The sequence below is a fragment of the Vibrio sp. Isolate34 genome (assembly GCF_022397915.1).
Taxonomy (GTDB): Bacteria; Pseudomonadota; Gammaproteobacteria; order Enterobacterales; family Vibrionaceae; genus Vibrio.
Genome location: NZ_JAKEUO010000003.1, coordinates 230686 through 275962 on the forward strand (window position 1 = coordinate 230686; position 45277 = coordinate 275962).

44 protein-coding genes (1 of these 44 cut by a window edge) are annotated in these 45277 nt (G+C 45.6%); 22 read left to right on the forward strand and 22 right to left on the reverse strand.

Going from position 1 to position 45277, the window contains the following annotated elements; translation table 11 throughout:
• The 3 genes from L1D22_RS05580 to L1D22_RS05590 all read right to left on the reverse strand — a co-directional run.
• A protein-coding gene (locus tag L1D22_RS05580) for an MltR family transcriptional regulator (protein ID WP_206598100.1) crosses the window boundary here: on the reverse strand, positions 1–457 show its 5' portion. Its footprint begins 80 nt before the window's first position; 457 of the gene's 537 nt are visible here — the first part of the coding sequence; the start codon lies at positions 455–457; its stop codon lies off the left edge, out of view.
• 50 nt (positions 458–507) lie between these two features.
• Entirely contained in the window at positions 508–1656 is a 1149-nt protein-coding gene (locus tag L1D22_RS05585) for a mannitol-1-phosphate 5-dehydrogenase (protein WP_239828994.1), read from the reverse strand.
• A 183-nt stretch (positions 1657–1839) separates the two neighbouring features.
• Positions 1840–3732, reverse strand: a complete 1893-nt coding sequence (locus L1D22_RS05590; RefSeq protein WP_239828995.1) for a PTS mannitol transporter subunit IICBA — start codon at positions 3730–3732, stop codon at positions 1840–1842.
• Between the two features lie 565 nt (positions 3733–4297).
• Here L1D22_RS05590 and L1D22_RS05595 point away from each other — a divergent pair.
• Positions 4298–5164 carry a glycerol kinase gene (locus L1D22_RS05595; protein ID WP_239828996.1) on the forward strand — a complete coding sequence of 289 codons (867 nt, stop codon included), beginning with the start codon at positions 4298–4300 and terminating at the stop codon, positions 5162–5164.
• Positions 5165–5456: 292 nt separating this feature from the next.
• Positions 5457–6113, forward strand: coding sequence for an NAD(P)H-dependent oxidoreductase (locus tag L1D22_RS05600; RefSeq protein WP_161685409.1), 657 nt, complete (start codon positions 5457–5459; stop codon positions 6111–6113).
• Positions 6114–6510: 397 nt separating this feature from the next.
• On the opposite strand, the gene gltS is transcribed toward L1D22_RS05600, so the two are convergent.
• Positions 6511–7737 carry a sodium/glutamate symporter gene (gene gltS / locus L1D22_RS05605; protein ID WP_176679011.1) on the reverse strand — a complete coding sequence of 409 codons (1227 nt, stop codon included), beginning with the start codon at positions 7735–7737 and terminating at the stop codon, positions 6511–6513.
• Between the two features lie 315 nt (positions 7738–8052).
• On the reverse strand, positions 8053–8409 hold the full coding sequence (locus L1D22_RS05610; RefSeq protein ID WP_132761598.1) for a YibL family ribosome-associated protein: 357 nt from the start codon (positions 8407–8409) through the stop codon (positions 8053–8055).
• A 193-nt stretch (positions 8410–8602) separates the two neighbouring features.
• On the opposite strand from L1D22_RS05610, the gene L1D22_RS05615 reads away from it, so the two are divergent.
• Positions 8603–9412 carry a DUF4344 domain-containing metallopeptidase gene (locus L1D22_RS05615; RefSeq protein WP_239828997.1) on the forward strand — a complete coding sequence of 270 codons (810 nt, stop codon included), beginning with the start codon at positions 8603–8605 and terminating at the stop codon, positions 9410–9412.
• Between the two features lie 98 nt (positions 9413–9510).
• On the opposite strand, the gene L1D22_RS05620 is transcribed toward L1D22_RS05615, so the two are convergent.
• Positions 9511–9897, reverse strand: a complete 387-nt coding sequence (locus tag L1D22_RS05620) for a tautomerase family protein (RefSeq protein WP_017070218.1) — start codon at positions 9895–9897, stop codon at positions 9511–9513.
• A 257-nt stretch (positions 9898–10154) separates the two neighbouring features.
• On the opposite strand from L1D22_RS05620, the gene L1D22_RS05625 reads away from it, so the two are divergent.
• The 15 genes from L1D22_RS05625 (at position 10155) to L1D22_RS05695 (ending at position 21889) form a co-directional block, all read left to right on the forward strand.
• Positions 10155–10775 carry an LON peptidase substrate-binding domain-containing protein gene (locus tag L1D22_RS05625; RefSeq protein WP_239828998.1) on the forward strand — a complete coding sequence of 207 codons (621 nt, stop codon included), beginning with the start codon at positions 10155–10157 and terminating at the stop codon, positions 10773–10775.
• A gap of 110 nt (positions 10776–10885) precedes the next feature.
• The gene (locus L1D22_RS05630; RefSeq protein WP_239828999.1) at positions 10886–11533 is read left to right on the forward strand and encodes a sigma-70 family RNA polymerase sigma factor; all 648 of its coding nucleotides are present in this window, start codon (positions 10886–10888) and stop codon (positions 11531–11533) included.
• Positions 11526–12206, forward strand: a complete 681-nt coding sequence (locus L1D22_RS05635; RefSeq protein WP_239829000.1) for a ChrR family anti-sigma-E factor — start codon at positions 11526–11528, stop codon at positions 12204–12206. Before L1D22_RS05630 ends, L1D22_RS05635 begins: the two co-directional genes overlap by 8 nt.
• 174 nt (positions 12207–12380) lie before the next feature.
• Entirely contained in the window at positions 12381–13328 is a 948-nt protein-coding gene (locus L1D22_RS05640; protein ID WP_132761603.1) for a DUF523 and DUF1722 domain-containing protein, read from the forward strand.
• A complete protein-coding gene (gene phrB / locus L1D22_RS05645; protein ID WP_239829001.1) occupies positions 13325–14755 on the forward strand; it encodes a deoxyribodipyrimidine photo-lyase in 1431 nt (476 codons plus the stop codon). Before L1D22_RS05640 ends, phrB begins: the two co-directional genes overlap by 4 nt.
• 14 nt (positions 14756–14769) lie before the next feature.
• Positions 14770–15201 (forward strand): nuclear transport factor 2 family protein, encoded by a 432-nt coding sequence (locus L1D22_RS05650; RefSeq protein WP_239829002.1) that lies wholly within the window; start codon positions 14770–14772, stop codon positions 15199–15201.
• Positions 15201–15932: an SDR family NAD(P)-dependent oxidoreductase gene (locus tag L1D22_RS05655; RefSeq protein WP_239829003.1), complete on the forward strand. Its 732-nt coding sequence runs from the start codon at positions 15201–15203 to the stop codon at positions 15930–15932. The genes L1D22_RS05650 and L1D22_RS05655 overlap by 1 nt, the downstream gene beginning before the upstream one ends.
• Positions 15933–15934: 2 nt before the next feature.
• The gene (locus tag L1D22_RS05660) at positions 15935–17206 is read left to right on the forward strand and encodes an FAD-dependent oxidoreductase (protein ID WP_239829004.1); all 1272 of its coding nucleotides are present in this window, start codon (positions 15935–15937) and stop codon (positions 17204–17206) included.
• Positions 17203–18009, forward strand: a complete 807-nt coding sequence (locus L1D22_RS05665) for a DUF1365 domain-containing protein (protein WP_239829005.1) — start codon at positions 17203–17205, stop codon at positions 18007–18009. The genes L1D22_RS05660 and L1D22_RS05665 overlap by 4 nt, the downstream gene beginning before the upstream one ends.
• Positions 18010–18127: 118 nt before the next feature.
• Positions 18128–19408, forward strand: a complete 1281-nt coding sequence (locus tag L1D22_RS05670; RefSeq protein ID WP_239829006.1) for a cyclopropane-fatty-acyl-phospholipid synthase family protein — start codon at positions 18128–18130, stop codon at positions 19406–19408.
• Positions 19386–19910 carry a DUF2878 domain-containing protein gene (locus tag L1D22_RS05675; protein ID WP_239829007.1) on the forward strand — a complete coding sequence of 175 codons (525 nt, stop codon included), beginning with the start codon at positions 19386–19388 and terminating at the stop codon, positions 19908–19910. Before L1D22_RS05670 ends, L1D22_RS05675 begins: the two co-directional genes overlap by 23 nt.
• A gap of 3 nt (positions 19911–19913) precedes the next feature.
• Positions 19914–20489, forward strand: coding sequence for a chalcone isomerase family protein (locus L1D22_RS05680; RefSeq protein WP_239829008.1), 576 nt, complete (start codon positions 19914–19916; stop codon positions 20487–20489).
• A complete protein-coding gene (locus L1D22_RS05685; RefSeq protein WP_239829009.1) occupies positions 20486–21028 on the forward strand; it encodes a DUF3833 domain-containing protein in 543 nt (180 codons plus the stop codon). Before L1D22_RS05680 ends, L1D22_RS05685 begins: the two co-directional genes overlap by 4 nt.
• Positions 21029–21257: 229 nt before the next feature.
• Positions 21258–21521, forward strand: a complete 264-nt coding sequence (locus L1D22_RS05690; protein WP_239829010.1) for a DNA polymerase III subunit epsilon — start codon at positions 21258–21260, stop codon at positions 21519–21521.
• 128 nt (positions 21522–21649) lie between these two features.
• Positions 21650–21889 carry an RNA-binding protein gene (locus L1D22_RS05695; protein WP_017057644.1) on the forward strand — a complete coding sequence of 80 codons (240 nt, stop codon included), beginning with the start codon at positions 21650–21652 and terminating at the stop codon, positions 21887–21889.
• 158 nt (positions 21890–22047) lie between these two features.
• Here L1D22_RS05695 and L1D22_RS05700 read toward each other — a convergent pair whose 3' ends face one another.
• The 4 genes from L1D22_RS05700 to L1D22_RS05715 all read right to left on the reverse strand — a co-directional run bounded on the left by L1D22_RS05700 (position 22048) and on the right by L1D22_RS05715 (position 24486).
• Entirely contained in the window at positions 22048–22392 is a 345-nt protein-coding gene (locus tag L1D22_RS05700) for a ribosome recycling factor family protein (protein ID WP_239829011.1), read from the reverse strand.
• Between the two features lie 160 nt (positions 22393–22552).
• Positions 22553–23020: an OsmC family protein gene (locus L1D22_RS05705; RefSeq protein ID WP_239829012.1), complete on the reverse strand. Its 468-nt coding sequence runs from the start codon at positions 23018–23020 to the stop codon at positions 22553–22555.
• 29 nt (positions 23021–23049) lie between these two features.
• Positions 23050–23442, reverse strand: a complete 393-nt coding sequence (locus L1D22_RS05710; RefSeq protein WP_102314787.1) for a GFA family protein — start codon at positions 23440–23442, stop codon at positions 23050–23052.
• 108 nt (positions 23443–23550) lie between these two features.
• The gene (locus L1D22_RS05715) at positions 23551–24486 is read right to left on the reverse strand and encodes a LysR family transcriptional regulator (RefSeq protein WP_239829013.1); all 936 of its coding nucleotides are present in this window, start codon (positions 24484–24486) and stop codon (positions 23551–23553) included.
• Between the two features lie 125 nt (positions 24487–24611).
• On the opposite strand from L1D22_RS05715, the gene L1D22_RS05720 reads away from it, so the two are divergent.
• The 3 genes from L1D22_RS05720 (at position 24612) to L1D22_RS05730 (ending at position 27736) form a co-directional block, all read left to right on the forward strand.
• Positions 24612–25295 carry an SDR family oxidoreductase gene (locus L1D22_RS05720; protein ID WP_239829014.1) on the forward strand — a complete coding sequence of 228 codons (684 nt, stop codon included), beginning with the start codon at positions 24612–24614 and terminating at the stop codon, positions 25293–25295.
• Between the two features lie 85 nt (positions 25296–25380).
• Complete coding sequence (locus tag L1D22_RS05725; RefSeq protein WP_239829015.1) at positions 25381–26574, forward strand: MFS transporter; 1194 nt, start codon at positions 25381–25383, stop codon at positions 26572–26574.
• A gap of 73 nt (positions 26575–26647) precedes the next feature.
• Complete coding sequence (locus tag L1D22_RS05730; protein WP_239829016.1) at positions 26648–27736, forward strand: alkene reductase; 1089 nt, start codon at positions 26648–26650, stop codon at positions 27734–27736.
• A gap of 297 nt (positions 27737–28033) precedes the next feature.
• Here L1D22_RS05730 and rlmJ read toward each other — a convergent pair whose 3' ends face one another.
• The 12 genes from rlmJ to L1D22_RS05790 all read right to left on the reverse strand — a co-directional run bounded on the left by rlmJ (position 28034) and on the right by L1D22_RS05790 (position 42637).
• Positions 28034–28900 carry a 23S rRNA (adenine(2030)-N(6))-methyltransferase RlmJ gene (gene rlmJ, locus L1D22_RS05735; protein WP_239829017.1) on the reverse strand — a complete coding sequence of 289 codons (867 nt, stop codon included), beginning with the start codon at positions 28898–28900 and terminating at the stop codon, positions 28034–28036.
• Between the two features lie 200 nt (positions 28901–29100).
• Positions 29101–30057, reverse strand: coding sequence for a protein translocase subunit SecF (gene secF, locus L1D22_RS05740; RefSeq protein ID WP_239829018.1), 957 nt, complete (start codon positions 30055–30057; stop codon positions 29101–29103).
• A 2-nt stretch (positions 30058–30059) separates the two neighbouring features.
• Entirely contained in the window at positions 30060–31859 is a 1800-nt protein-coding gene (secD, locus tag L1D22_RS05745) for a protein translocase subunit SecD (RefSeq protein WP_239829019.1), read from the reverse strand.
• A gap of 238 nt (positions 31860–32097) precedes the next feature.
• A complete protein-coding gene (locus L1D22_RS05750; RefSeq protein ID WP_239829035.1) occupies positions 32098–32598 on the reverse strand; it encodes a hypothetical protein in 501 nt (166 codons plus the stop codon).
• A 218-nt stretch (positions 32599–32816) separates the two neighbouring features.
• Positions 32817–35591 carry a M16 family metallopeptidase gene (locus L1D22_RS05755; RefSeq protein WP_239829020.1) on the reverse strand — a complete coding sequence of 925 codons (2775 nt, stop codon included), beginning with the start codon at positions 35589–35591 and terminating at the stop codon, positions 32817–32819.
• Between the two features lie 234 nt (positions 35592–35825).
• Positions 35826–36674, reverse strand: a complete 849-nt coding sequence (locus tag L1D22_RS05760; RefSeq protein ID WP_239829021.1) for a response regulator transcription factor — start codon at positions 36672–36674, stop codon at positions 35826–35828.
• A gap of 85 nt (positions 36675–36759) precedes the next feature.
• Complete coding sequence (locus tag L1D22_RS05765) at positions 36760–37818, reverse strand: sensor histidine kinase (protein WP_239829022.1); 1059 nt, start codon at positions 37816–37818, stop codon at positions 36760–36762.
• Positions 37818–39110, reverse strand: coding sequence for a hypothetical protein (locus L1D22_RS05770; RefSeq protein WP_239829023.1), 1293 nt, complete (start codon positions 39108–39110; stop codon positions 37818–37820). The genes L1D22_RS05765 and L1D22_RS05770 overlap by 1 nt, the downstream gene beginning before the upstream one ends.
• Before the next feature lie 9 nt (positions 39111–39119).
• Entirely contained in the window at positions 39120–39902 is a 783-nt protein-coding gene (locus tag L1D22_RS05775) for an outer membrane lipoprotein-sorting protein (protein ID WP_239829024.1), read from the reverse strand.
• The gene (locus tag L1D22_RS05780) at positions 39895–41184 is read right to left on the reverse strand and encodes an ABC transporter permease (RefSeq protein WP_239829025.1); all 1290 of its coding nucleotides are present in this window, start codon (positions 41182–41184) and stop codon (positions 39895–39897) included. The genes L1D22_RS05775 and L1D22_RS05780 overlap by 8 nt, the downstream gene beginning before the upstream one ends.
• Entirely contained in the window at positions 41172–41870 is a 699-nt protein-coding gene (locus L1D22_RS05785; protein ID WP_239829026.1) for an ABC transporter ATP-binding protein, read from the reverse strand. Before L1D22_RS05785 ends, L1D22_RS05780 begins: the two co-directional genes overlap by 13 nt.
• A gap of 86 nt (positions 41871–41956) precedes the next feature.
• Positions 41957–42637: a hypothetical protein gene (locus L1D22_RS05790; RefSeq protein ID WP_239829027.1), complete on the reverse strand. Its 681-nt coding sequence runs from the start codon at positions 42635–42637 to the stop codon at positions 41957–41959.
• A 1050-nt stretch (positions 42638–43687) separates the two neighbouring features.
• On the opposite strand from L1D22_RS05790, the gene ltrA reads away from it, so the two are divergent.
• Positions 43688–45160 (forward strand): group II intron reverse transcriptase/maturase, encoded by a 1473-nt coding sequence (gene ltrA, locus L1D22_RS05795; protein WP_239829028.1) that lies wholly within the window; start codon positions 43688–43690, stop codon positions 45158–45160.
• Positions 45161–45277: the final 117 nt, after the last annotated feature.

Below are 45277 nucleotides of genomic sequence, written 5' to 3' on the forward strand. Positions count from 1 at the left end.
GATGGTGTCTGCCCAAGAACATTTGAAGCATAGGACCAGACATGGTTTCCACCATCTCTGCATCATATTCGATAGGCATAATACGCTGAATAGCGTGTACCTTGTTAAGCTCAAAAATAACGTCAACTTCCGTGAAGCTGGTGTCTTCACCTTGTATTTTCGCCCACTCTTTCAAGGTTACGAAAACCTCTAAATCGTCATAAAGCTCTTTGCTGATCACACCAAGCCCTAATAGAAGCTTACCGCGAACCATGATCTCGCCTAAAGGCCCACCACTGTTGAGTAGTGGCTCGACAACGAATTTAATCGCCGTGTCGTCTTTCTTAAAAATGTTTTTTAAAACCGCATCCACCGTGTCATCCAATGCATCATAAGCTGCCATTAGGCAGGCGCCAGCGCTCTCAGCTTCTGATAGGGCTTCGAGTAATTCAGTTTCGTGGCTAGGATGTATTGGCATAACGGCTCGGTAATAAGAAAGTGCCACAGGTGTGGCACTTTGATGATTTATCATTTCAATGCTAGATAAGCTTGTTCCGCTAGTTTAACAACTTCTGAGTCACTATTCAGCTCAGAATAATGCGCTAATGTCTCAGCAAAACCTTTTTCTGCGAACATTGCCTGAAGTTCAACCGCTTGAGGGTCATCTTCATTCTTGTAATGGAACGCAGCTGCGATCGCTTTTACTAGGTGCGCATTAGGAAGGCCGTATTCTAGCGTACCGTTCAGTGGCTTGACTAGACGATCTTGTGGGCTCAGCTTACGAATAGGCTGACGACCAACACGATCCACTTCATCACGTAGGAACGGGTTCGCAAAACGACCAAGAATTTTCTGGATGTATGCCGCGTGCGCTTCAGGATCGAAGCCGTAACGCTTGATCAGAACTGCACCGCTCTCTTCCATCGTTGCTGTTACTTCAGCGCGGATTTTGTCGTCTTCGATAGAGTCTTTGATTGTCTCGTGACCTGCAAGCACACCAAGATATGCCGTTACCAAGTGACCTGTGTTTAGCGTGAACAGTTTACGTTCAACGAAAGCCATTAGGTTGTCAGTGCATTCCATACCTGGGATGTTTGGAATCTCACCTTTGAATTGTGTTTGGTCTACGATCCACTCGCTGAACGTTTCAACCGTTACCGCTAGAGGGTCTGTTTCACCCGCTTCTGCCGGTGGAACAATACGGTCAACCGCAGAATCAACAAAGCCAATGTGCTCTTCAGTGAAGGCTTTCATTTCATCAGAAAGGTGCTCTAGAACTGCTGCTTTTAATTGGCTAGTACCGCGAACCATGTTCTCTGCCGCGATGATGTTCATTGGTGCAGTGTTGTTTGCTGCTGCACGCTTTTCAATGCCTTGAGCGATAGACTTAGAGATGATTTTAAGAACAGTAGGACCTACTGCTGTCGTCACAATGTCAGACTCAGCAATGCAATCCACCACTGCGCTTGTTGCCGAGTTTACTGCTGTTACGTTCTTAACAACTTCAACAACGCACTCTTCACCAACAATCTTAACTGGGTATTCTTGGCGTTCAATTAACGCATTTACAACCGTTTCATTTACGTCAGCAAACGTAACCTTCATACCAGCGTCAGAAAGAAGCTTACCAATGAAACCACGACCGATATTACCTGCACCAAAATGTAACGCTTTCATAATTTTGACCTTATAAATATTTGAATCTAGATAGCTAACTGCTCAACAACATGTCTTGACGATGTGCCCTAGGCATTAAGCAGTAAGCTATTCAGACTGAATCTTCTTAGAGAGATTAAGACCGAAAATGAGGCCAGTAGGGGGATACCGGCCTCCTTCACTCAGGAGCTTGACTAGAGCTTTTTAGTTTCCGTTGAGAATACGTAGAACATCAGCAGGGTTTGTTGTGTTCTGTAGGCATTCCACAGCTTCTTCATCATCAAGTGAATTGGTAATAGCCATCAGCACCATGTTGTGCTCATCGCCTTGTGCGGCAATACCGATAACCATCTTAGCGATATCATCTTCATCTTCGCCCCACTGAATACCTTCAGGGTACTGACAGAAAACGATGCCGGTTTTTTGTACGTATTGTTTCGCTTCGATTGTGCCGTGTGGTACTGCGATAGACTCACCTAGGTAGGTAGACACAAGCTCTTCACGAGCAAACATGCCATCTACGTACTCTGGAGATACGTTACCAAGCTTCACTAATTGTTCGCCAGCAAACTTGATTGCGTCTTCTTTCTGAGTCGCTTTAAGGCCAAGGAAGATGCTGTCGTCAGTTAGTGCAAGCTTGTTGCCTTCTTGAGCTGGTGCCGCTGCAGGGGCCGGAGCTTCTACTTTTGCTTCACCACTTTGAGCGTCTGTAAGTTCAGCGACTAGCTGGTCGTATACGCCACCGTCTAGGAAGTTGTTCAGAGACATGTGCATTGCACCCGGTACGGTTTTGCGTGCACGGTCTGTTAAGTCTTTATGCGTAATAACGATTTGCGAATCAGCTGGTAGGTTGTTGATTGCGTAGTTGGTTACCTCGATGTCTAGGCCTGCTGCTGCTACCTTTTTGCGAAGTAGACCAGCACCCATTGCACTCGAACCCATACCTGCATCACACGCTACGTAGACCGCTTTTACATCCGCTAGGTTTACGTTTGCTTCTGCTGCTGCACCTTTAGAAGACGCTTTCATGTCTTTCATTTGAGCAGAGGCTTTTTCTAGTGAATCTTCGTCGTCACCTTGAGCTGAAGTCTTAAGTAGAATTGAAGCTACGATGAAAGACACAGCCGTTGCAGCGATAACAGAAAGAACCACACCGATGTAAGAGCCTTTAGGTGTCATCAACAATACTGCGAAGATAGAACCTGGAGATGCTGGAGAGATAAGGCCAGAATCGAACACTACGTTAGTGAATACACCCGCCATACCACCTGCGATTACAGCAAGGATTAGACGTGGGTTCATTAGAACGTAAGGGAAGTAAATTTCGTGGATACCACCTAGGAAGTGGATGATAGATGCACCAGCAGCAGATTGCTTCGCGCTACCTTTACCAAACACCATGTAAGCAAGTAGAAGACCAAAACCAGGACCTGGGTTTGCTTCGATTAGGAAGAAGATAGAACGACCAATTTCTTCAGATTGCTGAATACCTAGTGGAGAGAAGATACCGTGGTTGATTGCGTTATTTAGGAATAGGATTTTCGCAGGTTCAACAAAGATAGATGCTAGAGGTAGTGCACCCGCTTCTACCATTGCGTTTACGCCAGCCGCAAGTCCGCCAGACAGAATCTTAACCGCAGGACCAATCACGATGAACGCGATGATCGCACAGATCATGCCGATGATACCCGCAGAGAAGTTGTTCACTAGCATTTCGAAACCACTTTTCACTTTACCGTGAACAGCTTCATCGAATTTCTTAATTGCGATACCACCTAGTGGACCAACAATCATTGCACCCATGAACATTGGGATATCAGTACCAACGATAACACCCATTGTTGTGATAGCGCCGACTACCGCACCGCGGTCACCACCAACCATTTTACCACCGGTGTAACCGATCAATAGTGGTAGAAGGTATGTAATCATAGGACCAACCATTGATGCTAACGTTTCGTTAGGCCACCAACCTGTTGGGATGAATAGTGCAGTAATGAAACCCCACGCAATAAATGCGCCGATGTTTGGCATTACCATATTGGATAAGAAACGACCAAAGTTTTGAACCTTAATCTTTGCTTCTGGTGATAACATAGGTAGAACCCCGTAATGTATTGGTTGGTCAAATGACCGAAAGTGTGTACTCAAAAGTCGATTAAAATGTATCACAACATTTCCAAAATGCACCCCAGCCCAACTTTCGTGATAGCCATCACATACAAAAAACACTTTCGGGTTAACAAGCACACCTTAGATCACAAAAACACCATGAATTTAAATTACAAAGCCAAATTAATGAGAATGAATATCATTAATGCACGATCAAGATCACATTTTATTTTGTAATACTTAAAAATAAATAGTGATCAAAATCACACTTAATAAAATATAGCATCTAAGATCTATATAAACCGTATAAAAGAACATCGTGTCACGTATATAAAATATGCACCTAGATGAGCAAAATCGCTATAATTGTAATTTAATTACAGACTGAGCTACATTTTGCTAAAAATACAAAACGAGACCTAACGCTCTACTAAAAACATAGACCACTGAACTGCAGTTAGCATTGATAGATGTGTTATTGTATTTACCTATTCATATTCACCACCGCCTCAACCTGAATCCGCAGATCGCTCTGCTTTGAGAAAAGACTATGTCAGACAAAATTTCCACATCAGCACTCGCGAAACAAAAAGGTGTAGAAGCCAAAGCGCTATTTAGTGATCTAAAAACCGCTGGCTATATTGTGCGTTCACAAGAGCGTTGGGTACTGACAGAGCGAGGGGAAAGTTTTGGTGGGGAGTATGTGGAGCACAAAAAGTTTGGTGTCTTTATCGTATGGCCAGAAAAACTGCTTATCGACTTAGAGTCATTCTCTGGCAAAACATTAACCGCGACGCAACTTGGTCACGCCTTTGAGCTCAGCGCCAAGAAGATCAACTTATTGCTCAATGAACTTGGGTGGATAAAGAAAGAAGAAGATGGCTGGCACGTCACCTCCACAGGCTTAAAAGCCGGAGGTGAACAAAGAGAAGACAAAGCGACTGAGAATTTATTCGTGGTATGGCACGACTCGTTGGTCCGCAATAAACGATTAAAGCAATCTGTTGTCGAGTTCTTAGGGCACGATGCAGAAAGCCACTCGACCGATGTGTCGTTTTCTAGCTTCCGTCAGAAATTTGAGGCTAAACACCGAACCTTAGATGGGCACTATGTTCGTTCAAAGGGAGAGCTGATCATCGATAACTGGCTTTATATGGCAGGAGTGGTGCATGCGTATGAGCGTCCACTACCAATATCAAAAGAAGTGATCAGTGATTTTTATCTGCCAAACGGCAAGGTATACATCCAGTTCTGGGGAACCGACTCAGCCCCAATAGCAGAAGACAAACGCGTTGAAACGAGAGAAACATACGCAGAACACGGCTTCAGCTTAATTGAGCTCACCCCAGAAGATATCCCAAACCTAGACAGCGTACTTCCACCATTATTGCGTCAATATGGCATCAAGGCGTACTAAGCGACTGATCTTAGCGCGCCATCACACATCAAGATCACACTTAAGCTCTAATTGTGGACATTATTTACCATAGTGATTTGATATGTTCGCTATTTTTCCCCAGCCCATCTTCTATTATCTTACACCCATCGACTTGAGCTACCGCAGATACTCGATTTAATTGGGGCATGTTCGATAACTATTTAGACGTTCAATCTATTGAGATTCGTTTAAGTGCGTTATCTGTTTATTGTTGACGTTACCGAACATAAAACCCTACAACATTTATTATTGATAGATATTAGGATTCAACATGACTCATCCAATCATTACTGATCTAAACACTCGTTACACAGCTAAAAAATACGATGCAGAAAAACGCATCTCTGCGGAAGACATGGAAGTAATCAAAGAAGCACTTCGTTTGTCTGCTTCTTCAATTAACTCTCAGCCTTGGAAATTCATCATCATTGAGAGCGACGCAGCTAAACAGCGCTTCCACAACACTTTCGAGAACATGTTCCAGTTTAACCAACCACATGCGAAAGAAGCGTCACACACGATCCTATTTGCTCATGATCCTAAGTACACTAAAGAGAAATTCGCTAAGCGTGCTGATACAGAAGTAAGCTCTGGTCACCTACCAGCTGAAATGTACGAGCAATTCCTAGGTGCTTACGCATTCGCAGAAATGAACACAGACGAAACAGGTTTCAACGGTAACTGGACTAAGTCTCAAGTTTACATCGCACTAGGTAACACACTGCACACACTAGCTCGCCTAGGCATAGCTTCAACTCCTATGGAAGGTGTAGACGCTGCTATGATCGGCGAAGAGTTTGCTGAAGAACTAGAAGGTCACGTTGTTGATGTAGCACTCGCTATCGGCTACCACAAAGACGGCGAAGACTACAACCACGGTAAACCAAAAGCGCGTCTAGCTCTTGATGAAGTGGTTACTACGTTATAACAGCTACTACGCTGTAATCGCTAAAAAAATCGCACTGCTTTATTTGGCCAGACTCTTGTCTGGCCTTTTTTATATACGAAACCAACCTAGCCTTCTACGACTAAAAGTTCACCGCAAGACTCACACATTGTCGTTGTTACCAAAGCCCTTATATGCATATCTTTATAATGTGATGAGGCCATATATATTCCCTTGTAAGCTTTCAAGGTCGCTTTACTCACGTGAGACGGTGGCCATAGCGCAAACGTAATGACCGTTCAGAACCTCATAGATTCGATGAAGGCTGAACGCTGAGGTGAACACGTACAAGCTCTCAAAGGTCAGGTTCCGTGATAAACACGCACAAAAAAGCCAGTTCACAGACTGGCTTTTTTATACGTTAAACGTGGTGTTCACATTATCCGATAAACGAGATGTAGCCTTGTAGGATAATCAAGTTAACAATATCGATAAAGAAGGCACCCACGATTGGCACAACCATGAAGGCTTGTGGTGAAGGCCCGAATCGGTTCACCAAAGAACCCATGTTCATTACTGCTGTTGGTGTTGCACCTAGGCCGAAACCACAGTGACCACCTGCCATAACCGCAGCGTCATAGTTCGAACCCATCACTTTGAACGTCACAAAGTAAGAGAAGATACCTAACACAACAGCCTGAACTGCAAGGATGACCAAGAACGGAATCGCAAGGTCAAAGATGTTCCACAGTTTCAAGCTCATTAGCGCCATCGCTAGGAACAGTGACAATGACACAGTACCTAGAATATCGACCGTTTCGCTGTCGGTTTTATGCAACTTAGTCACTTCAAAAACGTTGGTGATGAACACGCCAATAAACAACGCGTAAACGAAGTCAGGAATCATCAACCAAGAAATTTCAAAGGTCGCTACCCATTGCTCTAGATATCTCGCACCCGTGATACAGATAAGAAGAATGAACAATACTTCAATCACCTTCTTCGCCGTCACTTTGTCTTCTTCGTACTCGTTATAAGTAACCAGTTCAGGGAAGCGTTCGTGCGTTTGCGTGCCAGTGCCGTATTCAGATTCAAGATTGTTTTTATCAATCAGCTTTTGTGCCACAGGGCTGCCGATGATACCACCAATGATCAAACCGAAGGTGGCAGAAGCCATCGCGATTTCTAAGGTGTTAGCAATGCCAAACGTGTCTGCGAAGGTTTGAGACCAAGCTGCGCCTGTACCGTGACCGCCAGATAACGTGATAGAACCCGCTATCAAACCCATTAAAGGTTCAAGACCTAGGGCGGTTGCCAGTGTCACGCCCACACCATTTTGAATAATGATGTAAACCGAAGCGACACCTAAGAACAAGAACACCTTTGCACCACCCTTTATAAGCTGGGTGTAGTTAGCAGCAAGGCCAACCGTTGCAAAGAACATCAACATGAATGTGTTCTGTAAAGGCAAGGAGAACTCAAGATCAACGCCGTTAAAATGTAGGGCTGTAATAGCAAAAGCGACGATCAAGCCGCCGACGATGGGCTCTGGAATGTTGTACTTTTTGAGAACCGGTAGCTTTGCATTTACAAAATGCCCTAGAAACAAAACACTAATCGCGATTAGGAAGGATTCTAGTGGCCCTATTGAAATTAATTGATTCATATAACCTCTATTTTTTACGTTCTCATCTTCCCTAATGAGTCTAGTTTTATCTGTAATTGTTTGTGCTGCTCTACCTGTATTTATGCAAATCGGTAAGAAATGGTGGATTTGCAAGCCGAACACAATACTGCGTCTGCCTAGTGTCATGTTAGTGGCACGTTAACTTTTATAGGAGATAGAAGGTTTTGTGACAACAATCACCTCCAAATAAGTCTAGGCTGATACAAATGTTATTGTCGATATTCCGCTTTCTGCATACCTAAGAAAGCAAAAAGGAGCTATTGCTAGCTCCTCTTTCATCACCATTGCTGGTAATTAGAATTTTTTCGGTGCGTAACCCGTCATAACCTCAATGCGAAGCTCTTTACCAATCTTCGTCATTGGGTGAACAACCACTAATCCTTTTACAGACTTTTTCAGTTTACCCATATCTGCTTGCTCAGCTTTCGTGATTTCACGGCTAAATGGCATATCAAGCAACGACTTACGTTCTTGATTCACATCGAAGCTTTGCTTGTGCTTAAGCTGGGCAATTTTCTTCGTTAGCTTCTTAATCTCTTCTTCAAACTGACGAACAACAGGACGATCATTACGAGTTTTAGCAGCATCTAACTTGTGGCGACACTTGTCTAGACGGTTGTTAATTTGTTGAAGTTCGTTTTTAGCACTCATAATAATTTCCTAAGATTAAGCAAGCCAATTCGGATTGGGGCGCGGAGTATAGCACAAGGATTTACGTGAACCGAAATTTATCTTAAAAATCACCGATGGGATGAAATCTAACCTAAACTGTCTTTCAATCCACCTTCAGTCGCTCGCGAATCAATCTAGAGCTGAACATTCAAACAAATCACAAGGACCCGCGATGACACACCTGAAACAAGCACTGATCTATAGCCTAGCCATTGGCTCTGTGTTTGCCAAAACTTATGCGTCCAGTGAAGCATCTAATGACAATACACTGCCTAACAACTTAATCGTTGAATATGCAACGCCTCAAACCGATGAAGAAAAGCAGATCAAGCAAGAGATTGAGCTCAGCGGTGTCAATGACACCGTGATTGACCTATCTAATCAGCTATTCATGTTCAAGCAGCCCTTGGTCATTCAATACGGTGGCGACGATGGCCCACTCTACGATCCACAAACCCATCAAGTGCTCATCCCATATGGTTTCTACGCTGAATCACTCAATTACTTTGAGAAGAACCAATACGAAAAAGAGTACGGGAAATCGGCACAAACCGGGGCTGTCGATACCTTGCTGCACACCCTACTTCACGAAGCAGGACATGCTTATATCGAAGACCAAAAGATTGCCATCTTGGGCAAAGAAGAAGATGCGGTCGACAACCTAGCGACTATTCTATTGCTTAACTATGTGGAACACGGTGCCGATGCTGCTATCAGCGCAGCTGACATGTTTGCCTTCGAATCTGAAGACCGCCCTGAATATTATGATTTAGGTGAATACATCGATGAGCACAGCTTTGACCTTCAACGCTACTTCTCTACTTTATGCTTGGTGTATGGCAGCGACCCTGAAGCCTATAAGAATTTACTCGATGAAGTAGAAAACGATTATTTGAAAGACAGAAAGGAGTTCTGCGTCGAGCACTTTGATGTGATTACAGAGAATTGGCATCAGTATTTAAAAGACAGTAACGAGAGCTAAAAACAAACGGCTTTGGCATCAGACTCCAAAGCCGCTATTCAGTTATTAAGTCAATAAGTCAATAAGCTAACACACGAATAGGTCGCTTGGCTTAAGCCCTAGACCTTCACTTTATATTTAAGATCTTGAGCTTCATCGCCTGTCATGCCTCGGAATCCCCAACAGTGCGAGGGCTGTTCTTTGATGGTAATTTCAATATCAATAGGAGAGATAGCCAGTTGCTTTTCTATTTCAGAAAATATCTTCTTAATTAAGCGCTTCTTGGTGTTTACCGCTCGACCTTCCATCATATTGATCTCAATAACGGTGTAAGCCTCTGTCCGTCCTTCAGGGTAAAAGAAATCGTCTCTTTCTAAAGGCACAAACCGATGTGCGCGCTTGTCATCAGGTAAACCCATCTCACTGTTCAAACACTGCTGCAACACGTTCGAGAGTTGCAACTTAATTGGATTTAAGCACTCTTTGATACCATAGATAACAATCATGACCATTCCTTTGATGCGATGTCAGGTAAAGAAGAACGTTAGATAGCAGCATCGTCTAGCCATTCGCTTACTATTTGTACATATAGTACCTAATACCGTCGATGAAAGAAGGTTAAAACAATGAATTTATGAACAGGTGCAACAAAAAACATACCCTCACCAAATGGCAGCAAACCATTACAGCCACAGCGAATTGATCGAACCCTAGCGACTGCCCGTATATCTCCCTGAATCACATCTCAACTAAGGAGCGCTATGTGCCTAATACACCTAGGAAGACCACACGGACAAAAGCCGAACCAGAAACACCCGTAAAGTCTTCTCTAGAACTCGCTGTGTTTCCCCTCCCCGTCTTCCTGTTACCAGGAGGGAGACAGAGGCTGCGCATTTTCGAGCCCAAATATCTTGCGATGGTCGCACATGCAGCGCAGGGCGATGGCTTTATCATTGCCACTCAAGACAACGTGAACTCAGAACACCTCAGCTCTTGGGGAACCAAAGTATCCATCGTCGACTTTAATATGTCCGATGACCAGATATTGGAGATCGACGTGGAAGGTCAGCAACTTGTGCAGCTTCACTCCTCTCACAGAGACACCGTTGGCCTAATAAAAAGCAAATTCAGACCACTGCCCCATTGGCCGGTTCTCGAATACGACGTGCCCAACGTGTTTACTGCGTTTTTGGTACAACTGTTTCGCGACCACGATTCGATAAGAACGCTCTACCCCACACCTGATTTCGAAAGCCCGCAATGGATTTGTGCGCGACTTCTCGAGATTATGCCTATCCCTTTGGAAAAGAAAACAGAGTTCACCGAGCCAGCTAGCTTTCCCTCTTTAGTTCCTTTTTTGAATCAAATCATTACGGGGCAATAATCACTTTTCTTCGCTATAATTTTGTATAGTGAAAATTAATTTAACTTAAAGTGATCCCGACCTTCAACTTTCACGTACTGCCAACCAAATTTGTATGATGGGCAAGTACTATGCAAGTCGAGAGCAGAAGCTTAGGGAAAGGCAAGGAGCATGTCATTATCCCAGACGAGAAAACACCGACCGAAACCAAAGTACCAGCAGAACTTTCAAGCTGGTTGATTTTGGTTGGTACAGACCGAGACAAGCAGGCATTTACTTGTTTGTTTAAGTTCTTTGCTCCCAAGATAAAGCGTTTCGGAATTAGCAAGTTAGGCGGTGAGGCCGCGGCGAACGAGCTGGTTCAAGACACCATGACCAACGTTTGGAAGAAAGCCCATCTCTATAACGAAGATAAGGGCGCCGCGACGACTTGGGTCTACACCGTGATGCGAAATGCAGCTTTTGATATGTTGCGTAAGGTAAAAGCCAAAGCGGAACAGACTATCGCAGATGACATCTGGCCTGTCGACGCGATGGTTGCAGAATCTCAAAGCGAAGAACTACCGTTTGGTGATCATTTGATGAGCCGACACGTAATGACTCAAATAGACAAGCTGCCTCTGGCTCAGAAAACCATCGTTAAAGGGGTTTATTTTCAAGAACTCTCTCAAGAGCAACTTGCACAACAACTTGGCGTCCCACTTGGAACGGTGAAATCACGTCTAAGACTCGCTTTAGCCAAACTTAAAGTTCACATGGGGGAACAAAAACATGATTAAACATCACCCTAACGAAGCAATGTTGAAAGACTTTGCAGACGGCACGCTTGCTGACTCAGTTTCTTTGATTGTGTCAAGTCATGTAGAACTATGTGAACACTGCCAAGAGAAAGTAAAACAGTTAACGGCTGAAGCGGCAAACAAAGCGTTCGACAAAGAACCTGCGTTCGCGAGCGAAAAGTCAGACAGTTTTTCAATGGACGATGTGGATTTCGACTTTGATGCAATTGAGCAAATTACTGCTGATTTATCTCAGTCGGTGGAGGTTGAACCTAAGGTAGAACAAGTCACTGTTGCAAATACCACGTTCACAATTCCTCGCGCTCTGAATTCAGTGGCGAGAAAAGATTGGATAAACCTAGGTAAGATTTCACGAGCAAGACTCGACTTCGATGACGAATCTCACCACACCAGTTTGTTGCACATTGACAAAGATGGACAAGTGCCTTGCCACACTCACAAAGGCTTCGAAATCACCCTTCTTTTAGAAGGCAGCTTTGAAGATGAAATGGGTGTCTACAACAAAGGCGATTTCATCTGGTTGGATGGTAATCACACGCACCAACCTGCGACCAAAGAAGGCTGTGTGTGCTTGACCGTTTCAAGTGACGCGCTCTACTTCACAAAAGGTGTAAGCCAACTATTCAATCCACTTGGAAAATATATATATTAACCCAGTTGCACGCTATAAATATACAGGATGGCATGAAGCTATCCTGTATATCGTTCATACAGCTGAATAAAAACATCTACGGTGTAAAAGTAAAAACACACCCAGCTCTATAAGTATGATTAACAATGTTGAAATATAAGAAAGTGCTCAGAGCAAGAGCAAAGGAGTTGGCCAATGGAAAAGAAAATTAAAATCGGTATCAGTGCATGTGTTGCTGGACACAAAGTACGTTTCGATACAGGTCATAAACGCTCTCGTTTTTGTACAGACGACCTAGCAGACTACGTGGAATTAGAACCTGTTTGCCCAGAAATGGCTATTGGCCTTCCAACCCCTCGTCCAACCATTCGCCAAACAAGAATGCTAGATGACATTATCCATGTATCTCGCCCAGACGGGTCAGGTGACGTGACCAACGAACTGATTGAGTTTGGTCAAAACTATTCAAAGAACAACCAACACATTGCTGGATTTATTGTGTGTCAGAAGAGTCCCACTTGTGGCATGGAGCGTGTGAAGGTATACCACCACCACGGTCGCGGCTCTGAATCGACTGGCGTAGGCATGTTCACCCAACAAATTATGGACGGTAACCCGTTACTTCCTGTTGAAGAAAACGGTCGCCTTAACGACCCCATTCTACGTGAAAACTTCATGACGCGAGTATTCACCTATCAGAAATGGTTAGATCTAGTCGACGAAGGGATTACGAAGCACAAACTGATTCAATTCCACAGCGTTCACAAGTACTTAGTGATGTGCCACCACGTAGAAGGTTATAAACGACTGGGTAAACTTTTAGCGGGAAATGATCTCGACATTAACGAGCTTGCAGATCAGTACATCGAAGGTTTGATGACAGCGTTATCACACCATGCGAATCGTGGTAGCCATGCTAATACTTTGCATCATTTGCAAGGTTATTTCAAAAAACAATTAAGTAGCGCTCACAAACAAGAGTTGACCAAACAAATTGCAGCTTTTCGAGAAGGTGTTATTCCCCTGTTAGTGCCGTTGACACTGATAAACCACTACTTAATGGAGTACCCGAACGAGTACTTGGAATCCCAGGTTTACCTCAACCCTCACCCACAAGAACTTAAACTGAGATACGGATATTGAGCGACATTCTATGGATACGACGAGACCTGCGGATTCACGATAACCCAGCTCTCGTCTCTGCAGTTGAAAACGGCGTCTCTATCGCCGTTTTTATTTCAACTCCGCAGCAATGGCAGCAACATCACCTTGCTCCAATAAAAGCAGATTTCATTTACCGACACCTCAAGCAGCTCGAATCACAGCTCGCGGAATTCGGTATCACTCTGCTGCACTTAAAAGCCACAGATTTTGACGACCAGGCCACAAAGCTTATCGACTTGTGTAAACAAATCGATGCTCAGTCTGTTTACGCCAATTCAGAGCCAGAAGTGGATGAGCAAGCTCGCGACCAACAACTCATCTCACGCGGGGTGAACCTCCAAATCAGCGATTGTGACGTGATGCTGCCACTGGGTAGCGTGCTTAATCAGCAAGGCGAGATGTTCAAGGTATTCACTCCCTTCAAAAACGCTTGGTTAAAACAGGTACAAGCCAAGGGTATCCAATGCAGTCATACTCCAGTGATACCGGCTGAAAGCCCTGATGACCAACATTCAGAAGCGCAGTTACCTGACAGCCTTTCAGCTTATCGACTTGCCGATGATTACGACTTCGACTTCCCTCGCGTTGATTCAAGCCGCTGGCCAATGAGCGAAGATGTACTAAACAGCGTAATCCCTAACTTCTTGGCTAACAAAGTCAATGATTATGCACACCTGAGAGACATCCCTTCCGTCAAAGGAACCTCTGGCCTATCACCTTACTTAACGATCGGTACAGTGAGCCCAAGATGGTTAGCGATTCAGTTGATTCAGCAACAACCTGATCTGCTGTTTGACTCGCAATTGCCCGCCTTTTCTTGGCTTAATGAATTGATTTGGCGAGATTTTTATAAGCATTTAATGTTTCATCATCCTAAACTGGTTAAAGGCGCTAACTTTCAACAAAAGTACAATGGCTTAGATTGGTATCAGGATCACCCGAGCTTCAAAGCTTGGTGTGAAGGGAGAACCGGCTATCCTTTAGTTGATGCAGCAATGCGTCAATTGGTTGATACAGGTTGGATGCACAACAGACTAAGAATGGTGGTGGCGAGCTTCCTAACCAAACACTTGCTCATTGACTGGCGTTGGGGCGAGCGATTCTTTATGACGCACCTTATCGATGGTGATTTCAGCGCTAACAATGGTGGTTGGCAGTGGGCTTCAAGTACTGGCTGTGATGCTCAACCCTACTTCCGAATTTTCAATCCAATCACCCAGAGTGAAAAGTTTGATCCGAAAGGAACTTTTATTCGTAAGTACATACCAGAGCTGCAAAATATTCCTGACAAGCATGTGCATTTCCCACATGATTACATTGCAAAAAACGGAATTAACAGCGAATACTGGCAACCCATCGTTGAACACAAAGAAGCACGATTGAGAGCCTTAGCCTTTTTCAAATAATTAGAGTGAATATTATGGATAACTCTCTATGGCTTGCTAACTTTCTCAACATGTATCGAGAACTCGGAACCGACAATTTCGACGTGCTAAAGACGGTTTATCACCCTGATATCGAATTCCAAGATCCGCTGCATCATGTCAGCGGAATTGCTGCGCTAACTCATTACTTCGAAAACATCTACACGCAGGTGACCAGCTGTGATTTCCACATCGAGCACGTTTTTGAAGCCAATGGCGAAGCCGCGGTGTATTGGACGATGCAATTCGCTCACAAGCAATTGAATGGTCAAAAGCCTATCGAAGTTCAAGGTCACAGCCACTTGAAGATGCTCGATGACCAAGTGATCTATCACAGAGACTATCTCGACGTCGGCTCTATGTTGTACGAGCACATTCCGGTATTGGGCTGCGCAATCAAATCCATCAAAAAAAGAGCGAGCCGATAATGCGTATTATGATCACAGGCGCGACCTCTGGTATCGGCCAATCACTGACTCTCGATTATGCTCAACAAGGGCATCAGGTGATTGCTTGTGGCCGCAACCCAGACAAGCTACAAGCCTTAGTCGATTCCCACGAGACGGATTTATCTCACTCATCGATAGAGCCACTTTGTTTTGACCTAACCGACTATCACAACTTCCCTGAGCTAGACCAAAACCAGCCGCTCGACCTGCTGATTTTGAACGCGGGGGATTGTGAGTACATCGACGACCCATTGAATTTTGATGCGGAGCTTTTCGAGCGCGTCATCAACATCAATCTAATCTCAATTGGCTACGCCTTAAAAGCGTGGCTCAAAAATATCAAACCCGGCGGTCGCTTGGTTTTGGTAAGTTCAAGCGCCAGCTTTTTGCCTTTGCCTAGAGCCGAGGCTTATGGCGCTTCAAAGGCGGCACTCACATATTTAGGTAGAACGCTTTCGGTTGACCTAGCACAGCACGATATTCATGTCTCAATTGTGCACCCTGGTTTCGTAGAAACGCCATTAACCGAGCGAAATACGTTCTCTATGCCTATGATTATTAGTAGTGAGGCCGCAACTCAGCGAATCGTAAACGGTATTGCTCAAGGAAAGAGTGAGATCGACTTCCCAAGACGATTCATCATGTTGATGAAGCTATTAAGAATGCTTCCAACTTCAGTTTGGCAAAAACTCGCTTCAAGGATGGTATAACAATGAAGAAAATCGCCATTATTGGTTCAGGCATCTCTGGACTCACTTGCGCGCACATATTAGATAAGCACCACGACGTAACAGTATTCGAAAAAAATGATTACGCTGGGGGGCACACCGCCACCGTTGATATTGAACATCAAGGCTCGGCGTTTTCTATCGACACTGGTTTTATCGTATTCAACGATCGAACCTATCCAAATTTCAATCAACTCCTCGAGCAACTGGGCGTCGAAAGGCAACCCACCGAGATGAGTTTCAGCGTTCACAACACCACCACCAAGTTTGAATACAACGGTCACAGCATTAATTCGTTATTCGCTCAGAGGAGTAACATCTTCAAACCTCAATTCTGGTCTTTGGTTTCTGACATTCTCAAGTTCAACAAATTGTGTAAGGCTCAGTTTGAAAGCAATGAGTTTACTCCAGACGTTACCCTTGGCAGTTTCTTGCGTGATAACCAATTTTCTGACTTCTTTAGTCAGCACTATATTCTGCCGATGGGCGCTGCTATTTGGTCGACAAGCTTAGAAGAGATGGAAGAGTTTGAGCTTAAATTCTTTATTCAGTTTTTCTACAACCACGGCCTGCTAGACATTGCCAACCGCCCGCAGTGGTATGTGATCCCTAAAGGGTCTCGCTCTTATGTTGAGATCATCCTTTCGCGTTTAAACAAACCGGTCGCGTTAAATACATCAATCAAACAAGTAACCCGCCAAGAGACTGGCATTACCATTGAGTTTGAAGATGGCGGCACACAAGACTTCGATGAAGTGATATTCGCTTGTCACTCAGACCAAGCCCTGCACCTACTGGGTGACGCAACTGAACAAGAGCAACAGGTACTAGGCGAGATCCCTTACAGCCGCAATGAAGTGGTTCTGCACACAGACACCAACCTGCTACCAGACAGAAAACTAGCGTGGGCGAGCTGGAACTACATGCTCGATGGCAATAGTAAACGACCAGCTTGTGTCACGTACAACATGAACATCCTGCAAGGTATCGAAAGCCAAGACACCTTCTGCGTGACCTTGAATCAGAGTGAAGCGATTGACCCAGAGAAAATTATTCGAAGCTTTGTGTATCACCACCCTGTTCTGAATTCGAACACGGTGAACGCACAGCAACAACGTGAAAAAATCTGCGGCCAAAACAATACGCACTTTGCAGGCGCTTACTGGTACAACGGATTCCATGAAGATGGCGTCCACAGTGCACTCGATGTGACTCAACGCTTCGGTCTAGATTTGAGTGCGAGTTCAGCACTATGAACACGCACACCATGACACCCGACATGGGGATCGCATCCGAACAGAGTGAAGAGCTCAGCGGTATCTATTGGGGTAACGTAAGGCACCGCCGTTTTGGCGATATCACTCATGAGTTCAGTTATCAGCTTTATATGATGGGGCTGGATCTTGACGAATTGCCTCAAACCACAGCGCGCAGCGCGCTGTTTGGGACACAATGGTACAACCCGATTCGCTTTGTCGAATCGGATTATCTCGCTGAAAAAAAAGAAAATGTCTCAACGGATGAACCTAAATCACTCAAGCAACGTATAGCTTCTAAAGTGCAACAACTTGGTGGGGTTTGGTCTGATTCAAACCGTGTGACAATGCTGGCTCAGTGCCGTTGTTTAGGTATCTATTTCAGCCCGATCAACTGCTTCTTCTGTTATGACGAAACAGGCGATTGCAAATATATGTTGGCTGAAGTGAGTAACACGCCTTGGCGAGAAAGACATTATTACCTCATCGACATGCACCAAGAGCTGAAGGTAAAGAAAGAGTTTCATGTTTCACCGTTCATGGACTTAAACATGACCTACTTTTGGAAGATTAAGCCACCAGCGAAACGAACTCTCGTTCACATCGAGAGCCGCAGAAGCGACAAAATTTTCGATGCGACACTGGCACTGACCAAACAGTCTGTGACCAAGAAAAACATTAGACGAACGGTATTCAAGATTCCGGCAATGACGATAAAAGTCGTGATGGGTATCTATTATCAGGCCCTCAAGTTATTCCTGAAAAAAGTACCGTTCGTGGCGCACCCAGACTCAACGTCGTAAGCGCCTTTACAGTAACTAGACAGTACAACTCAATTATCGATTTGGGTGTGCTCAAACCAAAGAACAGCACCCGACTTTAGTTGGCAAAAAGTTAGAATGAATTCTCAGCGAGGTTTACATGGAACAGCTTGCAAAACAAAACAACAACATTGAACAACAAGCTAATGCCGTTGCTGTTTCAAGCAACTGTAAATATCGAGCTTTAATCTTCAAGGTGCTAGAGCGCCTGCAATTCGCAACGCTTGAAATCATCGAGCGCGATCAACATTCAGTTTTTGGCGATAGAGAAGCAGGCTTGAACGGTCGAATCGTGATTCATGATGCGACCTTTTTTAGGGATGTCGTCATCAACGGCAGTATTGGGGCATCCGAAGCTTACATTGATGGTAAATGGACCAGCCCAAACTTAACCCGGGTTATCCAGATCATGGCGCGTAACCAAGCGCAACTAGACGAACTGGACGATAAAACACAATGGATATCTCGCATCAAAAACCTGTTATTGCGACGTAAGAATGCCAATACCGAGCAAGGGTCTAAACGCAACATTTTAGCTCACTACGACATCGGCAACGAACTGTACGAGCGATTCCTAGACAGCTCAATGCAATACTCATCGGCTATCTACAGCGAAGACGCGTTAACTCTTTCTCAAGCACAACAGAACAAGATGAAAACCATCTGTGAGCGTTTAGAATTGTCTGAAATCGACAACGTGGTTGAGATAGGCACCGGCTGGGGCGGCTTGGCGATATTTATGGCCAAACATTATGGCTGCCACGTGACGACCACTACCATTTCAGATGCGCAGCACGAGCTTGCTGAACAACGAGTGAAAGCGCTTGGCTTAACCGACAAAATTACCCTACTCAAAGAGGACTATCGCAACCTCTCTGGTGAATATGACAAGTTGGTCTCTATTGAGATGATCGAAGCGGTAGGCCACGAATATCTGCAAACCTTCTTTGAGAAGTGCTCTTCGTTACTGAAACCGTCAGGCAAGATGCTTATTCAAGCGATCACCATTGCTGACAGTCGTTACGAGAAGTACCGCAAAGGCGTCGATTTTATTCAGAAGTATATATTCCCAGGTGGCTGTTTACCTTCCGTTTCAGTCATGACCCAGCATCTTGCGACCAGCACCGACCTTGTGGTTCAAGAAGTTGACGACATAGGCCTGCACTATGCTCGCACACTTAACGACTGGAATGTTGCCTTTGAAAATAGTTGGGAAGAGCTAGAGTCCCTCGGTTATTCAGAAGAGTTTAAGCGCCTATGGATCTTCTACTTCTGCTACTGTGAAGGCGCATTCTTAGAACGCGTGATCAGCACTCACCATGTTGTAGCCAGAAAACCTCGTTACTTTGGAGCAAAAGATGAAGCGGTTTTGGATTATTAATCTCGTTCTGTTTCAAGCGACCTGGGTTTGCAGTGCATTTTTTACCGCGCAAGCCCCGTTTATCGCGCCACTGATTGTGGCCGTGCACTTCTTTCTCTCCCCAACTCGCAGTAGCGATCTGAAAGTACTCTGTTTACTTCCATTGGGGCTATTACTCGATAGCCTCATGCTTCACTTCGGCGTGTTTGCCGTCGTTCCTGAAATTGCCAATCAATCATGGTTTCCCGTGTGGCTCATCTGCCTGTGGATCATGTTTTTGATTAGCTTCAACCACAGCCTTAACTGGCTTTTAAAATGCTCGAAAGTGATCTTGTTCGCCATAGGGTTCGTAGCAGGTACTAGTAGTTATTGGGGAGGCATCAAAGCAGGCGCCCTTCTTACTACTTGGCCAGATGCATCGGTAGTTGCTGCCCTTGCAGTGAGTTGGGGGATTTTGTTGCCCTTACTGGTGGCCGCCTACTCCAACTTAATACAACCTGAAATGGCAAGGACAACGAGGTGACTTATGGCTTATTCACGCAACCCGACACAAACGTTCAAATCTGAGCGAGATATAGTTCGCACTCATAAGCAAGCAAAAAACACACTTCTAAGCTTTATTACTCTCTCGCTGATTTTTGCTGCGTTGTTATTTGCCGGAAACGCCAAAGCGTCTGCTGTCGATGATTTAAGCAAACGTGGCCAAGGCGAAATGAGTTATCTGTTCTGGACTCTCTACTCCGCTGAATTCTACGCGACTCCAACCAACTCTGAACGAGCCTTAAAGCTTGAATATTACCGCTCTATCGATAGCAAAGATCTCGTAGACGCTACCGAAGATCAGTGGAACAAGCTTGGCTACTCCAACAGCAACATTCAACGTTGGTTGAAACCCTTGTACGCGATGTGGCCTAACGTTGAAGAAGGAAGCACTCTCACCATTCGCGTCGCGGAGGATAATGTCAGCCGCTTTTACTTCGATGAGCAACCAATCGGGACAATCCAAGACAAACAATTTGGTGAGGCCTTTTTAGCCATCTGGTTATCTGAAAACACATCTGAGCCCGGCCTTCGCAAACAACTATTAGGTTTAAATAAATGAGTCTAAAAACAAAAATAATAAAATTCTCTCTGGCACTGCTTTCTCTCACTTGGTTAGCGGGTTGTGGCTCTGCAAGTTTAGATAACCACGTAGACACCACTCCCGAACTCAAACTTGAAACCTTCTTCAATGGCGAGTTAATGGCCTACGGCATCGTGCTCGACCGTTCTGGCAATTTACTGCGACGTTTTGACGCCAAGCTAATCGCCACGTGGGACGGTGACAACGGAGAGATCAAAGAGTGGTTTTCTTTCGCCGATGGTGAGCGCTCAACGCGGATTTGGAACCTGATAAAAACCGGCGAAAATACCTATTCAGGTACTGCTAATGACGTTGTGGGCACCGCTTATGGCGAGACCCAAGGTTCGGCCCTGTATTGGAAATACGATTTAGAAATAGAAGTGGACGGAAGCACTTATGAAGTCGTATTAGATGACTGGATGTTCTTAATGGATGATAAACGACTCTTCAACAAAACCGAGATGTCTAAGTTTGGCTTTAAGGTCGGAGAGGTCATCTTATACATCGAGAAAATCTGATGGTCCGAGCCTTAGCTTCACCTTGTTTTATTAGCCTTTAACTTGCAGCCCACAACGACATGTAGTGGGTTGTTTTGTTTGATCCCGCGAATTGCATACCTGCAAGCTCAAGCCTCTGTGCTAAGATGCGCCACCAGCATACAAATGGGCTAGACTCATACTCAGTAGTTCCTGTTTGTTTCGCTTAGCGTAGATTCCCTACCATAATTAATTGAAAAGGCTTTAAAGCATGAGCAAGTTATCCTCAGCGGAGCGTAAAGCTCGCGACAATGAACGTTTCTCACAACGCGTAAACGACCGCAGAGAAAAAGGTGAAGACGTAGTTGCTTACGCACTGACCAACAAAAAAGCAGTGAAGTTCCTGACTAAGTCAGAGAAGAAGCGTCTTAACGAGATGAAAGCGACTCTCCAAGAAGAGAAGCGAGTTAAAGAACAAGAAGAGCTTAACCGAATCGAAGACGCGTTCACTATAAAACAGTTCGACGAAGAGTAACCTGATTCTAAAAATCGCGGGCCCTACTACTTAACAAACCCAAGCAAGCATGAACTTAAATTATTATGTCAGGGTGAGCATGAAAGTGTGCGACAATGCTTGGCGTAAATTCATATTCAAGGTTTATTATGAAACTTCTAGTTCGTAACCTATCACGCTCTACTTCTGAGCAAGACATCCGTGTGCTATTTTCTGAGTTTGGCTCAGTAAAAGAGTGCAGCCTAGTTTTAGACCAAGAAACTGGCGACTCAAAAGGCTTTGCTTTTGTTGAAATGCCAGAGCACGAAGAAGCGAAAGCGGCACTAAACAAGCTGAACATGACTAAACTGGGCAAAAACACGATTCGTGTAAAAGTAGCGAACTCTTAATCGAGTCAATGCTTCATAAGCCACATGGCTTAGCTTAACGGCAGCACAGATGATAAAGCCCGTAACGATATTCCGCTGAAAAACACAATATCGTTACGGGCTTTTTGCTGCTCGCGATTCTCTTTTCACAACACGACCGGCTTACTTAAAGCTCGCGTTTATAACCCTTCATGTTCATCAATCGCACGCCTTGCTTCTGCCATTGAACATCCAGATTCCATCACTAACTGAGCGACCGTCATCGTAGGCGTTGCTGCTAGAAGCGAAGCCAAACACACCACAGGTTTAGGCAGCACTTTGTCTATCGCAATGGCGATCCAACCATCTTTTTCATGGGTGAGTAGGGTTTTAAATTCAATGAGTTGATGTTTTTGAGCCACCAATAACCAATTGCGTGAACGACGAACTCGTTTCAACTGGCATCCACACTCAGTCGCATTCGCCATCACTTGGCTTTTATCACTCACACGATGTACAAAACTATTCAGTGGGACGCTAAACATAACTCTCTGCCAACCAATCTCTATCAATCATTGAAGCGCTAAGTACTCACAACTCAGCTCTTCAATCACAACTCATAAAACCATGAGTAGGATTACACAGACACAAAAAAACCGCCAGTCATGCGCTATGCAGACTCGCGGTTATTTTAACGTGTGTTGTTTACACTTTAGCTTCTACCACAATGTCCGTTTTTACGGAGTTCGCGATAAAGCAATTCTTATGCGCTAAGTGGTGCAGCTTATCGAGTTGAGCACGGGTTGGAACCTTGCTACCAATAAACACTATCTTAGGGCGCAGGGTCACTGAAGTAACGGATGAACGACCTGACTCATCTTGCTCAAGCACACCTATCGCATCATCTACATAAGATTCGATTACGTACTTCTGTTTAGCCGCGATGCCCAAAAAGGTCAGCATATGACAGCTAGAAAGTGCCGCAATAAAGGCTTCTTCTGGATCAACATTCGCTTCAACAGAGAGCGGTAGTGGCACAACATATGGAGAAGACGAAGCAGGCACAGTGACACCACCATCGAACTCCCACGTGTGGCCGCGGCTGTATTGATTGTCGCTAAAGACTTCTTCTTTCGCTTTTTGCCAACGAATGACCGCTCCGTATTCAGACATAACCCCTTCCCTTTATAGTGTTCAATAAATTAACGATCAGCTGGGTGGTTGACACCATCGTTGGTGACCACATCTCCAATATCAAAAGGGTTCACCCCTTCCAAACAACCGATATTAAAACCATATTCATTTGGACTTGAACGGCGTTGATGATGGGTATAGATGCCGCAGTTTGAGCAGAAGTAATGCTTCGCGGTATTAGTATTGAATTGATAAAGCTTGAGATGCTCAGCACCTTTGATGATCTTGATGCCATCCAGAGCGACAGAACCAACGATCGCGCCTCTACGACGACATATAGAGCAATCACATCGACGCGGCTTCTCTATTCCGTTAGGTAGGCTCAGCTCTAATTCAACCGCGCCGCAGTGGCAGGTGGCTTTGTGAAAAGGTTGGATAACCGTGTTACCGACGACTTTCATTTCTCTCTCCAATCACGTCCTTATGCTGCTGGTATAATAACCAGTTCAATGATCTCTGTCCGTAAGCTGACGCTGAGTTCGAGAGATCCGTCATGCGTAGGTAAGCGTCTACTCTTTACCTGATCTCTCGACCAAACCACTGAAGTTCTCAAGAAGATAATCTAAGAAGAGTCGAATACGCTTCGGCTGATATTTCTTGCTGATGTACACCACATTCAAGTCGGCGCTTGATACTGAGGTCGAGGTGTTGAAGTTTTTCATGTAGCCATTAAGCAGAGTCACAAGGCGTTGGTTATTGATGTCGTCTTGTACATCCAGCACCGATTTAAGGGCGATACCCTCACCTTTTAATGCCCAGTAGCGAATCACTTCGCCATCGTCTGAGAATCGCTTTGGCACAACGGTAATCGACTTCTTCATATCGTGATCTTGGAAGTGCCATGTCTTAAGTTCTTCATTACTACGCAGCATCGCCAAACAATCGTGTTCGACCAAATCTTGTGGCGTCAACGGCGTTCCATGCTTGGCAAGATATCTAGGCGAGGCACACAGCACACGTCGGCTTGGCGACAAACGGCGAGAGATTAAACTGCTGTCGACCAACTCACCATAACGGATCACAATATCCATACCCGATTCGGCAATATTCGATAGGTTATCGTTCAAATACAGATAAGGAATCACATCTGGGTACTGCTGACAGAACTCAGAGAGAATTGGAAGAATATACTGCTTGCCGATGTCTTTCGGTGCGGCGATTTTTAATGGGCCCTTAACCTCTTTCACACCATTTTGAATCAGGTTTTCGGCTTCGCTAACGTTATCCAATATCTCCAAACACGCCTTGTGATATAGCTCGCCTGAATCAGTCAAAGACACATGTCGAGTACTTCGATTCAACAGCTTCACGCCATATCGCTCTTCCAGTGCCTGCAGTCTTGCCGTCATGGTCGCAGGTGATAAGCCTAGCTCTCGCCCTGCTGCTGCCAACCCTTGGTGCTTCACGATACTGACGAACATCGCCATGTCTGAAAACTTATCCATGCTATTCGTGCTCTCGCTTTATTGTTCATTTAAACCGAATAATGAATTTATATTTTAGCCAATTATCAAATTTAGTCGAACAAATATAATGACAACCATCAGTAGAACACGCAGGAATTCAGACCATGAACAACACACTAGCGAACCAAGAAAAGAGCACTTTCGTCATCATTGGTGGCACGTCTGGCATCGGTAAAGCATTAGCGATGCAATTGAGAAACGAAGACAACACAGTACACATTGCAAGCCGACATACAGGCGTTGATATCAGCAATGAAAAGTCGATTTGCGAATACTTCGAATCGATTGGTCCCTTCGATCATTTAGTGGTGACTGCGGGCTCATCCGCTCCGGCGGGAAAGGTGACAGACGTTGCGATTGAAGACGCGAAAACGGCATTTGACACCAAATTTTGGGGCAGCTTAAACGTAGCCAAGCATGCCGCACGTTATATCAAACCCAAGGGTTCTATCACGCTTACCACAGGCATGTTGTCACGCAAAGTGGTCGCCGGCACTTACGTAAAAACCGCCATCAACGCCACACTAGAGAGCGTGACTAAAGTGCTTGCAAAAGAACTCGCACCTATTCGAGTGAACGCCGTTAGCCCGGGTTTGACCATGACCGAAGCCTACAAAAATATGGACGACTCATCTCGTAACACAATGTACGACAACGCCAAGAATAACTTACCTGTTGGCAAAGTCGGTGATGCTTCAGAGGCTGCCATGGGCTACCTGTTCGCGATTAAAAACCCATACGTGACTGGCTCAATTATCGACATCGATGGCGGCGCGCTGCTTGGCTAAAACACCTCGCAAAGACACAAAGAACAATCGTTAGGACGTGTACCTAAGCGTCCTAACAAACCAGAATTTACATAGGTAGTTCATTATGAAAAAAGAACAGATCCCATTCCAAGTTTGGATACTGACACTCGCGGCATTTGCAATCGGCACGGCTGAATTTGTTATCGCCGGTATCCTTCCGCAAATTGCCATATCCCTTTCGATCACCGAAGGCCAAGCAGGTTATCTAATCAGTGCTTATGCGTTAGCTATCGTTATCGGCGGGCCGATCTTAACCATCTACCTTGCACGCTTTAATAAGAAGATGGTTTTGATTGGATTAATGGCACTGTTCATTATTGGTAATGTCTTGTCAGCCCTAGCGCCTAACTACCCATTACTACTCGCTAGCCGTGTAATTGCAGGCTTAGTGCAAGGTCCCTTCTATGGCATAGGTGCGGTTGTCGCGACCAACCTAGTGTCGGAAAAAATGGCAGGCCGCGCCGTTGGACAAATGTTCGCAGGCTTAACGCTCGCTAACGTTCTTGGAGTTCCGGCAGGTACATGGGTGAGCTTGCAATTCGGTTGGCACACCACCTTCTTTACCGTTGCGGCACTTGGCACAGTTGCGATGATTTCTATCCTGACATCTATCAAGTCAACGGGTCACAGCGAAGCGAAAGACATCAAAACTCAGCTTATGGCGTTCAAAAATCCTATGCTGCTTATCAGCTTGGCGATCACCGCTTTTGCTTGGTCTGGCTTCATGACGCTCTACGGATACCTAGCACCTATCGCCATGCACATCACGGGTTACGGCCAAGAGTCTGTTACTTGGATCTTAGTGATTGTAGGTATCGGCTTAATCATAGGCAACACCTTGGGCGGCCGCTCTTCAGATAAAGACCTAGGCAAAGCTTCCATGTTTTGGGCAGTCGCAATGATCGTGTCATTGGTTGTGGTGGGCCTAGTGGTAGACAACAAAGTCCTATTCGTTGCAGCGGCATTTGTCTTTGGTATTGCATCATTTGCGAACGTTCCTGCCATGCAACTTCGAGTGATGAACCACGGTGGCGAAGGCCAAGAGCTTGCCGCAACAGCCAACATTTCAGCGTTTAACTTGGCGAATGCCTTCGGTGGATTCCTTGGCGGCATGGTACTCGACAGCCAACTGGGCGCAGGAATGATTCCGTTCGCAGCCGTTGTTGTCCCTGTCATTGGCTTGCTACTTATCGCTAAAGCCAACCGAGCAGGCAAACCACAAAGCAACTCTATTTTCAGCCCAGCAGAAAGCAAATAACGAGACTTATAGCCCGAACACACAACTAAAAACACTGAATTCAAGAACACAGAATTAAAACAAGGTAGATACCATGAACAAATTATTCGAAACATCAGAACTCAAAGGCCTAGAACTGCAAAACCGCGTCGTTATGGCGCCCATGACTCGCGCTCGCACTAGTCAACCTGGAAACGTGCCAAACAACATGATGGCAACCTACTACCAACAACGAGCAAGTGCAGGGCTAATCATCACCGAAGCCACGCAAATTTCGGATGACTCTCAAGGCTACTCATTCACACCCGGCGTTTATACCGATGCGCAAATCGAAGGTTGGAAATCAGTAACCACAGCCGCAAAAGAACAAGGTGCTGCGATATTCTGCCAGTTATGGCATGTAGGCCGCGTGTCTCACACTACCTTTCAAAAGGGCGAACTGCCGATTGCACCGTCAGCGCTGGCGCCAATAGAAACTCAAGTATGGATTTCCGATGAGAATGGTAACGGCAACATGGTCGATTGCATCCAACCAAGGGAGATGACCCAAGAAGACATCGACCGCGTCGTTCAAGATTTTGCGAACTCAGCAAAGAAAGCCATCGAGGCAGGCTTTAATGGTGTCGAGATCCACGGCGGTAATGGCTACCTTATTGATCAATTCCTAAGAACCAACTCGAACAAACGTACCGACAACTACGGCGGAAGCCGTGAGAACCGACTTCGCTTTTTAATTGAAGTAGTAGATGCCGTCATTGATGCGATTGGCGCGGACAAAGTGGGCGTACGTTTAGCTCCATTCATTACCTTCAAAGACATGAACTGCCCAGATATCGTGCCAACGATTTTAGAAGCTTCAAAAGCACTGCAAGCACGTGATATCGCTTATCTGCACCTGTCAGAAGCCGATTGGGATGACGCACCTGTGATACCTGAAAGCTTCCGTATCGAGCTAAGGGAGCTATTCTCCAACACCATCATCGTCGCAGGCAGCTACACACCAGAGCGCGCCGAAGAAGTATTAAGCAAAGGCTACGCGGATCTCGTCGCATTTGGTCGCCCATTTGTCGCCAACCCTGATCTCGTATCACGCCTACAAAAAGGGAGCAAGCTAGCACAGCTCGATGGCGCCACTCTATTCGGCGGCAACGAAAAAGGCTACATCGATTATCCAGCTTTGTAATGAATTTGGAATTATTAGAACTGCTCTAGATTTTCCTTCGGGCAAAAGAAAGGCTCGCATGACTAGTGCGAGCCTAATGCAGTTTAGGGGGTAAACCACAATCTGATATTAATTTGGGCTAATTATTTAACTTATGAGCCATTATGCACTTGCGCGCACTGATATTCCATTTTTAAATGATTCACGGCAATTAATCAATCGATAAAAGTTAGCGTTTGGTCAATTTAAACCACATAAATAACAATGATTTAGTGAACAGTGTCTACTAATTCATCAGAAAGCCCATACAAATCAGATTTATAGACTTTTCATTTGCCAGTAGCCTTCACCATTAGTTGCGAGCTGACTATGTAAATAATCGAGCGTGTCAGCCACTTTTCCGGCAATGCCTTGAGGCGGGTTAAACAGTAACAACCCACTACCGATGAGGCGGTCATCGCCCTTAGGATCGCGCAGTCGTAATTCCGATTTGATCGGGCTTGGCAGCAAACCATCTTTCACCGCTGTCACGCAGTGATTCAAAATCAGTGAGCTTTTGTCATCGGTGTAGAGCGGATACCAGATCAGAGCAGAGACTTTCTCAGATTGCTGATAAGCCTTCACCAAGGCGTCAATCACTGCGAGATATTCAGCATCGGTTTCATAGGGTGGGTCGATAACAATCAGGTGATGATTATCGTGCTTTGCCACATCATCAGGTAACGCTTTAAGCCCATCGCCCGCGGTAATGGTGAGCTTGCTTGAGACATCCAGATCGCGTTGTAGCTTCTCAATATTGGTTTGAAGTAAGTCGGCTTCGTCTTGCTGAATATCGGAAAAGTAGAAGCTGTCTTGGCTGCGACCTTGTTGATAGGTAATGGCCGCAGAGCCGGGATACAGCGTGATTAGTTGATTAGGATTGTAGTATTCCAGCACCGACATAAAAGACGCGAATGACTCTGGAAGGTAAGCCTTGTTTCGCCATAAGTACCCAACCCCTTCGGCAAATTCGCCCGCGTGGTTGCTTGGCGCAGTGGTGAGGTCGTAACACCCTGTCCCTGAGTGTGTGTCGATAACATTGAGGCGTGAATGCTGCTGCATTAATGACTGAACCAGAGCACTCAATACGGGGTGCTTCAGTGCATCACCGTGGTCGCCTACATGACATTGATGTCGATATTCCATTCCCTTGCCTCATTTCTACTGACGTCATATAAACATACTTCATATCCTGAGGGCTTTCCTGCTCAATCTATCGTTTTTTGAAATAGCCTCTCTTTTGACTAACTGTCTGACTCTTATAAAAATAAAGCCCTTCGTCTTATTACAAACGAAGGGCTTTACTGAAGTTACTTGCTAACTTGTACTGCTAGCGAATAGACAACCTAAGGGTACTCACCCTCAACTTCTACTGGTGCTTTTACTTGGTAGTGACAAGGTTGTAAGCCAAGCAATTTAGGCAGGGTAATACCAACTGATACTGAAGACCACGTACCGCTGACAATGCCGACAACCAATGCAATCGCAAAACCTTGCAGTGCCGCGCCGCCAAGCAACCAAAGTGCCGAGACAGTGATTAGCGTAGTGCCTGAAGTTACCATGGTGCGCGAGAAAGTCGCTTTCACTGATTCGTTAAGCAAGTTATCAGTGTCACCGTTAGGGTTGCCACGCAACATCTCACGCACACGGTCGGCGATGATGATTGAGTCATTGAGTGAGTAACCCAATATCGCTAACACCGCCGCTAATACCGTTAGGTTAAACTCGAACTGAGTAAAGGCGAATAAGCCCAAGATAAGCGTCACGTCATAGATGATCGCGGCAAGAGCACCCAGTGCCAAACGCCATTCAAATCGTACACTCAGGTACAGCATGATCATTAGGAAACACACCAATACTGCTAAGCCGCCTTGGTCAACCATGTCTTGACCCACTTGAGGGCCAACCACGCTGCTGTTAAGCACTTGTACTTGGTCGCTCACCGATGACAAAACATCCACTAGGTTAGGCTGTGGTGCATCCGTCAATTGGCTGTAACGCAGTATCCAGCGATCTTGTTCTGCCATGCCAACAACTTGCACATCTTGTTGGAAAGCCGCATCAAGTTTTGTTTTTAAATCGTCTTTGGTTACTTGGTCAGAAAGCTGAACTTCGGCAACCACACCGCCAGTAAAGTCCAAGCCCCAGTTAAAACCTTTTACTGCCACCAGCATCACAGAGCTCATGAACAGCACAATAGAAATCATAGACATCACCTTACGAAGGCGAGTCATCTTTTTATCTGAAAAATAGCGTTCTGAAATATAGCGGTCTGAATTAGTCACTTTTGTTGAAGTTCTCATGCTTAAATCCTTACATCGTGGCGTTGGTCACGCCCCCAAGCCAAATTGATGATCGCGCGTGACGCAAAAATACCTGTAAACATACTGGTTAGAAGACCCAAACCTAGGGTCAATGCGAACCCTTGAATCGGTCCATTACCAATGGTGTACAGAGCCACGGCAACAATCATGGTAGTGACGTTGGCATCGAAGATTGAAGAGAACGCGCTATCAAAGCCGCGGTCGATGGCACTTGCAAAGCTGCGCCCTTCTTTCATTTTGTCTCGAATACGTTCGAAGATAAGTACGTTGGTATCTACCGCCATACCGACAGTTAATACCAAGCCCGCAATGCCTGGCAAGGTTAATACCGCACCCGGTAGCATCGCTATCAAACCAAATAGTGTGGTCATGTTGACAATCAATGCAGCGTTCGCAACCCAACCAAGGCGGCGGTACCATAGCGCCATAAACGTGAGAGTTAGACCAAGGCCAAGTGCCAAAGCAGCAAAGCCGTTCGTGACGTTTTCCGCACCCAAAGATGGGCCAATGGTACGCTCTTCAATGATGGTTACTGGCGCAGTCAATGAACCCGCACGAAGCAATAGAGCCAGCTCTTGTGCTTCAGCCATGCTGCCTGCACCTGTGATTCTAAAGCGGCTACCCAATTGAGATTGGATGTTCGCCACACTGATCACTTCACTGGTTTTCTCGCTGTTGCCGGCTCTGTCACGACTGTACTCGCTGTACACGGTTGCCATTGGCTTGCCGATGTTATGACGAGAGAACTCAGACATTTTCTTACCACCCGCTGAATCCAGCGTGATGTTTACTTCTGCGCTGCCCATCTCACCAATGCCGCTACGAGCATCGATAATGTGTTCGCCGCTCAGTACCGCTTTGCGAGCAACAACGACACGGTTGCCATCGGTATCTTTTAGCGTTTGAGTGTTGCGCGTTGCGTTATCGTAAACAGAGTAGAACGCCAATGATGCCGTCGCACCAATCACGTCTTTCGCGGCTGCTGGGTCTTGTACACCCGGAAGTTCGATACGAATGCGGCTTTCACCTTGGCGCTGAATTGAAGCCTCTGTGATACCTAGCTCTTCAATACGGCTGCGCATGATTTGTAGGTTTTGTTGAACCGTTAGGTTGCGTAGCGTTCTTTGTTCATCTTCAGACTGCGTTAGAGTCAGCTTTTTGTCTGAGCTATCACGTAGCCATTGTGGGAATTCTTCACGGATCAGCTTTTGCGCTTTTTCGAAATCCGCGTCAGTGCGGAAATTGAATTCCACTTGGTTATTCACCACTTTACCGCGGGCATAACGTACTTGGCTGGTGATCTCATCGACCATAGCTTGAGCTTGTGCGTGGTAAACGGGCTCCATGTCCACTTCTAACAAGAACTGCACACCGCCACGTAAATCAAGGCCTAGCTGAATTGGTGCGAAGCCCATATCAGTCAACCATTTTGGTGCTGCTGGCTCCATCGCGAGAGCAACGGTTGCGTTGTCCAGTAAGCGCTCATTAAGCACCTCTTTAGCTTTCGCTTGTTGCTCGGCATCTTCTAGGATAACCACTAAACGTTTGTCTTTTTGAAAGGCTGATTTGGCTTGGATGCCTTCGCTCGCAAGGTATTGAGTTACCTGAGTAGCATCAATAGTTTGCTCAGAACGGTTGCTGATTTGAACCGAAGCGTTCTCGCCATACCAAGAAGGTAGAGCACTTAGAACCATGATGATGATGGTGGCGATAAGCACCACGTATTTCCACTTTGCGTAGTGGTTGATTTGTTTTCTTGGAATGCGCTTTTTCACAGTCAAGATCTCTTATTTTTACCAATCACAGTAAATGTTCGAGCATTTTAACCAGCTAGGGTGACCAGTTATTTACTACGATTGGTATGTCTAACGTTTTGCGAACACGAGCGATAGCTAATCGCAACCAGAACAAGCTGATTGAACGATAGTGAGGCTAAAATGATGTGTCGCTATATTTGATTAACTGGCGGGTTCAACGGGCACAAGTGTCCATCGATACGACCAATTTGGGGTCAAACGATTAGCTAAGAAGATCTCGAAAGTGGGAATATTGTATGTTGCCTTCTTTCCACCCAGAAAGCCGGGAAGATGGAGAACTCACAATACTGGTCCAGTGCTGTTTTTGATCCAACAGAGGTGTGTTGACCAACAGAGAGGCCAGTAAAGAAGGAGGAGAAAAGTCGATAAGCAGATGATAAGAAGGCTCTAGATCAGCCCCACTTTCTTGCTCATTGGTTAATATACGTCGGTAAGTGGTCGCTTGAAGGCTCGATTCAGTATCGTGGTAGTTGGAGCTGTCACCGACGGACGCGGTGCCCAACTGAACTTTATCGCACTCTAAATAGGCTGATGGATCATCAACCGCGGCTTGCTTGCATTGTTTTTGCGAAGAAGATTGTTTTTCCGCAGAAGACTGCTTATTAGCTAAAGATTGCTGTTGAGCAGTCTCGATTTGAAATGGCTTAGAAGGAAACGAATAGCCGTTAGAATTCACTAAGCCAAAGCTCAGTAAAAACAACATTAAGACTAATCGGGTACCCAGTTTAAGCAATCTAATATCCAAACAACATTCTCGTAGATCGTCAATCTACAATACAAATGAAACGCTGTCTTGATTTAAAACATTTTTTTAGAAAATGATACGATGCAACCGATTAAGCGTCGTCTTTCTAAAGAAAAGAAAAAGCCAAGCAACAAGGCTTGGCTTTAAAAAAAGTATGAATTAAGCGATTGTAATTATTACGCTTTAGGGCGCATAATGTTCTTAACTTTACGGCTATTGTCACCAAAGATGCGTTGAACTAACACATTCATATCTTCTGCAGTGATCGACCTCGCAACACCCTCAACTTGAGACAAAGCTTCGATATCGTAACCATGAAGTAGATAACGAGACACGTACCACGCTTGGTCGATAGAGCTCATTTCAAGCGGTGTGAAGTCCGCTTCAAACTGTTTCACTACCGCTCGCATTTCTTCCTCAGAGACACCTTGTAGAAGGTCTGCAATCACCTTATCGATCGCCACTTCCACTTCATCAACGTTTTCAGGCGCTATCATCGCACCGATGACCCAATCATGACTCAGCTCGCCGTCTGCAGACGCTGAATACGTATAAGGCGAGTAATCCAAGCTCAACTCTTCACGAATATAAGTATCTAAACGAGTCGCCAACAGTCGTTCCAACAAGCTTTCCGTGAAAATATCCTTTGCCGTTGCGCCTTGGTCGGCTTCGGTTGCTGGCTCTGAGATGACCCGTAAGACGTACTCTGCGCTATTCACATTGTTGATAGCGAGATCAATGCGTGATTCCGATGGCTGCTTGTAAGCCACCTTAAAATCAGGCACAGCCGCTTGTTCCAATGGAATCGAAGCTAGATATTTCTGAACTAAAGGCTTCAACACGCTTGGGTCGATGTCACCCACGACCACCAATTGGTTATGTCTCATTTGACCAAACAACTGCTGATGAAGATTAGCGATGTCTTCCACAGAAACCGCTTCAACACGCTCTTTATCAACAAACAGGTGACCACTTTCCTGACTATAGATGTTCTGGTTGATCGCGCGTTCAAACTGACCAACAGGACTGTCCAAGAAAGATTCTTGCCCCTGTGCAAATTCCTGCTTCACCGCTTCTAATTGCTCAGGGTTAATTTTAGGAGCCATGATGAAGGTATAAAGCGCAGCAAACGTGTCTTCAAGGCCGTCTTTAGTAATATTAAATTCAATACCATGACGAGTATTGCCAATGAAGGAATCAGCGCGAATATTTTCACGATCCAAGTACGCTAAAAGCTCAGAGCCCGTAAACTCACCAACACCGCTTCGAGCAAAAGTAGGTAACGCTACCTCAACCGCTGGGTACAAGCTCGGATCCAAAGCGGCTTTTCCGCCGAGGCTCATGTACATCACACCAACATCATCACCTGCCACATAATCACGCAGGTACCACATGTCGATACCATTGCTTAACGTCCATTTTTGGATGTATGGGTCGACGGACATTTGTTCCGCAAGCACAACCTCACCCTGCGAACTTGGTACAGCAAAAGCACTCGCTGTCGCAATCGCGAGTGGCTGCACTCCCGTTTCGCTGTAAGTCGCTTTTAAACTATCTAGCGAGTCGATGATCGCCGCTCTATCTTCAGAATCGTCCAAGCCGATAACAAGGAAGTAATCATCAGAAAGCAGGTCTTTGATGTTGTCGTTAATCGCCTCAAGGTTTAGGTTCGCAATGAAAGTTTCTAAACTGGCTTGATAGTCTTTCTGAGATTGGACGATTCGATCAGTCACAAGCGCACTGGCTTTGTAGTTCGCGTGGTCAACGCTGTCCATTTTGTCCCAGTCATGCTCGATGTCATCCAGCAAGTCTTGGTAGTAGTGCTGCTCGCCAACGATATCCGTTTTCGACACGCCAAAGTCACGCAGTGATGCCAATGTAGAGAGCATCTCTTGTTGGATAACCTCGCGGCCGCCTGCTGGGAAACCAACACTGATTGAAGAATAATTCAGAGAACCCATTCGATAGTTATCGGACGCTACCCATTGCGTCGGCAGCGCTGCATCATTGAATACTGCTTCGAGTCGCTGTTGAATGATTTGTTGCGCGGTTTCATCTAACCAACGTTTATGCTGTTGAGCATGAGTTTCAACTCTATCTAAACCGCGGTTGAACGTCAGAGTGATGCTCGGCGCTTCTCTTCCTGCGTATTCAACATAATCACCTTCATTGAACGAGGTCATTTTCTGCTTTTCCGGTCTCGGGGTGTCGCCACGCTCCCAGCTTGAAAACTTCTCTTCAATCAATGGAATCAAGGTTTTGATGTCTACATCACCTGAAATCACTAACTCGGCGATTTGAGGTTGATACCAAGTTTGGTAGAAGTCAGCTAAGCCTTGAGGCGTTGCCTCTACAACAGACGCTTTCGAGCCCAATGCATCTTGAGATTCATACGGACCGCCTTCAATCAAGTGGTCATAAAATACCTCTCCGAATGACTTGTCATCAAGACGAGCCATGCGGAACTCACCCAGAATCACGCCTTTCTCTTTTTCAACTTCTGAGCTTGCGATGTCTAGGCCATCACCCACATCACGCATCCACGTCAAGGCAGACTGCAACTCGATGTTATCGGGCAAATCTAACTGGTATACCGTCTCTTCATAAGAGGTGTAGGCGTTAATATCCGCACCAAAGCTAGAACCGGCATCTTCAAACAGACGGATTACATCGTTTTGAGAGAAGTTTTTACTGCCATTGAATGCCATGTGCTCGACAAAGTGAGCATAACCTTCCTGTTGAGAAGTCTCTTGAATCGAACCCGCATGCACGACTAACCGTACAGAAACAGACTCTTCATGATCAGGATAAACATGATAGGTAAGACCGTTTTCCAGCTGACCTGACTTCCACGCAGGATCCGGTTGGATTAAGTTTTCGGTAGTTTTTGATGTTGAGCTACAGCCAAACAAAGTTAGGCATAGTGCCGTCGCTAAATAATATGTTTTCATAACAACCTCTTAATGTCATTCATCGACAATATACAGATTGAGCTAACGATTATTATTTAATATTTAACCCGATGAATATCTTTGTGATCTGGATCTTTATTTTATAAATTACCATGCGATATGTAAGATCACCTGAATTTACTTGAAGTAGCACTTTAATAAGAGCTTATGAAATCCATTTAAACACGCTTGCTACATACCTTAAGTGATTCACTACATACCTTAAGTGATTCACTACATACCTTTAAACAGGGCTTGCGAGGCGCGGCTGATGGGTAGTTTTTCACCTGACACATACGCCGACATCTGGCCGGAGAGTCCTTTCTTGACCTTATCAATGGCGGAAACCTTCACCACCACGGAACGGTGGATCTGCCAAAACTCATCAGGATTGAGTTGGGCAATCAACTCTTTTAGTGACACGCGAAGAATAAACTCCTCTAATGAACCTCCTTGACCCTTCTTAAATATAGACACGTACTTATCTTCGGCTTTGAAATACGCCACATCATCGACGGCAATCAGGTGGATGTCTTCTCCAACGCTGGCTTTGAGCCATGTGAGGTACTTTTTCTTTGATAGATAAGGAGGCTGCGTTTGCTGAGAAGTCGATTGTGATAATTGTTGAAGCTGATTCATTAATGCCGCGATATCGGGCTGATCCGGTGTACTACCTGATTGCGTTTGGTTGCTCGACAAACGCGCTTGAACCTTCTGACATGTGGTAAGTAAACGCTCTTCATTGATTGGCTTGAGCAAGTAATCAATCGCATTGTGCTCAAAGGCTTTGACCGCGTATTCGTCATAAGCCGTAATGAAAACCACCAATGGCGGCGAAGATAACTTGGTCAGTTTTTTCGCCAACGAGATACCATCGAGCTCTGGCATTCGAATATCAAGAAAGACCGCATCAGGCTCAAGTTGCTGAATACCCTGCATCGCCTCTAGCCCGTTTTTTGCCTTAGCGACGATCTCTAGCTCCGGCCAAACCTCAGCCAAACTCTTGTCTAGGTGATGCCTTAACAGTGCTTCATCGTCTGCGATAATCGCCGTCACGCTTGGCTTTGATGCTGGGTTATTCATGATTATTCCTTTAAATTCACACTGTAAATCGTTTGTTTTTGTCTCTGAGCTTATTTCGTCACAGTACTTATTTTCGTAACAGAGCCTAGAGCACCAGCTCTGCGTTCTCGGAGCTAGTTTCGCTGATGAGCGGTAATAAGATAGTTGATACCACGCCACCCGAAGCTTGCTCGGTGATCGTGAGGCTCGCCTTATCACCGTATAGGGTTTCGATTCGCTGACGAATATTGCTTAACCCAACACCATGGCCAGTATTCACCGAGGGCGTTTTCAGCCCTGCGCCATTATCAGACACTTCAATCTTCAACTGCTCGGCTTGTTGAGCAATACGGATATTCACTTGGCCACCTGCGGCTTTGGGCTCAATACCGTGTGTGAGCGCATTCTCAACCAAAGGTTGAATCAAAAATGGTGGAATCATTTGCTGATCGCTGATGTCGTGCGTCTCAATCGAGAACGCCAAGCGCTCATCTAAGCGTATCTTTTGAATGTTAAGATAAGCATCCAACAAGTCGACCTCTTGTGCGATGGTCGATTGCTCAGTACGGCTGTTCTTCAGAGTCACACGCAGCAAATCAGTCAGCTTTTCGAGCATCAGCTTGGCTTTCGCACTGTCGCTCTCAATCAACACATTAATGGTCGCCAGTGTATTAAATAGGAAGTGTGGTTCGATTTGGCTTTGCAACTGCTTAAGTTGACTCAGCACCACCACCTTCTCTTGATCGGCCTGACGGCGCTTGGCCACTTCTAATTCATTGTCGGCACGAAGCTGCTTCTCTCTTGAGTAGAAGTAGTAATAGCAAACCGAGCAGAAGATCACACCCAACAGCACCACAGATTTAAGATCCGAGATATTAGAACCGAAATACCCGTTTAACCAATAGTGCGCATTCAGAGTACCGAAGGTCATCGCGACCACCATTGAGATGGCTACTTCAATCCTTCTAGATGTTCTCTTAAACAACTTCACCAAGACGAAAGAGGAACCTACGGCGCTATAACCAAAGCCAAAACTGATAGCTAGGTTAACCGTTAATCCGCCGCCCCAAATCGTATGGGTTGTAATCGCAATAAGAACACAAAATAGCGTGGTGAACGCAAAGCTTTTGATCCATGAAAACCGACTGTTTGAAGAAGTGTTCATTAAAATCGTCCTTTGATATTTATAAGAATCATATGACTATCGGGTAAGTTGGCGTAAGCAGAATCACTTTTACCGCCTAGAAAGCGTGCAGCAAGTTCCAATTCCAACGATGATTCACCATTATCTAACGCCTGATAGTTGAGCCACTGAGTCGCAATAAAACCACCGTCTTGTGGAGATAACATCACATCAAATGTTGGCGTGATATCTTCAAGCCAGCCATGTGTCGAATCCAAAGACCAGTGAAACATGATGTTATGTTGAACCAAATTAGCGTGCTGATAGCCTTGCGCATAAGAACCTGCCAACGAAGCTGTCATCAGATTCACCGACAAAGACTCTGCACTTTCTATTGCGCTTTGCCATTCAGAATTGCTCCAAGCGCGGCTATCAAACCAATATTCCAGCACCACATTGTGGCCAGTATCATTTGCCCATGTTAATCCGGCTAACGCTTGATAGGCCTCGCCTTGCTCTTCTAAATAAATAGGTTTAAACATGGAATCAGGCTGGCTGTAACCAAGGCTTTGTCGCTGATAAACCATCGAACCATGAAACTCCCACGCGAGGTTTAATACCGACACCAAGCTCGCTCCAAGTAAACCGTGGCGTACATCGTCGTAATAAGCGACCCATTGATATTCGTGATCGCCTACTAAGTTGTAACGACGTAAGCCAAACCCTTGTTGTTGGTTCTGCTTTTCGAACTCATTCACATCTTGGGAAGTCCATGATGAATCGCTGTAAAGCAGTGTCCATTCGCCCGTCATATCGAACAGTGACGCCGACGCCACACCCGCGCCCTCTTCTGCAACAATGCCTACTGGGTTTTGTCGGTAAGGCTTGATGATGTCTAAAGGTCGGTAGCCATAGCCCACGCCCCAATCGAGACGAACCTTGCCGAGCGTGACATCGAGGTAGTGATCTCCGATTACTGAATTCGACACCTCAACGCCACCTTGCCAAAACAGCTCTCGCATGATGAATTCCGATTCAAAGCTCGTCTCATTCCCCTGTGGGTCGTTGCTCAACATGTCATTGGCTTTCACTGCAAACAGGCCAAGCCAATTGTTGTAACCAACCTCAAGATCCAACAAGCCATTGAGCGACTGGCGCTGATCAGATGCTAAAGGAGTGAATGGCGACTCTCGTGATTCAATCGCTTCGGCACTCAGTTGCCAGTCCCACGCTAGACTCAATTCATCTGCCTGAATCGTGTTACTAACGCAAGACAAAGTAAGTAAAGTAGCAGCTGAATACTTGATGTGAGGCTTGCGATTGAAAGCGTACATGACACCCACCTAAAGCCCAGACACGCTATTACGTGATAAGTAAGCAGGGTTATAGTACTTGTCTGCCAAGCTTTGTTCGCTCACCTCGCGGTACTCAATTACGGTTTTCTTACTTGGCTGAATCTTATCGAGTAAGGTCATCGATACCACACTTGGCAAGCCATCACGCACGCCTTCAGTAAACCACGCTTGCTTGGCTAACTTTGCTGAACGCAGGTACAAATCCGCTTTAACTGGAAATGCGCGATCTGCCGTTAACCACAGATCAATCGATTGATAACTCGCACCCTTGGTTTTTGCCGTAAGTTTTAAGTGATGGGTATCAAGCTGTTCACCACTTGGCATCTCAACCGATTGTTCAGCAACCCACTCGCCTTGGTAGTCTTCGCTCCAAGTCAGCGTTGAGATATCACCAACCGAAGCTTCACCAAGCAATTTTTGCATCGGGGTGATACGAATTGGACGGCGAGATTTCGGCATCAGTAACCAATAGTTGTCCTCTATCATCAGCATCTTTTGACCCGCCTCGACCGCCGACTTGAACACGACCAGCGACTCTCGGTTTGGTCTTGTGTAAACGTTGTATTCGCGGGTTTTGTCTAGTTGCTCATCTTGATATAGCGCGACCAGAGACACCACTTTCGACGCCTGTTCGCTGTTCAAACGGTAGCTATCGGCCTTGGCAATCATCTCTGTGACTTGCTGTGAATCGACTGCCCAGCTTGGTGTCGATACTAGAACCAAAGCTAAAACAGAGCCTAATAGATTGAATGAACGAGTTAATTTACACATAAACCAGCGCCTCCGTGATTGGCTTATTCACGCCTTTACGAGCAGAGAAATAAGCAGCCAGCAAACATATCGTCAGCACACCTAAAGTGGCGTAACCAACCAATTCTAATGAGAAGTAAATGTTGAGAGGGTAACCTTCGGTTCGACCCGGAGGTGGTGGCATTTGCACATTAATCACCAGCAATAACACCGACACTAAACCACTCACTAATGCGCCTATCGCACTGCCAATCACCGCCAGTAATCCCGCCTCTTTTAAGAAGCCTGCGACGATTTCAGAGGGGTAACTGCCGAGTGCCGACAAAGTGCCGATTTCACGAGTGCGTTCCGTAACCGACATGGTCATGGTGTTGAACAGCGATACGAAAACCACCAATGCCATCACCGCGCCCATGATGCCGAATATACGGTCGTAAAGGTCTTTAACCTTGGTGTAGAAAAACGCGCGATCTTGCCATGGGGTGATCTCTATTTCGGGAGTTTGTGGATCGCTTTGTCTATTCAGCAACACCTCGATGCGTTGTTGTACGGTTGAGGTCTTACTGGTTTCAAAAAGGAATACCGACAAAGTGCTGACTTTGTCTGACGCTAAAAGCTCTTGAGCTGTGGTGATGTGTACATACAACTGACGCTTATCCAACTCTGGCACGCCAGTCGAGTAAATACCCTGCACCTTAAAATCAAAGGCATTCAAAGCGCCATCACTGGTGGTCGCAAGCAGCGTTACCCAATCACCAACGGCCACTTTAAGGTTACGAGCAAGATCGGTTCCGAGCATCACTTGTGGCTCTTGGCTGTCGTATCTTGGTGATTTCACATCCGAGAGGGTTTGACCGCTGCGCACGTCAAGGAAAGGCCCTTTCATATCGAACTCACGCTCATTCACGCCTGTCCCCATAAAGATGGTCGATTTGCTTCCGTTAGACACCAAACCACTAAAATAGACTCGCGGCTGTACACCACGCACGTCACTGTCGCCAATAATGCTCTTGGTTAGCGCTTGAACGTTATCCAGACCATTGCTAAGCGGCATGTCTTCATCTTGTTCAAAATAACCAGGCGTGCTCAAGGTGAGATGACCGGTATCGCGTGCGGTCGATTCCCTTAAGGATTCGTAGGTGTAAAGCCCATAGCCACCCGCACTGGTGAGTGCAAATACGGCAATCGCGATGATCAACACCGAAAGCAGGCTACGTCGACCATTTCTCAATAAATTAAGCCACGCCAAACGCACCGAGGTTGGAAACAAAAACGTGCTCATTCTTTGTGTTAACTTGCCCATGAGATAGCCTCCGTTGCTGTGGCTTGTGGTGCCAGTTGTCCATCGATAAGTTCAATCACTCGATCACAGCGCTGCGCCATTCTTGGGTCGTGTGTTGCGACAATAAAGGTGGTGCCCATCTCGTGACCGAGCTCTTTCATAATGTCGATCACAAGGTTGGCAGTGTGGCTGTCTAAGCTGGCAGTCGGCTCATCGGCAATTACTAGACTTGGGTTGTGGATTAACGCTCTGGCAATCGCGACACGTTGTTGCTGACCGCCTGAAAGGTTGTCTGGACGGTGATGAACATAATCTCCTAGCCCAACACGCTCTAACATGTCTTGGGCTCTGGTCTGCTGTTCTTGTCTCGAACATTGGTTCAACATCAATGGATAAGCGACGTTCTCAAGCGCTGTCATCACAGGAACCAGATTGAAACGCTGAAATACAAAACCCAACGACTGGCGACGAAAACGCGCAGCAGCGATTTGAACGGTTGGATACGCTTTACCATCAATGTTTATCTCGCCTTGATAGTCCATATCCAACAAACCAAGAATGTTCAAAAGTGTGCTTTTCCCTGACCCAGAAGGGCCACACAACGCCACCATTTCACCGCGTTTGATTTGGCCATCGACTCCCTTGAGGGCGTCTACACTTTGACCGCCAGTGAGATACGATTTGCCGATACCTTTAAATTCAATCATTCCGTTGTCCTCCGATTACCAATCCATTCTTAGCAATTCACAGCTACTATTTGGCTTTCTCGCCCATTATTTAGCATTCGCAACTGTTACTTGGCTTTCGCTATTAGCGCCTTCGCAGTCATAGTTTCGATGTTGCCAGCATCGGCCGTTTCCATTTGTTCTAGCCACGCTTGTGCTTGCTTAAGATCTTCAGCACGAATCGATGCCTCAATCGCATAACGGTAAATCCACGATGTCGCAGCGAAATGCTGTTGCTGGAAAGCATCTTCAGCCAGTAGCGAGAGGAACAGGTCATAACCGCGATCAAAATGGTTAAACATGTCGGGTAGAGAGGTGTAAGTCACCGCAGCCATGGCGCGAGTCAGGTAAGAATCTGGTAGCCCTTGAGCACGAGGTTGCTCATGAATCGGTTGGTCTTCGTCTTTAAGCAGAACCAGCGATTTATCAATGGTTGATAAACCCTTTTCTACATACTTCATCTTGTTCCATGGTAAAAACGCATCACGCCCCATCAGGGTTTCTGTGCTGCCTAGGTAAACCAAGGTCAGTGGCGTAGCACCATCTTGTTGTAGCGTGTCGTTCAGGCGTTCGTAAGCCACTTCCACCAAGTCTTCATTGCCTTGCGCGGCTTGGTTATAGATATCGAGCACGTCTGAACTTGGGTTGGCCTGCGCCAAAGTAGGTGCCAATGAAACAAGTGCAATCAAAAATGAACGCTTAAGCAAAGAAGTGGTAGAGCTTGAATTAAATGAGTGTGAAGTAGTCATGATTTCTAACCCCTTTCAAATGTTGACGTTGAAAGGTTAACTAGAATTTGTCATGCCGTTTTATCAATGCGACGAATGGTCATTACGAGGAGTGAATGGTTGAGCTGGGGCGTGAGTGGAAAATTCAAAAAAGAAAGAGTAGCGAAAGAATAAAATGGATGGATCAAAACATAATCTGATATTGCCCATTTCAGGCCTTAATCAGAGCTAACTCATTTCTGCCCGTGCGACCTGAAGTCGTATGAAGCGTTGTTCACCGCTTTATGAGTGGACCATCTGTATCACCAGATGAACCTATGGGCCTGAATAAAGTAGCGGCTCAGACAATGTAACGAAGAGCAATCTAAATTGCTCGGGATTCGAATCGTGAGAGGACGATCCTCCTGATAACCACACAAATCGGGTGAGTGCTAGGTAGTCAGTATGATGAACGTAAGTGAATCCATCTAAGGTGCGTTATATGACGAGCTGCCCGTGCGACCTGAAGTCGTATGAAGCGTTGTTCACCGCTTTATGAGTGGACCATCTGTATCACCAGATGAACCTATGGGCCTGAATAAAGTAGCGGCTCAGACAATGTAACGAAGAGCAATCTAAATTGCTCGGGATTCGAATCGTGAGAGGACGATCCTCCTGATAACCACACAAATCGGGTGAGTGCTAGGTAGTCAGTATGATGAACGTAAGTGAATCCATCTAAGGTGCGTTATATGACGAAGCAGCGGAAGTGGTTATTGCGCTGTAGCCAAAAGGCAATGGGAGTTGGAAAGGGATTGGGCAATGCTCTTTCGTGATCGACACGCTCCCCGCACTAGAGTGGGCATCTAACCTGACATTTACGTAACATACGGAACAGGGTAAGCCTGTATCACTCCCTATGGGAAAGCCTTTGTGGCCGATAGTGATGCAGGTAAAGGAGGTCGGAAAAAGCGAAAGCTGTATTGTAACGATGCAGATACAGACTTATGTCTGGTCACGAAAGTGAGCCTACTTCCGACTGGTCTCCCATTGCGAGAGAATTTTAAGAACTTTATTCAAGGGGAAACGCAAATGATGATTTCAAAAGAGATTAGTGCCTCTCCTGACAGTCTTCAATGGCAGTCAATCGACTGGAAATCCGTTGAAGCGCTTGTATTAAAGCTTCAAATACGTATTGCAAAAGCAACTAGAGAGAAGAAACACGGTAAGGTGAAGTCCTTACAGTGGCTCTTAACTCATTCTCGCTCAGCCAAGCTTCTTGCGGTTAAGCGAGTATCTCAAAATAAAGGCAGCAAAACGCCTGGAATAGACGGTGTCATCTGGAACACAGATGCACGCCGTATGAAAGCAGTTAATCAATTGAGCAGAAAGGCATACAGTGCCAAACCGCTCAAGCGTATTTATATCCCCAAAAAGAATGGCAAACTTCGACCGCTAGGTATCCCGTGTATGATAGACCGAGCGCAACAAGCGCTCCACCTTCTTGCTCTGGAGCCAGTATCAGAAACCCTTGCCGATCCAAACAGCTATGGATTTAGGCCAAACCGCAGCACGGCTGACGCTGTCGATCAGTGCTTTAAATGTTTGGCACTAAAGAAATCAGCTCAATGGGTACTCGAAGGGGACATCAAAGCCTGTTTCGACAAGATCGGCCACCAATGGCTTCTTGATAACATCGCAGTAGATAAGCGCATGTTGGAACAATGGTTAAAGTCTGGTTTTATGGACAAAGGTCTGTTCTACCGTACCGATGAGGGCACACCACAAGGTGGTATTATATCTCCTACCTTGATGTTAATGACTCTCGCAGGTCTTGAACAACAGATAAAGTCCACCGCACTCAAACAGGGTGCAAGAGCCAACTTTATCGGATACGCCGACGATTTCGTCGTCACTTGCGCTTCAAAGGAAGTGTTGGAGTATGATATCAAACCGTTGATTACTAACTTCTTATTAGAGCGAGGCTTAACACTCTCCGAAGAGAAAACGCATATTACCCATATTAACGATGGCTTTGACTTCCTTGGGTTCAATCATAGGAAATACAAAGGAAAACTACTCATTAAACCGAGTAAATCCAATACGTTGATGTTCTTGAGTAACCTGCGTGAACTCATCAAAAAGCATGCAACCCTTCCAGTGAATGATCTTATCAAACTGATAAATCCAAAGCTAAGGGGATGGTCGAACTATTATCGACACTGTGTTGCTAAACAGGTATTCGGATATGTTGGCCACAAACTATTCCAAGCATTATGGCACTGGGCAGTTAGGCGTCATCCAACCAAGTCCAAGAACTGGGTTGTTCATAAATACTTCCTCAATCGTAAAGGCCAATGGCAATTTCACGGCTGGCAGAAGATCATGGACATGGATTGCATGTTTAACCTATTCCAAATAGCAAAAGTGCCTATTGAGCGACATGTGAAAATCAGGAGTTCAGCGACTCCTTTTGACCCTGAATACCAAGAATACTTGGTAAAGCGGAAGTCAAAAAGACAAGCTCGCAACTCGTGGATTGATCCTGCTCTAACTGCTTTATAAGTTGTTGGGTGTCAAACGATGCCTTAGTGGAGGCTTGAGCCGTATGCAGTGAAAGTTGCACGTACGGTTCTTAGGGAGACGGCACTTGGTAACAAGTGTCGTCCACCCGACCAAAAT

What these genes read in the sequence shown, in the direction of transcription:
- L1D22_RS05585 (WP_239828994.1), bottom strand. Translation starts at nt 1,656, where the DNA reads ATGAAAGCGTTACATTTTGGTGCAGGTAATATCGGTCGTGGTTTCATT.
- L1D22_RS05590 (WP_239828995.1), bottom strand. Translation starts at nt 3,732, where the DNA reads ATGTTATCACCAGAAGCAAAGATTAAGGTTCAAAACTTTGGTCGTTTC.
- L1D22_RS05595 (WP_239828996.1), top strand. Translation starts at nt 4,298, where the DNA reads ATGTCAGACAAAATTTCCACATCAGCACTCGCGAAACAAAAAGGTGTA.
- L1D22_RS05600 (WP_161685409.1), top strand. Translation starts at nt 5,457, where the DNA reads ATGACTCATCCAATCATTACTGATCTAAACACTCGTTACACAGCTAAA.
- gltS (WP_176679011.1), bottom strand. Translation starts at nt 7,737, where the DNA reads ATGAATCAATTAATTTCAATAGGGCCACTAGAATCCTTCCTAATCGCG.
- L1D22_RS05610 (WP_132761598.1), bottom strand. Translation starts at nt 8,409, where the DNA reads ATGAGTGCTAAAAACGAACTTCAACAAATTAACAACCGTCTAGACAAG.
- L1D22_RS05615 (WP_239828997.1), top strand. Translation starts at nt 8,603, where the DNA reads ATGACACACCTGAAACAAGCACTGATCTATAGCCTAGCCATTGGCTCT.
- L1D22_RS05620 (WP_017070218.1), bottom strand. Translation starts at nt 9,897, where the DNA reads ATGATTGTTATCTATGGTATCAAAGAGTGCTTAAATCCAATTAAGTTG.
- L1D22_RS05630 (WP_239828999.1), top strand. Translation starts at nt 10,886, where the DNA reads ATGCAAGTCGAGAGCAGAAGCTTAGGGAAAGGCAAGGAGCATGTCATT.
- L1D22_RS05635 (WP_239829000.1), top strand. Translation starts at nt 11,526, where the DNA reads ATGATTAAACATCACCCTAACGAAGCAATGTTGAAAGACTTTGCAGAC.
- L1D22_RS05640 (WP_132761603.1), top strand. Translation starts at nt 12,381, where the DNA reads ATGGAAAAGAAAATTAAAATCGGTATCAGTGCATGTGTTGCTGGACAC.
- L1D22_RS05650 (WP_239829002.1), top strand. Translation starts at nt 14,770, where the DNA reads ATGGATAACTCTCTATGGCTTGCTAACTTTCTCAACATGTATCGAGAA.
- L1D22_RS05655 (WP_239829003.1), top strand. Translation starts at nt 15,201, where the DNA reads ATGCGTATTATGATCACAGGCGCGACCTCTGGTATCGGCCAATCACTG.
- L1D22_RS05660 (WP_239829004.1), top strand. Translation starts at nt 15,935, where the DNA reads ATGAAGAAAATCGCCATTATTGGTTCAGGCATCTCTGGACTCACTTGC.
- L1D22_RS05665 (WP_239829005.1), top strand. Translation starts at nt 17,203, where the DNA reads ATGAACACGCACACCATGACACCCGACATGGGGATCGCATCCGAACAG.
- L1D22_RS05670 (WP_239829006.1), top strand. Translation starts at nt 18,128, where the DNA reads ATGGAACAGCTTGCAAAACAAAACAACAACATTGAACAACAAGCTAAT.
- L1D22_RS05675 (WP_239829007.1), top strand. Translation starts at nt 19,386, where the DNA reads ATGAAGCGGTTTTGGATTATTAATCTCGTTCTGTTTCAAGCGACCTGG.
- L1D22_RS05680 (WP_239829008.1), top strand. Translation starts at nt 19,914, where the DNA reads ATGGCTTATTCACGCAACCCGACACAAACGTTCAAATCTGAGCGAGAT.
- L1D22_RS05685 (WP_239829009.1), top strand. Translation starts at nt 20,486, where the DNA reads ATGAGTCTAAAAACAAAAATAATAAAATTCTCTCTGGCACTGCTTTCT.
- L1D22_RS05690 (WP_239829010.1), top strand. Translation starts at nt 21,258, where the DNA reads ATGAGCAAGTTATCCTCAGCGGAGCGTAAAGCTCGCGACAATGAACGT.
- L1D22_RS05695 (WP_017057644.1), top strand. Translation starts at nt 21,650, where the DNA reads ATGAAACTTCTAGTTCGTAACCTATCACGCTCTACTTCTGAGCAAGAC.
- L1D22_RS05700 (WP_239829011.1), bottom strand. Translation starts at nt 22,392, where the DNA reads ATGTTTAGCGTCCCACTGAATAGTTTTGTACATCGTGTGAGTGATAAA.
- L1D22_RS05705 (WP_239829012.1), bottom strand. Translation starts at nt 23,020, where the DNA reads ATGTCTGAATACGGAGCGGTCATTCGTTGGCAAAAAGCGAAAGAAGAA.
- L1D22_RS05710 (WP_102314787.1), bottom strand. Translation starts at nt 23,442, where the DNA reads ATGAAAGTCGTCGGTAACACGGTTATCCAACCTTTTCACAAAGCCACC.
- L1D22_RS05715 (WP_239829013.1), bottom strand. Translation starts at nt 24,486, where the DNA reads ATGGATAAGTTTTCAGACATGGCGATGTTCGTCAGTATCGTGAAGCAC.
- L1D22_RS05720 (WP_239829014.1), top strand. Translation starts at nt 24,612, where the DNA reads ATGAACAACACACTAGCGAACCAAGAAAAGAGCACTTTCGTCATCATT.
- L1D22_RS05725 (WP_239829015.1), top strand. Translation starts at nt 25,381, where the DNA reads ATGAAAAAAGAACAGATCCCATTCCAAGTTTGGATACTGACACTCGCG.
- L1D22_RS05730 (WP_239829016.1), top strand. Translation starts at nt 26,648, where the DNA reads ATGAACAAATTATTCGAAACATCAGAACTCAAAGGCCTAGAACTGCAA.
- rlmJ (WP_239829017.1), bottom strand. Translation starts at nt 28,900, where the DNA reads ATGGAATATCGACATCAATGTCATGTAGGCGACCACGGTGATGCACTG.
- secF (WP_239829018.1), bottom strand. Translation starts at nt 30,057, where the DNA reads ATGAGAACTTCAACAAAAGTGACTAATTCAGACCGCTATATTTCAGAA.
- L1D22_RS05750 (WP_239829035.1), bottom strand. Translation starts at nt 32,598, where the DNA reads ATGTTGTTTTTACTGAGCTTTGGCTTAGTGAATTCTAACGGCTATTCG.
- L1D22_RS05755 (WP_239829020.1), bottom strand. Translation starts at nt 35,591, where the DNA reads ATGAAAACATATTATTTAGCGACGGCACTATGCCTAACTTTGTTTGGC.
- L1D22_RS05760 (WP_239829021.1), bottom strand. Translation starts at nt 36,674, where the DNA reads ATGAATAACCCAGCATCAAAGCCAAGCGTGACGGCGATTATCGCAGAC.
- L1D22_RS05765 (WP_239829022.1), bottom strand. Translation starts at nt 37,818, where the DNA reads ATGAACACTTCTTCAAACAGTCGGTTTTCATGGATCAAAAGCTTTGCG.
- L1D22_RS05770 (WP_239829023.1), bottom strand. Translation starts at nt 39,110, where the DNA reads ATGTACGCTTTCAATCGCAAGCCTCACATCAAGTATTCAGCTGCTACT.
- L1D22_RS05775 (WP_239829024.1), bottom strand. Translation starts at nt 39,902, where the DNA reads ATGTGTAAATTAACTCGTTCATTCAATCTATTAGGCTCTGTTTTAGCT.
- L1D22_RS05780 (WP_239829025.1), bottom strand. Translation starts at nt 41,184, where the DNA reads ATGGGCAAGTTAACACAAAGAATGAGCACGTTTTTGTTTCCAACCTCG.
- L1D22_RS05785 (WP_239829026.1), bottom strand. Translation starts at nt 41,870, where the DNA reads ATGATTGAATTTAAAGGTATCGGCAAATCGTATCTCACTGGCGGTCAA.
- L1D22_RS05790 (WP_239829027.1), bottom strand. Translation starts at nt 42,637, where the DNA reads ATGACTACTTCACACTCATTTAATTCAAGCTCTACCACTTCTTTGCTT.
- ltrA (WP_239829028.1), top strand. Translation starts at nt 43,688, where the DNA reads ATGATGATTTCAAAAGAGATTAGTGCCTCTCCTGACAGTCTTCAATGG.